This is a genomic window from Oikeobacillus pervagus (assembly GCF_030813365.1).
Classification (GTDB): domain Bacteria; phylum Bacillota; class Bacilli; order Bacillales; family DSM-23947; genus Oikeobacillus; species Oikeobacillus pervagus.
Window position 1 is genome coordinate 57,672 of record NZ_JAUSUC010000002.1, and the last position, 57,671, is coordinate 115,342.

The window sequence follows — 57,671 nt, forward strand, 5'->3', positions numbered from 1 at the left end:
CCAGTCGACGAAGAAACTATCTCGTTATATTCGATTGTATGAAACAAGACAGCAACAAGATCAACAGAGACAACTGCCACTTCATCCATGGCTTTGCCTAAACTTGAAAATTTCTTTTCAAGCTGATAGAAAGCGAGATCAGTTTCGTTCATTAGGCCTTAATTTAATCCATGGACAAGTGGTAGAAAACTTCCATGATTATGTATTATCAAAAGAACTTACACCTAAAATTCCGGATCTCTCTTTTACACTCATTCCGATGATTAAGCCATTGAGTGGAATTTTGCGTCTCGAAAAATACTTAAGAAATGAGTTTTCTGCACAATCTCATGGCTGGGCTGAAGAAGCAATGAAAAGATGGAAGGATGACTTAACACTTTTAGATCACTTTTATGAGGATCAGGAGGAAAAGCCTGAAAGTTATTATACGGAAAAACAGGCCTTAAAAGAACAATATGAACCGAAAATCTCGGTTCATATCATCAACGGGGGCATCTTTTATTTAAAAGTGGCGAAAATATAAGCAAAATAAAGGGTGTCTTTGATAAAGTGAAACTTCATCCCCCACTAAATGTTAGTTGAACTTATCGGACCTTTAGGGGCAGTTATCTTCCACCTGTCTTCTCTGTTTCTAAATCATTTTGAGGTAGGGGTTTTACTGCCTGTTAAGGTGGGATAAAAAATCAGTCTTAGACACCCACTCGCGCTAGGAAATTATCGTTTTTTCTTAAAAAACAGCTTAAGAGCATAAGGAATAATCCCAAACCAGCGGTCAATAAGCGGAAGACGCTTTTCCTTCCTCACTGCCCTATTTTTCTTTCTCTCAATTTTTGGTTGATTAAAATGTTTGACAAATGTTTGGGTAATAAATTTGACATAATCATTTGTTGACATGGACATTGCCACCTTTTATTTTTCCCTATATTATTTCCATATCAATTCAATCTTAAACGGTGAGCAATTTGTTGGACAATTTCATCGATTGATTTGTTGCTTGTATCCACAATATGAGTCGCACTCTCCATATATAATGGCAATCTAGAATTGTATAGTATTTCCACTTCCTCTTTAGATTTATTTTTCACAAGCGGGCGATTGTCATCTTGCAAGAGTCTTTCCCAAATGATATCAAAATCAGCTCGCAAAAAAATCACCGTTCCAGTAGACTTCATCAATTCACGATTGATTGGTTTTAAAATAATTCCCCCGCCAGTCGTCACGATACACGGTTGATTGTTCTTCTTCAATAATGTTTCGGTTTCTAATTCTCTAAATCTTTCTTCACCGTATAATGAAAAAATTTCTTTAATTTGTTGACCAGTTTGTTGTTCAATTAATTGATCGGTATCATAAACAGGCCATTGTAAGTGTTCAGCTAAATATTGTCCAATCGTCGTTTTCCCAGCTCCCATAAATCCAGTTAAAAAAATAGTTTGCACCTTGCTTCTCCCCTTCTACTGTTCAACTACATGTTCAATCGTGTTATTTTCTTTATTATATAGGAAATGACTTGAAAAACTCGACCCATCTTTTTTTATTGTTGTTAAATTTAGCTCAACGATTTCCTCACCTGCTGTTGCTTCGTATTGAACAAGGCCAAAAGAAGACGAATAGGATCCTTGAATAGGTTCTAGATCTGAATGACTAATTTGGGGAATGATTGATTTCAATGCTAGAAGTTCCACCGTTTTCGTTTCATAATATTGAGCCAAATCATTTGCTGTCGTATATTTTGATAAATAAATATTTACCCCAAGAAAAATAAACACTTGCAGTAAAAAAAATAATAATAAAGTATATGGCAGAGTGGCGCCTTTTTCATTTAGCAATTTCCTCATCATTCCTTCCTCGTATAAGGATGAAATTTCGCCACTTCCTGATCCCCATTTAAAAAAATGACTTCCAATTGCAACACATTATTATGCCAAGAAAAGTGGATTTCTTGAACATTTTGTAAAATGATTTCATGTCCCTTTCGATCCACTCTTCTTCGTAAGCTAGTCTGGTATTTCTCAATCCAAATTTCACGATCACCATTAAAATAGGAAAGTCGACCATTATGGGAAGACCAGGACTGGGAGGTATGCAACTCTTTTCGCAACTGGATTAAAAATAATTCCCACTCGGTTTTTTTAAGTGGATGAAAATGGTGTTCGGCCTCATAAAAGGACTGATATACTAATGGGAATAAAGAAGTGACCCCTAGAAAAATACTTAAAACCAAAAGGGATTCTATGAATGTAAAACCATTATTGTTCCTGAATACATTTCTCATTCCCTGAATACCGAATGCATACTTGCCTTTTTCCTGATTTCTCAGTTTCATATATTTGATACTCCATCCCTCCCTGCTTCATAATGGGTGTATGTGGCATTGATTCAGAATAAAAATTCTCCTCAACATATTCATACAGGTACCTTGAAGCTGTTACTTCATCCCATGCAGATTGTAAATTGTGAATCATAACAAAAAGTTGTGGGAAAATTAGATTCGTCATGAGGAAAAGAACGGTAAGTGATAGGAGACTTTCAACGAGGGTAAAACCTTTTTCATTCTTCTTTAACATAGAATCTTCCTTTGCCAATATGAAAAATTAAGTTGATTACCGTATTTTTATATTTTAATATAGATGCTCCAAACGTATCTGTATTGCCATTCGGTAAGAACATGATCGTACTAAGTCCACCTTTAAATTCAACATCTGGTGGAAACTCTCTGTGGAGAATCATTTTCCTTGATTCTCTCTCACTCACCTTATATGAATGATCATTATAAAAAGCGAAAATCACCCTTTTCTGCTTTGTGATTGCATAAGTTTGTGACATTTGAATATCCGTTTGCAACTGATAAAAAAACATTTTCTTTTCCATATCATCAGCCAACTTCGGGAATGGGATGATGGTCACAACAAGAATCGTCGAAATGATCAATAAAATCATTAGAGTTTCCAACATCGTAAATCCTTTCTCATTCAAATAAGATCAGCCCCCTTTTATTTTGACCTCACCATTTGAGCCAATTTCAATTTCACTCCCATTCGGGCAAGCCGTTTCATTTGAGCGTAAATAACCTTGATCTACCATTTCCTTTATGGATGTCGGGTATTTCTTTTGGTCGATACGAAAAGCTTGCACTTGGCCCTCTACCATATGCTTAAAAGCATCACATCCCTTACTATTAATATTGTTACTTTGTTTCGCGACATTTGGAATGGCGATAAACAATAACACCGAGATCACAAGAAGAACGATCATCATTTCAATTAAAGTGAAACCTTGTTCATTTTTCATCAATCTAACCTCCAATCAAATCGTCTTGGCGATTTCTCCTTCTTGATTTATTTCGAGCTCTGCCCAACCCTTTCATCAGAAGACATTCACCAATATTTAGATTTCTTCAGTACAGAGTTTTGAACTATTACTGAATTAGATACTTAAATCCTTCCAAAATGTGTTAATTCAAAATGAAGTTAAAATGATTCGACCATTTGAAACATTGGTAGCATGACGGATAAATAAATCGCAATAACGGTCATGCCGACAAGTATAAACATAGTGGGCTGCAAAAAAGTAAGCACCTTTTTTATTTTATCTTCTAGTTGTTGCTCACAAAATTGGCTAAATAACTGCAATTCTACATCTAACCGACCATTTACTTCTCCATGATGAACCATTCTTGATAGCTCATTTTTAAATAATGGAATATTTTTTACTACCTTCGCTAAAGAACTTCCTAAGATTAGCTGCTCATTCATTTCTGTCGCTATATAATTTAAGATTGGATGCAACTTTTGTTCTTGGAAAATGAATAAAATCTCATTCACAGCAAAACCATTTGAAAGCAATTGCGAAAATTCTTTTGAAAACATTTGCGTCAAATAAAGACGAAAGTATTCATTTAGAAACGGAATTTTTAGCATGATTTTGACTTTATTTTTCGGAGATTGTTTAAAAAAATAGGCTAAAAAACAAAGGGTGAGAGTCACAAATAATAAGAAGGCAAACATCACAATCGGGGGAGCCGTTTTCAAGAAAAATAGGAGAAATTTTGTTCCACTTTGCGGAGTAAATCCAATCGAAGTATATAACACCTCAAATCTAGGAAGTAAAAAGAGGTTTAATAAGATTAACAGCAGAAATAATAGGATGAAAAGGAAAAGGGGATATTGGAGTAACTTTAAAAATTTACGACGCGCTTCTTCATTTCTCTTCCATCTCTCCCCAGCATAAATACATGTCTCAGCAAGATTCCCATGTCTTTCAGCCAAAAGGACTTGTAGACAAATGAATGGGGGGAAATCTAACTTTTGTAAAATTTCATGTAACATGGATCCATTATTCAGCTCATTTCGAACTAATTGGATAGACTGATGATCTTTAGAATTAAAATTCATTAGAAGGAATTCAATAGCATCGCCCAATGAAAAACCTTGTTGTAGCATTTCTCCCAAACGGGATATAAACTCACTTTGGTCCTTCTGACTTTTCCTTCTCTTCCTCAAAAACCCAACGATAAAATTCCTTTTCAGGTACGTATCCAAGTGCAATCCCCTTTCTTAAAACATCCTTTAATAACGGATAATGGTATGTTCCCCCTTTCCCATCCATCTCCAGTAATAAATTTTGCAATTGTTTCCCACTTAGGATTTCATAAACAGTTGCCCGTTTTCGAGAGCGACTGGTCGTACAAAATGGGGAACAATCATCTCCACAAACAGGACAAGTTAAATTCACCAGTCTCTGAGCTGTAACTGCAATCAATGTTTGTTGGATTTCATGCCACTTCAGTCCAAATTCCAGCAATCGGTAAATCGCCCCTTTTGCATCACGAGTGTGTAAAGTCGTTAACACCAAATGTCCCGTTAGTGCCGCACGAATGGCAATATGGGCCGTTTCTTCATCCCTTATCTCACCAACCATGATGACATCTGGGTCATGTCGCAAAATCGCCTTTAAACCTGTGGAATATGTGACACCCGCCTTTTCATTTACTTGAACTTGTAATAAATAATCATTTTGTTTCTCAACGGGATCTTCCAGTGTAATCACTTTTCGATTTAATTGATTGGAACTATGTTGAACAAGAGAATAGAGGGTTGTCGTCTTTCCACTTCCAGTCGGCCCGGTAAAAATGATGAGTCCATGGGAATGTTTTAAAAAGGCAAGTAAAGTGTGGGCTGAATGTTGAAAAAGGGATAGGTTTGGGAGTTCTAACACGATTTCTTGAGGTAAAATTCTTATGACAAGACTTTCTTTTGAAATGGCTGTAGGTAATGTGGAGACACGGAGTGATGTGTAAATACCGTTTACATCCAATTGAAATGAACCACTTTGAGGTTTTCTTTTTTCACTAATATCCAACGATGACATAAATTTCAAATGTGAAATTAATCGCTCTGCCTCTTTAACAGATAAAGTAGAATGCTCTGTTAATTTCCCAAGGACACGCAATTGAACCAAATATCCGTATTTCCTCGGTACAAGATGGATATCAGTTGATTCAAGAGACACCGCCTCCTGAATGATCTTTGATACTAATTTTTCAATTGACACAAAAAAAGCCACCACCTTTCTTCTTCGTTAAACATTCTAATTCGACATAACTTTCATGAATCCTTTAAAAATTTATCTTTTTTTGCATAATTTTTTTCAATTTTATTATACTAAAAACTGTTATCAGAATTAATTGGGCTATAGCCAAGCGGTAAGGCAACGGACTTTGACTCCGTTATGCGTTGGTTCGAATCCAGCTAGCCCAGTTTTTTTAACCATTATCCTCTCATCCAAATCAAATCCTCTCCTGTTAAATGATTGTGAACAATTTATAACATTTACAGAAAAATTAATTTATCCGTTTAATTCCTTACCATTGTTATTTATAATGGGAATATCATCCCATAATAGAGGTGTTTTTGGATGGATCAAACATTAAAGATTACGAATACATTAGCAGATCCCACAAGATTCTCGATTTATCAATACATGGTTCAACATCACAAAGAAGTATCCGTACAAGATATCGCCAATAGTTTCGGTATTCATCCGAATGTTGCGCGATTACATTTATCCAAACTTGAAGATGTTCATATTATTCAATCAGACTTAAATAAAACTGGAAAAGGCGGTCGCCCTGGGAGAGTGTACCAACTATCTGATAAGGAAGTACAACTGTCTTTCCCGAAAAGAGATTTTAAATTACTTTCAGAAATTGCACTTACGGCCCTATATGAATTAGGGGATCAAGGACTAACTGCTGCCATGTCTATAGGGGAACAGTTTGGGAAAGAATTAGTTCATAAAAAATTACAGAGCGGTCAAAGTGTTCATTTGCTTTCTTTTGACGAAAAAATCGAATTACTTGAAAGCATTTCTTCCATGATTGGTTACTTTCCAGAAATTGAAGAAAAAGGGGGAAGCTATCATATTTGTTTTGTTATTTATAACTGCCCTTTTAAACTACACGAATCTTATTCAGAAATTATTTGCAAAATTCATACCGCCTTTTTAGAAGGAGCATTTAGTCAAGTATTTGAAAAAAGCGAACTACATCAGGTGGAGTCAATATTTAAAAGCTGTCAAAATTGCCAATATCACGTAATCGTCACAAACTAAAATGAAAGTGATGTTTACAATTGAATCCTATTTACTTTATAATAATGTATTGATGGAGTAGGTTAAAAGGAGGGATATACATAATGGACCGTATGTTTCGAGTTTTAGGATTCTGGACTGCAATTTTTTCTATCATGTTTTATTTAGGAGATATGACAACTACTTCTCTTATCTTCCTTGGTCAAACTGGATTCTTTGTACTACTCAGCTTTTTAAACTTATCAGAGCGTATGTACATTTATGTTTTCGGTGCTTATTTAACAATCTTTTTTGCTGGATTCTCATATTGGACAATTTTCATGATGACTCCAGGTGCTGCACATTAATAAACGAAAAAGCCCTTAAAGAGATTCTTTAAGGGCTTTTTCTTTCTAGACGTTTTCATGATATTGAAATATTTTTCTTTAACACTATTGACATAGTGATAAAGGTGGTATATTGTATGATTAGTAGCTTAACTTTATCCCCTCCCATTAATGGAAGAGAACATCCCCCAAAAACCCTTCTCAAAATGAGAAGGGTTTTTTTGAATATAAAAAACTACTTAAAAACCATGTAGAAATGGGTTTTGATCCATTTCTATCCCAATGGTTGTATCTGGTCCGTGTCCTGGTAAAACAACCGTTTCCTCAGGTAATGTCAATAGATGGTCATGGATACTTCTCATTAATTGCGAATGATTCCCTCCTGGTAAATCTGTTCTTCCAATACTACCTGAAAATAAAGTATCACCCGCGAAGACCATTTTTGCAGAAGAAACATAATAGGAAATGCTACCAGGGGAATGGCCTGGAGTTTCAAATAGTTGAAAGGCAAAAGAACCGATCTTGATTTCTTTTTCCATCGCAATGATTTTGTCTGCTGGTTTTATCCGTATTATGTGATCCCCCATGAAAAACTGTGATCCATTTAAAGCAGGATCCAAAAGCCATTTCGCTTCTTTCTCATGTACATATACCGGTATATGATATTGTTCTCGAATATCATCTACAGCACCTATATGATCAAAATGGGCATGAGTTAGTAAAATAGCTAATGGTTTTAGTTCCTCACCCGTTAACCAAGCGATCAGCCTATCACCTTCCTCCCCAGGGTCAATTAAAATACATTCCTTCTGTTGATTAAATAGAACATAGCAATTTGTTTGTAATGGGCCTAATGGAATTCTTCTCCACTCCATTTTATCTCCTCCTATCAATTACTTTCATATTAAACGGGTAAAAATATCCCGTAATCAAGGATTAATTACATACATCCTACCATAAACCTTTCGAATTTCCTCATTTTTATGAACAATCATTTTTAAACTCGACAAATTGGAGAAAAACCTATAAAATAGTGTTGAATATGTACTTATATTACATAGCCTTTGTATTATATGGTAAAACTTTTAAATGCGTTAGGACATTGAAAGGAGTTTTAAAATGGGTACAGTGATCATTTTCGCTTTAGTGGCGATCCTTGCCGTTTTCGGAACGCTAAGTGCGCTAAAAAACAAAAATGGTTTAGGAATCATTTTCGGACTAGGCTCAGCTGGTGTTTTTGGCTGGTTTGCAATTATGACTATTTTACACTCAGGATTCCCTGCTGGACATTAATTAATCACAAGCAACCTGCATAGTGGCGTTAGAATTAGACTTTGTCGCTCCAATAGTACTTTTTGAAGCGCTGGAGCGGGACATGCTAATCTTAAGCTGCAGGAAGGAGCACCCCCACAACAAAATGTTTGAGGGGGTGTTCTTTCTTGTCTATTTTTTAAACTACATATATAAAGACGCCAAAAATATTCCTCGTACATCACGATAAATTTCTGGAAATTGCGATAAAGGTAATGGGTTAATCCCTTTTCCTAACTCAATTGTGAATCCAGGTTTCCTAAATTCCTGAATAAACCAATCTTTATACCCAGCATGACTATCAACATATCGTACCGATTTATATCCGCTTACCCTAGCAAATTCTTGAGCTATTTTCTCGGAAATTTCTGGTTCCAATCCTTCATATCCCCAATACAACTCTTTCCCTTGAGTATGAAAGGCCAATAATCGGTCAAAATTTTCTTTGTTAGCAAGTTCAGCCATGGCAATCGCTTCAGGTTCTGATAATGGCTTATAACCTGGGAAATCTCTAGGTGCTGGTGCTTTCTCCTCTTTTCTTTCCTTTTCGATTTCCCAATTAGCTGGATATTGATTATTTAAATCTACCCCGCGGATATTTGCCTTCCAACCATTAAAGTCTGAACTCCCTTTATTCATCTCCATTAACTCTTCTCTGCGTGCCGCGGGTGGGCCATTTATGACAAGGTTTACTCCATCAGGATTTACCATCGGAACGAATGAAATTGTGGTGAAATCATAAAAAGGACCTGCTTGAAGTCCATTTATAGTTAAATAGTTTGTGAGTGATAATAAATAATCATTTAAAAATGTCATTATAACAGGAGTCGTAATCCATTCATTTGCATGGAAAGAACCATTAAAATGAACCTTTTTTCTCCCTTTCCCAATTTTTATTTCATAGATTGGAAGACCATCAACACTCTTCCCAATTTCATCCACATGAATAAATGGATAGATCTTTTTCAGTTCATCTACATCGCTTTTAAATAATGAAAAATCATAAGCATTTTGCCCCTGCACGACTCTTGAAACGATTCGCTTTGGTATCACGATTTGCTGACCTATTTTTAATAGTTTAGGATGAACCGAGGAGTTAGCCACAAGTAAAGCATCCATACTCATATTCCTCTTCTGAGCCAATTTCCATAAGGTGTCCCCTTGCTTTATTGTGTATTCCTCCGCAATAAACCCCGGGATAAGGATTTTCTTCCCGATTTTTAAAGAGTTTGGATCCATTCCTGGGTTTGAGTCGAGAATGAATTGTAATGGGAGTTGAAACAATTGACTGAAATACCAGAACGAATCTCCTTTCCGAACGGTAATTTCCACTATCTCCCCTCCTCCTTTCATTATATCCTTAGCAGATTCTCACCCCATTACTACAAATATGTTATTCCCAGTCATTTCATCACCATTCCCTTTAGGAAAGCGCCAAAACAGCTTGCACATTTGTGCAAGCTGTTTGTTATTTCTTTGCTTTATCAGGATCAAAAAAGCGTAATAAATCTCCATATATAATTCGATCCGAATATTCTAATTCAGTCGCTACCTTTTCCATATAAGGTTCACAGTATTTCTTATCTGTTACTTCCTCAGTTGATTTATCCCAACATTTATTATCAGCATAGACATAGTCTTTTGTAACGAAACGTCCATCTCGGAACACAGCTAAGTCATCATTGTCTTCTGAAAATAAATCATGCCCTAATTGAATATCATTTTTTGTGTTAATTCCTAATAAGTGGAGAATAGTTGGCCGAATATCAATTTGACCACTTACTTTACTGATCACTTTTCCTTCCGTTCCCGGAATATGGATTAGGAATGGAACCTTCTGTAATTGTGTACTCACAAATGGTGTAATATCTTTTCCTAAATACTGACTCATCGCTTCATTATGATTTTCTGAAATTCCATAATGGTCACCATACATAACAATAATGGAATCCTCATAAATTCCTGACTCTTTAAGTTCTTCAATAAAGCGTTTCAAAGATTCATCTGTATAGCGTACCGTTACAAAATAACGGTTAAGCGTCCCACTGTTGGAATTGAATTCATCAATAAATTGATCTTCTTTATCATAATAGAATGGGTGATGGTTCGTTAATGTAATCAATTTCGAATAAAAAGGCTTTTTCATTTCTTTCATATGTTCAACAGATTGCTCAAAGAATGGAATATCTTTCATTCCCCAGTTCACACTATTATCCTCATTTACATCATAATCTTTGACATCATAAAATCTCTCATAACTTAAAGACTTGTACATGATATCGCGATTCCAAAAGCTTCTGTTATTAGCATGCATGGCATTTGTGAAATATCCATTCTCTTGTAGTCTTTCAGCAAGGGAGTTAAATTGGTTCCCAGAATGAGTAAAGAATACAGCTCCCCGGCTTAAAGGATATAATGAATTTTCAACTAAAAATTCAGCATCTGATGTTTTTCCTTGACCTGTTTGATGATAAAAATTATCAAAATAGAAACTTTCTTTAATGAACTGATTTAAAAATGGTGTAATTTCTTGATCATTTACCTTATTATTAATCACAAAATTTTGCGTTGATTCAACTGAAACAACGATGACATTTTTTCCTTTCGCAATTCCAAATAACTCATCATTTGGTTTTGCATAACTTGCATCGACATAGTTTTCAATATCTACAAGTTCACTTCCATCTGCCAAGGCACGCTGAGCAGATGATTTAGATTGTAAAAGAACATCATAAAGATGATAGTTGTACGTACCAATATTTTTCACTAACATTTCGCGGTCAAATGTTCTTGTTAATAATTGAGGCCGTTCCACTTCTGAAAGCCCTAAATTGAGAAATAACATCGCAGTAGCAATTAAGAAATAAGCACGACGATTCATCTTTGACAATGTTTTAAATGATATAATGGAAGGTTTAAATTTCAGCATGAAACCAAGCAAAATCACATCAATAAAATAAAAAATATCGTACCATTTAAACTCTTCCCAAGCACTATTCCCTAAATCGGCGAAATTGCTTGTTTGAAATAGTAGCGGTAATGTAATAAAGTCATTAAAAAAGCGATAAAACACTACATTCGCATAAAGAAGAAATGACAATAAAAAGCTCATCGTCATTAAATAACGGTTTCTAACCTTCTCACGTTTAAAAAACAGAGCAATTCCAAAGATAAAAAGCAAAAAGCTTAATGGGTTGATGAACAGGATAAACTGCTGCATCGGGTTTTCAATATCCATATGGAAACTTGTTTTATACGCAATATACGTCTTTAACCAAAGAAACAAAACAACAACTGTAATCAATGTAATCTTGTTTCGAAAAGATTTCTTCATGATTTACCTCCTTGTTACAAACGCAACCTATATCGAGGAAAAAATAAGCTAGATTTTTACATTAATAGGGTACTGTACATTATTAGTAAGTATCTTAATACTTTTTTTACAAAAAAGCAAATCATACTCAACATTCCTTTTATAGAATTATAGTTTAGATGGCCTATTCATTCATTTGACACAAAAAAAAGAAACCGTTCCACTTTGGTTCGATCTTCTACATTTTCTTTGATTTCATCATTTGATTCAAAATAAGTCGACAAGCTCCAAACACTCCAGCATCATTTCCTAAATCAGTCAAGCTAATGACAGTCGAGTCGCGTACTGTTGGAAAAGCATAGTTTTCAAAGTATGGTTGCACTTTTTTAACTAAAAAATCACCGGCCTTTGCTATTCCACCCCCGAGAATGATGATTTCAGGGTTAAATATATTTCCTATATTCGCAAGCGTTAAGCCTAAATAAAAAGAAAATGTATCCACGACTTCAGAAGCAGTGGGATCACACTGTTTAGCAGCATTAAATACATCCTTGACGGTAAAATATTTGTCGGAAAGCATGGACTTTTCCTTCTTTGACGCTAATAATTGCTTCGTTATACGCTGAATACCTTTGGCAGATGCAACCGTTTCAAGACATCCTATTTTACCACAGTTACATCTATAACCATTTTTAGGAATCACCGTTATATGGCCGATTTCCCCTCCAGCTCCATGAACACCGCGAACTAGTTTTCCATTTGAAATAATTCCGCCTCCAACTCCTGTCCCTAATGTCACAAATATTAAATCTTTTGAGTGTTGTCCTATCCCTTTCCAAAACTCTCCTAAGGCAGCACAATTTGCATCATTTTCTACCGCAACAGGCAAGTTCATTTTCTTTTCCAAAAGCTTTTTCAAAGGATAATTCTTTTCCCAACCTAAGTTAATGGCATTGTAAAGCAGCCCTTGCTCTAAATGAACAGGTCCAGGTGCACCCATGCCAATGCCTGTCAATATTTCTTTATCCACCTTAAGTTGTTGTAGTTGTTTGTCAATTGATGTCACAATATTATCTAAAATATATTGGCCAGCATTCCTTTTGTCGGTGGAAATTTTCCACTTCTTGATCATCTTGCCACTATGGTTAAAAAAGGCAAGTTTCGTAGTGGTCCCCCCTAGGTCTATTGCTACAACCCATTTTCTTTTAAAACCGTCCATCTTATTTCCGTTTATCCCTTTCTTTTTGCATTTCATGGCGAACTAATAACAAAGCCATTTGAAAATCTTTTGGGTCAATTAATTGAGATTGATTCAATTCCTTTAGTTCAGTTTCCATTAACACGAGATCATCCAGACGATCCCCAAGATAAATAATTGTCCCAAATTTTTTTAATAATTGCTGAACATCGTACATTGTTTTCATACCTTAACACCAACCTTAACCTATACATATAGTTAAGTATATTGTACACAATAAAAGTGAAGAAAAAAAAGAAGAATTTATGAAGGGGTAATTAAATCAGTGGGTTTCTTTCCCCACTGATTTAATTACCGATCAGGATCTTTAGGATGTAATACTCTAGGCCGACGATTTTTCAAAGGGATAGGTGAGCGAATGAGGACATCACGAAATGCACGTGCATTAAACGGGATAAACGGCCACATATAAGGGGTGGAGAAGGACTTCATACGAATCAACAGGATCATCCAGCCAAAAGTTACGATTACAAAACCATATAATCCAAAAATGGACGTGATGATTAGCAAGGCAATTCGAACGAATCGGTTAGCTAATCCCATTTCATAGCTCGGTGTTGCAAACGTTCCAATAGCGGCAACCGCTAAATAAAGAACGACCTCATTGACGAAAAGCCCCACTTCAACAGCCACCTGACCAATCATAAGAGCCGCCACTAAACCTAACGCGGTACCTAATGAAGTTGGCGTATGAATGGCAGCCATTCGCAGCATATCCAATCCTACTTCAATTAACAGGAATTGAATAATTAAGGGGATATCCCCCGTTTCGGTTGGCCCGATATATTTTATTTTCTCTGGAAGAAGATCGGGACGGCTTGCAAATAAATACCATAAAGGTAGCAGGAAAATCGATGCCCAAACCGCTACAAACCGAACAAAACGTAAATAGGCTCCTATAAAAGGCTTGTTTCGATACTCTTCTACATGCTGTAGATGATGCCAAAAGGTTGTGGGAGTAATCATCACACTCGGCGAGCCATCCACTATGACACAAACATGTCCTTCATATATATGGCTTGCGGCTGTATCTGGCCTTTCGGTGTAACGGACAAGTGGGTACGGGTTCCAATGTCGACCAGAAATAAATTCCTCCACTGTTTTTTCCCCCATTGGTAACCCATCTGTGTCTATTTTGGATAAGGAATTTTTAATTTCTTTCACAAGATTTGGATCTGCAATATCTTCTAAATAGCAAACGACGACATCTGTTTTGGAACGTCTTCCTATTTGCATATATTCCATTCTTAAGGAACGATCACGAATCCTTCTCCGAGTTAAAGCGGTATTAAACACAATGGTTTCCACATATCCGTCACGCGGTCCTCTTACAACCCTTTCTGTATCCGGTTCTTCGGGACCTCTCACAGGGTATGTTCTCGCATCAATGATGATGACTTCATCAAGCCCTTCCACAACCAAAACGGTTGGTCCTGAAAGAACTTTATCGACGGCCTGTTCCAAGTCATCCGTTGTTTCAATTTCTACATAGGGAATGTAAGTTTTGATTAACGACTGTAACGGGTGATCTTCGAGTTGTTCAGGTGATAGCAACGAAAGCCCCCGCATCAAATAGTGAAGAATATCATCCTTTACAAAACCATCTACCATAAACAAAGCCATTTTCCGATCGGCATATTCCACATCGAGCTGAATGACATCAAAACTTTTTCCAATTCCTAAACGATCTTTTAAGAATGAGAGGTTTTCATTAAAATTTGATGAAACAATTCTTTTCTTCATTTCCTTCAATTTATTCAACTCCAATTAAAAATGAGAAGTTCCCTCTCGTCCATTTATTTCCTCATAAGAAGAAAAACATACTTTCAACATAAGTATTGTTCTTTTTTCAAACGTTCGGAATATATTAAAATGGACAAACATTATAAGGAGTTGGGATAATGAGGAACCTTCCATTTAAGCCGCCAGTTATCATTGGGATCATTCTTCTTGTAATGTTTTATATTTTTCCTTTGAATGAAGCAGAGGAAAGCATTATTTTTTTTCCTCTTAATGAAAATGTACATTTTACTTCGGCCCAAACAGATCTAGACTTATTAGCGGCTAAAAAAAATCAATCATTTCAAGTGAAATGGTCCATTCGCTCATTACTACAACAGAAAGCCTATTTACGTCAAGATATAGGTCTTCTCTTTATGAATGGAAAGTTGAAAGGTTTATTAAATGAGTGGAAGCAAAACACAGATTTAATGGAGGAAAATACGATAATATCTGGAAGAGAAAGTAGCTATATTCAGGCTATTTCTTTTCATTATGCGGAAATTCATAATGGAGATGAACAAATTACAAGTGCCGATCGAATCACAAGTGCAAAACTTTTTGTAATCGATTCAGCCTTTAGCCCCTTAACCGCATTCAAAACCCCTTCCAATTCCGAAGAGCGGGAATGGAAAGGGGTTTTAGAAAAAACAGGATTAAATCAACAACAGCAAATAATAAACGATGCAAGTAAAAAATATAAAATAAACCTTAACCAATTCTATCCAATTTCCATTAATGATTTGGAAAAATATGAAACGACTCCTTTTCCAAACTTCACATTACCTCAAACGCAAAATATTTTAGGTAAATTATGGGAGGGTATTTATAAAAATTATTTCCTAGGGATTAAAACAGCGGATGGCACAATCGTAAGTCCAATTGAAAGTACTGCACCAATTATTTTCATTCCTAAAACAGGAACTGAGTTATACGTCATCACTCAAACGAAAGATAAAGAACTTATCTTACTTAAGCAAAGAATTAACGAGTAAGTTCGTCGACTATCTTTTTGTATTGATCATTTTGGGGATCGAGGCGCAAAGCTGTTTTTGCATGTTTGAGCGCCTCTTCTACCTCCCCTTTATCTGAAAGAAGCAATGATAAATTATAATGAGCCTCTGGAAAGTCTCCCCTTAATTCAATCGCTTGATTTAAATGTACTTCAGCTTGTTGATATTCTTTATGCTGAATCTCGATATAAGATAAAAGAAAGTAAGATTCCGCTGATTCTTTCCCATTTTCACTCATATAATCAGTTAAGATCTCATATGCCTCATCATACTGTTTCTCTTGAATTTTTTGTTGGGCAACGCTATTCACCATATTGGGATTCATTTTGGCAAACCCATTATTAAATCCAATCCCTAGAAATAGGATCGTTAACCCCATTGTGACAATCGTGAAAGCCGTTTGGTTTTTCCAGCGACGCTTCTTTGGAAAATGAACGACACCAGTGGCTAAAAATCCGCCGATTAGGCCACCAATATGTCCTGCATTATCAATTCCCGGTACTGTAAAACCAAAGATTAAGTTAATCACAATAACAGCAATAATATTCATTCCCATTGTCCTGAAAAATAATTTTGGATACATGACACCGAAATACAATAAGGCGCCAAAGCACCCAAAAATCGCACCACTTGCTCCAGCAGATAAATTTGCCGTAAAGACAAAGCTTGCTACAGATCCTAAAAAACCGGAAAATATGTAGATGAATAGAAACCGCCCTTTACCGAAAATCCGCTCCACTTCTGCTCCTAAATAATACAAAGCTAAAGTATTCATTAATAAATGTAAGAATCCAATATGCAAAACCATTGGAGTAAAAAACCGCCACCATTCTCCCTCTAAAATGGCTGGATTATATTTCGCCCCAAACTTAATCAATGTCTCGGTATTTGTACTGCCACCTGAAAACTCTAAAATAGCAAACATGATCACTTGAATCGCCACTAATATATAAGTAAAAAACGGTTTACCAAAGGTCATTAACCGTTTGTCCTGATCTTGTTGCTGAACAGCATTCCCTAATACGACTCGCTGTAAGGTGGAAACTTCCTGCTCTTCATATTCTTGTTGAAACTGCCAATGAATAGGTGTTTGAAAAATGTTGCTCAATTGCGTAAAGCTATCGTCCATCAACGGTTCACTTAAAATAATTGTCGAAACAATGGTTTTATTTCCCTTTGGAAAAACAAACGGCTCCTTTATTCGCGACTCATAATCATCCACAGGCGGATAGGTTGAAACGTAAATATTTAGAATTTTCATTTCGCGTTTCATCAACCTTTTGCGGATTTGTTCCCCATTTAAAGAAACAAATTCAATATCACGTTGCATCGAATTACTCCAGTCAAGATCATGTTGAAGTAACCGAATAAGATGTGCTTGTTTATTCGTTAAATCTTCTAACCAGAGTTCCTTCCGATTTTCCGACATTTTCGCAATACGATATCCATGCTCAACGATAAAAAAATAGGCCGTACGCCAAAATATATACTCTTCCCTAAACCCCATATTACTATCACGATCCATTCCTTAAGATTGGCACATATTTCTAATATATATAAAGCTAAAAGGGAATGTAAAGACAAACGCCTGTATTTTTTTAAATCCTTTCATTTAAGTGGAGGTTTACTTTTGTTGAATGTTTCTTGATTCCCGACACATATTTTGTCGAGGGAACTTGCATTAAATCTTCATTTTGAGTGATGAGTCATTCAGACTATTCATGTTAGATCGTTTTCCAAAAAAAAATAGACCTAATCATGAGGTCTATGTACGGAATGTAGTCTCCATCATTTTTGATCTTAATCCGGGAATATTCATAGCGAATTGCACCACTAACTTCCTCAAAAAAACAGTCCCTAGGGCTAAGTTCAATAATCGATATCTAAAACGATATAAAACAAAAACAACGGCAACTAATGCAAAGATTCCCGACCAATTTCGTTCCATAAATGATCCCTCCTGCTAGTAGTGTGTGTTACTTACACAAATTTATCCATCCGCTAAGAGGTTTTCAAAGACATATTTCCATAAAGATGATGACAATTCCCGCGAAAAAACTCGAAAGGAAATTAACAGATTCATTTTGAAACATCGGAAATCCTTTAATCCTCCTAGTTTTCACAGAACAGTGCACAGGATTTTCGACATTGCGTTTGCATTTAGGACAATGAAATTCAATTTGAACAAACGCCCCCAGAAGAGTATCCAAAATATTTCCTAAGAAGCCAGCCAGACCAATGAACCAAAATAAATCAAAATCGATATCAGGAATAAATAGGAAAGCAATGGAAGCAATAAAAAAACTCCCAAATAATCCCGCAATGGTTCCTAAAATTGAAATTGCCCCAGACTCTCCTCGTTCAGTCAAATGAAAGGTACGAATGGAGAGAGGTTTTTTCTTACTAAGGGTTCCTATTTCTGATGCCCATGTATCCGAATTGGCAGCAGCAATAGAGGCAATGGCTGCATAGAGCCAAATCTCAGTGGAGCTATACAAGTAAATGATCCCAAAAAGAGCTGCGGCACCCCCATTCGCCACTACTTGTTGCCAATCCCTTCTAGATGTCTTGACAAGGATTCTTTCTATTTCTCCTTTTTTATGCGCCTTGAACCTTGACCATAGACTTGAACTAAAAAAAAATGCGCCAAGAATGATAAGTCCTTCCCATTCCATTGAAAAATATAAAAGACTGCCAATGAAAATAGCTGCAATTCCACCTGAAGTATTTAAATTTTTTGAAAATACCCCTATCAAACTGACGGTGATAATCAATGAAATAAAGAAAATATCATTCACAAATGATAACCTCATGATCCGTAATAATTTGCTCAACAGACAAATCATGCTGTTCAATTGGTAACTCATCTTGAAGCTGTTCACTAAAAGCTAGCGACATCGTCTCTCCAGCATAGGATTGTAAAAAGCGATCATAATAGCCGCCACCAAAGCCAAGTCGGTATCCGCCTCTCGTGTACGCTAATCCAGGAACTATTAATAACTGAATAGCCTTTTGGTCGACCTTCATCGTTGTAGTAGGATTCGGCTCCAATAATCCAAAGTAAACCGTTTCTAGTTGGTCAAATGATTCTAGTTTAAAAAAGTGCATTTGTTTTGTTTTCGGTTCACATTTCGGTACAACCATTTGCTTTCCTTCAGTCCATCCTTGTTTAATAATTGAATATGTGTCCACTTCGGGAAACCTTGAAATCGTAATGCCAATTGTATCACTTTTTTTCCATTGGTTTTGAGAAAAAAGAGAATGAGCGATTCGATTAGATTTCTCCTCATATGCTTGTTGTGAAATTTTCGCAAGCTCTTTTTTTAATCTTTCTCTTATCGTTTTTTTATCTATCACTCTTGCCACCCCATTTAATCATATTCATCATAATGATCGGATTAAAACTTGAAGAGAGCAAAATTCCTTATAAGAGAATGTTCACTTTATCCCCTTGTTAATGGGCAGTAACCTTCCCATATTATAGAAATGTTATGTATCCTTTAAAATGAGACAACCCGAAAGAATGTTGGTATCAAAAACATGCAGAATGGCCAGCTCATTTCTTTCGACAAAAAAACAGCAGGAACACCCCTGCTGCTTTACTCGTTCCGGCTTTTATCCGCCAAAGTTTTCATTATTTTGTTTCACGATGCGCAGTAACTCGTTTTTCTCTTGGGCAATATTTTTTAAGCTCAAGACGGTCCGGGTTATTACGTTTATTTTTTTTAGAAATATAATTACGATCACCGCACTCAGTACATGCTAAAGTGATATTTACACGCATTTTTTTCCCTCCAAACTTTCGATGCAAATCGTTCTTTTCATACGACTTTTTTATAATATCATTTTTTCTTGGTAAAAGCTAGTCTGTTTTTTCGTTCATTCTTTATGGCTTGTAAGGCTTCTTCGTTCTTTCCACTCAATGACAAAATCGATCCCTTTGCTGTTTCGGAAGAGGCTAATGCATAATCAAAAGTGAAGATACTAAGATGCTGACCAGATACAAATGGATGATAATTTTCCTTTTCCTTCATTATATATTCCAGCCAGGACAATTCATCATGTTCTCTTTCCACAGGAAGTACCGTCTGAACCATTTTTCCCATATGATCCACTTCACCAAAGAGCATTTGAACGGTTTCACCGCAGCTCCAAACACTCCCATCAACTGGCGAAATAAAGCCGAGTCCACCCATTGAAGCTGTTTTAGAAGATGGAAAAATGAATATCAGCTTTGTATGAATGTTGTCTCCCGATAGATTTTTTAATTGAAAAGAGTATTCATTTCCCGCTTCACACTCTTCCTTTTGGATTTCAAATAAAAAATAATTTCTATCCATATACAAATTCATATCATGTTGTAATTTAATCAATTTATTATCCCAAATACAGTAACAATTAAATACTATATCCATTATTTTTTCTACTTTCATATTTTCATTATTCATTTCACAACACCTTTTGAAAGTTTTTATTTTTCCCATTATCACGAATAGTCAAAATATAGCGACAGTTTTTTTCTATAATCTATCGTAACATCACTACCCACTTTCCACAATGAACACATTTTGTCGGATATTGCGGTTAGAAAATCCCCTCTCATTTTTTTCCGTTCCTACTCTATATATGGTAGATTTTGTCGTAATATGTTATAAATAAATTGTATGTATTAATTTTGAGGTGATCAAATATGACTGGATTTATCATCGGTCTAGTAACTGTAGCTATTATTCTATTTATCCTTTCTTTTTTTCAACAAGATCCATATAAAACAATAGAAAAAGAGTTAGATGACCTTTCCATGCAGTGTTTACAAGATACTTATCAAATAAAAAAGAAGCTAAAAATTATTGAAGAAGAATTATTAATGGGCGATTCATCCATTTTGCCGGAAACAATGGAAGTGAATGAAATTATTAAAAATCAAGTTATCGCCTTGTCTAATCAAGGGATACCTTTGGATCAAATCGCCAAACAATCCTCACTATCCATTCAACAAGTTCGTCAAATCTTACAACCCTATAGGCAATGAAATGAGGAATAAGACATGAATAAACAGATGACTAGAGCTTTCGCTACTGGCTTATTAGCAGCCGCTATTGCCCTATTGATCTACTTATATTTTTCCCCAACGCAAGATCTGAGCGTCGAGAAAATGAAACAAAAACTGGAAAAGGACGATTATGTCGTAGTCAACGCTACTACTTATCATCAACAGGTAAATGAATTAGCTCGTTTACAAAAAGAAATATCCGCAATGAACAAAGTAAAACCTACTATCAAACAAAAGGAAACGAAAAAACAAACTACTTCTAAACAAAAGACAAATTCTTACCATTTAGTTATTTCAAGCGGTACTACTTCAGCAGAAATCGGCCAAAAGCTTGAAGAAGCTGGCATCATTCATAGCCGAGAACAATTTGATGAATACTTAAAAGACCATCATTATGCTACAAAAATTCAAATTGGTGAATACGATATTCAACAATCCTTTACATTTGAAGAAATCGCCAAAGTAATCACAAAACAAAAATAGATGGCCGAATCGGCCATCTATTTTGTTTTTTATCCAAATCTTCCAGAAATATAATCCTCTGTTCGCTTATCTCGTGGATAGGAAAAGATTTTCTCAGTATGGTCAGATTCAACTACCTCACCATTTAAAAAGAACGCAGTTTGATCAGAAATACGCGCTGCTTGTTGCATATTATGCGTCACAATGATGATCGAGTATTTTTCTTTTAATTCTTTAATTAATTCCTCAACTTTTAATGTAGAGACAGGGTCTAATGCTGAAGTGGGTTCATCCATTAAAATAACATCTGGTTCAAGTGCTAATGTTCTTGCAATACAGAGACGTTGTTGTTGTCCTCCAGATAAGCTGTAAGCATGATCATTTAATCGATCTTTCACTTCATTCCAAAGTGCAGCTCCTTTTAAACTTTTTTCTACCGTTTCCTGGATCAGCTTTTTATTTCGAATTCCGTGAATTTTTAACCCAAAGGCAATATTTTCATAGATTGACTTTGGAAATGGATTCGGCTTTTGAAAAACCATTCCAACTTTTGTACGAAGCTCTTCCACTCGAAATTTTTTATCGAAAATATTTCTTTCACGATAAAAAATTTCACCTGATGTTCGTACACTTGGAACTAAATCAACCATGCGATTTAATGTTTTAATATAAGTCGATTTTCCGCAACCTGAAGGTCCAATAATCGCTGTCACTTCATTTTCTTTAATTGATAAATCAATATTTTTCAAAGCATGATGATTTCCATACCATAAATTGCATTTTTTCGTTTCATAGACGGACTTCCTTTGTGAAAGTAATTCTTCACGTTCCTCCTTAAATTCCTGCATGACAGTTACTGCCATTGCAATCCACTCCCCTTATAATAATTTATTAATGCTTCCGTACATTTTCGTTCCATTTGATTATTTTTTATTAAAATGAAAGAGACAGATTTAATTAACGTTTTTGAAAATGGTTTCGAATCCATACCGCTATTGAATTCATCAAAAGCAATAACACTAATAAAACGATAATGCCGGCTGCTGCAAGTGCATGAAACTCTTCCTGAGGTCTACTGGTCCAGTTATAGATCTGCATCGGTAGGGCCGAGAATGAGTCTAATATCGATCCTGGTAAAAACGCCACAAATGTCGGAATACCGATGACCACTAAAGGTGCAGTTTCTCCAATTGCCCGAGACAACGCTAAAATACTACCTGTTAAAATACCTGGAATGGCTACTGGGAGTACTACTCGTAGGATCGTCTGCCATTTTGTCGCCCCCATTCCATATGAAGCTTCTTTCAATTCTTTTGGAACAGATCGAACAGCCTCTTGCGCCGCAACAATGATGACCGGTAGAATTAATAAACTCATCGTTAAACCTGCAGCTAACACACTATTCCCCAAAGCAAGTGCACGAACAAAAATCGTTAAACCTAATAAACCAAAAACAACTGAAGGTACTCCGGCAAGATTTGAAATATTCATTTGAATAAATCGAGTTAATTTGTTCTTTCTCGCATATTCCTCTAAATAAATCGCTGTCCCCACCCCGAGGATACAAGAGACAGGAGCCACAACCGCCATCATCCAAAGAGTACCGATGATCGCCGCTTTTACACCCGCTTCTTCCGGCCTTCTAGAGGCAAAGTTTTGGATAAAATCCAAGGATAACCAACTATAACCTTGCATAATTATTCTCGCTAAAAGAACGACTAGTATACTTAATGAAAAGATAGTAGCAACTAAAAATAATCCATTGATTAATTTGTTTTTTAATATTCGTTTAGGAAGTCTTTTCACCATCTGTTGGGATTCCATCGTTTGCATTAATATTCCTCCCTGAAGCGCTTCGAAATCATATATGCCATAATATTCATGATTAAAGTAAAGATAAATAAAGTAAAGCCAACAGCATAAATACTGTAATAGATTGTCGTACCAAAACCTGCATCTCCGGTACTAACTTGAACAATATAAGAAGTCATCGTTTGTAATGAATTGGTCAAACTCCAATCATTACTAGGTGTCGAGCCTCCTGCAATCGTAACAATCATCGTTTCCCCAATCGCCCTTGATACAGCTAGAACGATTGACGCTAAAATTCCTGATAAAGCTGCTGGGAAAACCACTCTCCAAGTCATTTCCCATTTTGTTGCACCTAATCCAAGGGCACCATCACGAACAGCTTGTGGTACGGATGATAATGCATCTTCTGATAAAGAAACAATCATAGGGATAATCATAATGCCAACGACAATTCCTGGACTTACAGCGTTAAACATTTCCATGGAAGGAAACATGGAACGCAGCAATGGTGTAACAAATGTAAGAGCAAAAAATCCATAAACAATCGTTGGAATTCCCGCCAAAACTTCTAACAATGGCTTTACTACTTTTCTTATTTGGTTAGAAGCATACTCACTTAAATAGATCGCAACAGCCAATCCGATAGGTATAGCTGTAACTGCAGCTATTAAAGTAATCTTTAAAGACCCAATGATTAAAGACTGAATTCCATATGAAGCTTCTGTATCAGAAAATGGATACCATTTTTTTTCAGTTAAAAACTCAACAAATGACACTTCACTAAAAAATGTAAATGTCTCAAACACAAGAGTAAGAACAATACCAACTGTTGTCAAAATCGAAACCGTAGCCATTAAAAACAAAAAAATAGGGACGAATTTTTCACTTTTATAAATAAACCGTTTTTGTTGTTTATTTGTAATGATTTGTTGAATATCCGTCTTTTGCTCAGCTGTTTTCATTGATGGGAACCCCTTTCAACTCCATTGCAAGGTGAAAAGCATTCATGCTTCCCACCTCGCCATAACATTCTTCTTACTTAAGACCTTCTAAAGTTTTTAAAGCATCCTCGTACTCTTGATCTGGAAGTTTCACATATCCTACTTCTTCTGCAAGAGTTCCGCTATTTTCTATAATGAATTTCACAAAGTCATAAGTACTTTCATTTTCTTTGATCGCTTTATTGCTTACATAAGTAAATAGTGGACGTGATAATGGAGAATATTCTCCGCTCTCAATCGTTTTGTTATTCGGTTCAACTGCACCTTTGCCACCATCAATTGGAACCACTTTTAATTTATCTTTATTTTCTAGATAATAAGCATATCCAAAGTACCCAATGGCATTTTTATCTCCTGTAACCCCTTGAACAAGTACGTTATCATCTTCTGATAAAGTTGCAGATTGATCGATTGGTTTTTCTTCTAAAATTACCTCATCAAAGTAGTCATATGTTCCAGAGTCAGTGCCTGGAGAATATAATTTGATTTCCTTTTCAGGCCATCCTTCACGAATGTCAGACCATTTTTTTGTTTTACCTGTGTCAAGCCAGATCTTTTTCAACTCATCTATTGTTAATGAATCTACCCAATCATTATCTTTATTCACGACAACGGACAAGCCGTCATAGGCAATTTTGAATTCCGTAAAGTCGATTCCTTTTTCTTCAAGTTTTGATTTTTCCTCATCCTTAATTGGGCGGGAAGCATTTGTTAATTGTGTTTCCCCGGCAATAAATTTTTCAAAGCCGCCACCTGTTCCAGAGAATCCAACTGTCACTTTCACATCGGGCTGTTCCATTGTATACTCTTCAGAAATTGCCTCCATGATTGGATAAACAGTTGAAGAGCCATCAATTTTGATATCACCTTGAAGCTGTTTATTTCCCTCTTCCGATTGTTCTGTTTTGTTAGATCCATCCTTTGAATCTGATGATGTTTCCGTCCCACCACATGCTCCTAACACAAGAGCGGAACCAATCATAGTGGAAACAGCAAGTACCTTTAAGCTTTTCATCCCTTTTCCTCCTAAGAAAAAATGTTTATTATATCTACAACTCATAGATTAATAGACGATTATTAATAAGGTTTTAATAGACTGTTAAGCTTTTGTAAACCGCCTTTAACTTCATGTAAAAGAACCCCGGGTAAAGTCGTTATTTTTGCGGGTTTTACCGGTGCAGGTGAGGAGGGCTAAGAATAAGAGATAACTTTTCCAAATTCTATTATTTTCTTTTCCACCTAATAGTTAAGTCAAAAAAACCGTCCATAAGAGGGGATTATTCCCACCTATGGACGGCTTTTGATTATTCTTCTTCTTTTTTATCCTGATCTGGATATTGAATTTCCTTTTGAACAATGACATCAGATGTTTCTTTTTCTGCTCTTTCTTCTTTTAATTCAAAATATTTATCTAAAATTCTTCTGCCGATAATATTATTAATGGAGGATCCGCCGTTCCCTTGGTAAACCCATGGAACCACAACGGAAAAAGCTACTTCTGGGTTATTATGAGGAGCATACCCAACGAGTGTTGTATTCCAAACCATTGGTAATGGTTGTCCCCTTTTTAAATATTGTTCGCTTTTAGGACCATCATAAACTCCCTCTGCTGTCCCAGTCTTTCCAGCAGGGCTATAAGGAGCATTTGCAAAGAAGCTTGAGGCAGTTCCTTGGGGAGTCTGCATAACTTGCCTAAACCCTTCCTGTACTTGAGCAATCTGTGCAGGTGTTGCATCGATCCTATTTAATACTTTCGGCTGTGTTGCCTCAACTAAAGAGCCAATTTTATTAGACTCCGCAACTGGTTTTCGAATTTCCTTCACAATATGCGGTTGCATACGGTATCCACCATTTGCGATTGTTGAGACGTATTGAGCCATTTGCAATGGTGTGTAGGTATCAAACTGTCCGATGGAAAGGTCGAGAAGTTTCCCTGGTGTTCCCGGGTCAATTTTCCCTTTATAGCCCACTTGTTCATTTGGTAGGTCGATTCCAGTAAGGACCCCTAAACCAAATTGATTAAAATATCTCCTCATGGTGTGGTAGCCTTCTGAATCAATTTTCAACCCTTGATTATATCGGTATGCCCCTTTTCCGATCTCAATAGCCGTTTTAAACATATACACGTTCGATGATCTTTTTAGCGCGTATATTTCATTCATGGACATTCTTCCTGAACGATTAAACCATGAACTTTTTGTCTTATTTGAACCTTTAAATTTCAAAGGCTCGTCGACAATATATTCATTTATTCCATTTACTCCTGACATATAGCCGGTTAAAACGGTAGCCCCTTTTACAGCTGAACCCATTGCATAAGAAGTTGTCATATTTCCAAGGGCAAAATCTAGAATTTCCGGTTTTCCTTTATCATTTATCTCATATTTTTTCCCAGCTAATGCTAAGATTTCGCCTGTATGTGGGTCCATCATCGTCACAAAAGCACGGTCTAATAAAGGGCGCCCCCTATATTTCTCCTTTAATAATTCCTCTTCGATGATTTCTTCAACAGCGATTTGTAAATCAATATCAGTCGTTAAGATTAAATCATTCCCACGACTACCTTCTCTTACAACCTCAGAGTTGAGAACATTTCCTGACTTATCTGTAATACTTTTCATTTTTTGTTTTTGCCCACGCAATACTTCTTCATATTGATATTCAATATAACTTTTACCTACACGATCATTTCTACTATAATCACGTGATAAATAAAAATCGAGCATTTCTTTAGGTAAACCTTCTCTGGAGGACGAAATATTTCCAAGAACCGTTTTTAATGTGTTGTCATAAATATAGGAACGGTCCCAATCTGTCGTCGTATCGACCCCAGGTAATGAGCGTAAATTCTCACTAACTGTTGCATATTCTTCTTCTGTCACATTATTATTTTTTACAATTTGTGGTGTCAAAGCATATCCACCCGTAAATTCACGATAAATCGCCAATACTTTTAAATCTTCTTCTGTTAACATTTTCAAATCTTTCTCGGTAATTCGATCTAATTGAATTTTGTATAAATCCTTACTCGTTAACTCATTTTCTTTAAGTTTTTGCCACTCTTTATCTGTCAGCTTTTTTTTCCCTTTGTCTGGGAACTTCATTAACCAAAAATCTTTTTTATCCCGCTCTGTAATGCGATCCGTGTCTTTATTGATAAATTTTGTGAGTTTCTTTGCTGTTTTTAACATTTCTTCTTGGTCCGCATTTTTGGACCGAGTATACGTAATTGCATTTTGAGGAATATTGTCAACAATGATTTTTCCATTTCTATCAAATATTTTTCCTCTTGGGACGGTTGTATTTACCGTTACGTCTTCTGTACGTTCAATTTTCCTTTGGTAGTCCTCTCCCTGTACAATCTGAACAATTCCGAGTCTGAAGATTAACAAAGAAAAAAGGACAAAGACAACAAAAAACAACATGTTCATTCTAAACGGCACATGTGTTTTTCTTTTTTTCTTTGTTTTTTTCACTATGCATAATCCCTTTCTATGATTACTTATCACTTTACCTGTCACTATAGTTCATTTTAAACAATATTCACTACTATTTCTACAAATTCATATTAAGAATGATAGGAAATTATAATGAAGAGAGACTTAGCAAGTTGCCAAGTCTCTAAGTTGGGCTCATCTTTACTTTCCGAATAAAAAAGTAAATGATCGAATGCCCTGCTCCTAGTAGTAATAATAATACTGGAATACTTTTTTCTTCATTAAAGAATGTAATAGCCAATATAAAAATGAACACAGATACGATTCTTCCTAAATTCGTGAATAATTCTCGAACAACAATGTACTCGATTCTCATTTCACTTGCCTTCCATCCTCTTCCAATCACATCATAGGTCATAGATAAATATGGAACAAGTAAGAAAGGGTAAGCAATCGCAATGACTACAGCGTAAATTAACAATCGCATATACGTTACTTTAAAGGCAATGATGAACAAGGATAAATATAATAAAATCCCTGCAATTAAAATAACGGGCTTACGATATTGTTTGGAAATGACTCTAGAAGCTAAAGTATAACATAAAAATGAAACACCTGAATTGACTAATCCGTATGTTCCTAAAGCCAACTCACTTCCCGTTGAGACAAATACAAAAACAGAGATCACAAATGCGAAGACTCCTTCTCTTAACCCTTGAAAAAAGTTTGCATTTGTAATATTCCTCCAATCGGCATTGTTTTTCCTTTCTTTTACTATTCTTAAAAAGCAATATCTACCAGTTGCAGGCCTTCTTTTTATGAAAAAGCTCATAACAACGGCCATTGTAAATAAAGTTAATGAAAGCCCGAACACAATCGTGTAGCCAAAAAAGGAATCAAATCTTGAAATCACAAATCCAGCAAAAATCGGACCAAGCATACCACCTGCAGATGTTAAAGTACCTAATAAACCATTAAAAAAATCCCGTGTTTCCGGCTCTGTAATTTCGAATGTAAGGACATTATAGGCTAACCAGTAAAACCCATACCCAATTCCTAAAAGCGCTCCAAGTAAAACGAGATATTTTGATGCATTTTGGCCCACAGCTAAAACAGTTAAATAAAAAAAGGCTAAGAAGCTGACTCCGATCCGCAATACGATGACACGATCAACTTTTTTTGCCCACCTACCAGCGATAATAAACGTGATTGGTTGAAACATAACAACTGTTAAATTGTAAACGGCCAAATCAATAAACTGTCCAGATTGTTTCCATAAATATATATTTACAAATGTATTGGACAGGGCCACACTTAAAGAATAAAATCCACCGATAATGAGAAGTAATAATAAATCTTTTGAAACTTCCACATCTCCTAACCATTTCTTCAATATACTCATAAATAAAACTCCCCTTTTTCTCTCTTATATTTTTAGAAAGAAAGAGGGGAGTTATTCACAAAAAGGCAGATCCTTTTTGGTAGGATCTGCCTTTTCTCTTATCACACTATATTATTTTGCAGCATTATAGCGTTTAACAACTTCTTCCCAGTTCACGACATTCCAGAATGCTCCAATGTAATCTGGACGGCGGTTTTGGTATTTCAAGTAGTATGCATGCTCCCAAACATCAAGTCCAAGGATAGGAGTTTTTCCTTCCATTAATGGGGAGTCTTGGTTTGGTGTACTTGTAATTTCAAGTTCGCCATTATTCACGATTAACCAAGCCCAACCAGAACCAAAGCGGCTTGCAGCTGCTTTTTTGAATTCTTCTTTGAAGCTTTCGAAGCTACCGAATTTTTTATTAATGGCTTCAGCTAATTCCCCAGTTGGCTCACCGCCACCATTTGGTGACAAAATTTGCCAAAATAAAGAGTGGTTCGCATGTCCGCCGCCATTATTACGCACTGCTGTACGAGAAGCTTCTGGAACAGCGTCCAAATTAGCAATTACTTCTTCAACTGATTTAGAAAGTAATTCTTCATTGCCTTCAAGAGCATTATTTAAATTAGTAACATATGTGTTATGGTGTTTCGTGTGATGAATTTCCATTGTTTCTTTATCAAAATGTGGTTCAAGTGCATCATAAGCATAAGGTAATTTTGGTAATTCAAAAGCCATTTTAACTTCCTCCTTATATTATGTAGTTTCTTTGAATCAGAAATTGATTCTAATTCTTCCAAGTATTAGATTATCAGACTTTCTACTTTGTTTCAATTCATTTGCATTACGTTCACAGTAAAAACTTTGAATATAAAGTCCATCTATACATTGCCCTATAAAAAATAAAAATAAACCTTTTTTATTCTTTTCGACATTTTCCTTCTCATTCTCAATCGTTATTCCCCATACTATCGATTTGTCGCTACAATGTCCTCTTTCAATTTATCTGTTGCAAAATCCCCTGTCCTCCCTCTAATCCAAACTTAATTGTTAGTATTCCCCTATTGATGTGAAGAATTTCAAGTAAGACGGCTCCACTATTTTGCCATAAAAAAAAGAAGCATTACGCTTCTTAATGTTCATGCCTTGTACCGAGGACTGCTTCTGCAATATTAACAGCATGATCACCGATTCGTTCCAAATTGCTAATGATATCTACAAACACAATTCCACCTTGACCCGTACAAAGTCCTTTATTCAATCGTAATATATGTTGTTTTCGTAGTTTTCTTTCCATTTTATCAATTAGATCCTCTATTTCTGCCACTTCATAAGCAATGTCACGATCATTTTCATTTAGTGCTTCAATCGATTTTGATACCGTTTCAATCGTAAGACTAAACATTTCTTGAAGATCCTTCATAGCATCTGGAGTAATCTTCACCTTATTTGCTTGCTGATAATCAACAAGCTCCAGTATATTTTCAAAATGATCACCTACTCGCTCAATATCACGAACCGTATCCATTAAAGTAGAATGGCGCTCCGATTCATTACCGGATAAAGGCGCTCCAGATAACTGAATTAAGTACTCGGTAATTTTTTTATCTAGATTATTAATTGCGAATTCTAATTGTACAGCCGTCTCTGCATGTTTGTGATGTTTGGTCTTTAAATATTCATTCGTTTCCTCAAGCCCCTTTATGGCAAAGCTCCCCATGCGAATGACTTCTTCTTTGGCTTGTCCAATGGCAATCGATGGTGACTGTTCTATAAATACTGGATCCAAATGTTTTGGTTTATATTCAATAATGGCATCTTCACCTGGAATAAGCTTGGTTACAATCAATGCCAACACTCCTACAAATGGCAATTGAATGATTGTATTCGTCACATTGAAAGTTCCATGTGCAAAAGCAATCGTCATTTCAGGGTTTAAATGTAACCAATCTCTTAATCCTTCTATCAAGTTGGTAAAAATGGGTAATATTATCATAAAAATAGTCGTACCAATTAAATTAAATAATACATGTGTAGCTGCCGCTCGTTTTGCTGCGACAGAAGCCCCAATGGAAGCTAAAATTGCTGTGATCGTTGTTCCAATGTTATCCCCGAATAAAACCGGTAAGGCCGCATCAAGTTTTAATAATCCTTCTGAAAATAATCCCTGTAAAATCCCAATAGTTGCGCTTGAACTTTGAACAATGATGGTAAATGCTGTACCTACCACCACCCCTAGTATTGGGTTTTCACTCATATTTACTGTTAATTCATGAAATGATTCTAGAGTTCTAAGCGGCTTCATTCCTCCACTCATTAACTCAAGTCCATAAAATAATGCTCCAAAACCAAAGATAACTTGTCCTAAATTATTCACCTTGTTTCCTTTAAAGAAAAAGATGAGTACAGCCCCCAATGCAAGGATTGGTAAAGAATATTCACCAATATTAATCCCTATTATGAATGCTGTAATCGTTGTCCCGATATTAGCCCCCATAATAACACCAATCGCTTGGCGCAAAGTCATAAAACCTGCACTTACTAACCCGACGGTAATCACTGTCGTCGCGGAGCTACTTTGAATTAATACGGTGACAAGAATCCCAGCAAGTACTCCCATTAGCGGATTCGTTGTATATCGATCTAAAATGTCACGCAAACGGTCCCCTGCAGTTTTTTGTAAACCATCTCCCATCTGCTTAATACCATACAAGAAAATTCCAAGCCCACCAATAAATTGAAAAATCATTTCTTGGACATTGATTTCCATTTCTTCAACTCCTAATTTATTGTTCAAGTTTTTTCGACATATACCAACAAACCCTTTTCAATTATTAATAAATTCTAATGGTTAAGTAAATAACTTCAATCAAAAATTTACAATGTATTTACATTAGGATATGTATGTTACATTATTGTTACAGAGGAAGAGAATATACTATTGGAATTACTTGCAGACTCTTACAAAACTTGCATACAATAGAAGGGGGAAATTCATGTCATCCCCGATGATACATTTCCCATAAAGATCCAAAGTATCTGTTCTTTTCCACTATCATTACTTCAGTGTTTTCAAAATACGTAACATTAAATTAGGAGGAATTTACATATGAATATTTTTACACAATTTGTGAAGAGCCTGTATTCTCCAAAAGATATGGCTACTTTCCGTTTTCAAGGAATTGGAAAAACTATTTTATATGTTTTTTTCATTATGCTCATTTCTATTATTCCATTTTCATACCATTTCACAATGATGGTGAATCAAGGTGTAAAGGCTATGAAGGACACAACAAATGAGATTCCAGCATTTACAATAAAAAATGGGATCCTATCCTCTGAACAAAATGAAACGAAAATTCTTTCAAAAGATGGAATGAAGATCGTTTTTGACCCAACCGGAAACATTACAGCAGAAGACATCGAAAAAGAAAAGGATGCGATTGGCATATTAAAGGATGAGTTCATTATTTCGTCAAATGGCAATGTGGAAACCCTTCAATATTCTATGGTAGAAGGATTAAATCTTTCCAAGCAAAAATTGAACTCTTACCTAAATGCATTGGATTCATCCTTGGGGATCTTTTTACCGATCATCATTTTTCTTTCTTATCTTTTTGTTTCCGCTATGGGATTTATTAAAATTACGATTTTTGCAAGTCTTGCTCTATTGATTCGCCAAGGACGTAAATTATCTTACAAACAAAGCTTCCGAATTACGGCTTATTGCATCACATTACCAACTGTGATCTTTACTTTATTCAGTTTATTTAAAATCGCTATTCCCTTTGGTTTCTTAATCAACTGGGCTCTTATCATTCTCATGCTTTACTTAACGATTCAAGCAATGCCCATCCCTAAGAAAAAACAGTCAAATATTGAACCCTCGGTAAAATAAAGGACAATAGTTTTAAGGGGGACCATGAGGGGGAAGTGTTCCTCCTCTTTTTTGAACCTTGTTATTATTTTTGCAAATAAGGTTGGGTCTCCTTCATGATGAGTTGATGGAATATAAAAGCAAGTAACATCGAAAAGGAAAGTATAAAGACAATTCGAATCATATACCCCACATCGTCAATCCATATACTAAAAATCGTTGGCCCTAGTGCAACTCCAATAAATCTGGCTGTCCCATATAATCCAACGATAAATCCTCTCTCTCCATCGGATACTTGTGAAGTAATCGCCGTATTCATACAAGGCAAAATAAATCCTAGACCTGCGAATGCAATTGTCAAAAAAAAGAGAAAAAAATGGAAGGAATGATTCCACTCCATGCCAGCAAACGAAACCATCATGACGGAGATCCCAATTAAGGTGAGTGATTGAAAATTCCCACTATTTTTTAATTGTTTTCCTGTCCAATAAGAGACAATCGTCATCGCGGCTAATGGGAACATAAAGGCGGTTCCTTTAAAAAACCCATCAATATGATAGGTCATTTCAATGTAATAGGATAAATAAAACAAAATTCCAAAAAGCAAAAATAATCCTACTGCTCCCATATAAAATAAAGGAAATATTTCCAACCATTTGGATTTCAAAACATATATTAAATCTTGAAGATAGTTTCGAATCGAATTCACTTGATTACCTGATTTTTTATTTGGAATCGTCTTAAAAATCCCTACTAGTGAAAGGACCGTAACGATGATGACAAATACAAACGCAAGATTCCAATTATAAATCGCTGCTGCAGTCGCCCCCACAATCGGTGCAACAACTTTTCCTACTCCATTAAAAACTTCAAGTAAGCCAAATGCCTCTCCCTGTCTTGTCCTGTCGACGGCATCTCCAATGATGGCCATTGCTAGAGGGGTTGTTCCAGCTGCACCGATTCCTTGTATCACTCTTCCTATTAAAAGCCAAATAAACGGATGAGGGAACCAGATGCTTACAGCACATAGGACACTTCCGCCAATGACAAAAAATAGTGAGAGAAGGATCAATATTTTCCGACCGAAACGATCCGATAAAAAACCTATAAAAGGAATAATAATCGCGGCAGGAAAGCTGAAAAAACTAAGAATATATCCGCTTTCTTTTTCCGTTAAATGCAATTCACTTTGCATGTCAGGCAAAATGGGAATCATCATCGAATTCCCTAATACCATGATGAATGGTAGAAGACTTATATAAAATAACGGTTTACTCATATTGACACCCCTTCGATTAAGAAACCAAGTCCTTTTTAAATAGTTTGTTGAAAAAAAATTTTCTCTATCCGACCCAACAATCGTCATTTTTCGAAAGGACAAGCATATATATTGGTAACTAGGGAGGAATGAGAATGAAAAAAATCGTTGGTTTTCTTATTTTTCTGATTATTTCTGTAAGTGTTGTATACGATATGAAAGTCGGATCATTGCCTTCCTCGAAAACTGAAACTACCCTAAAGAATGAGTCCATTTCTGTTACACAGACAACAATCCCTTATCAAGAAGTGAAAATAAAAGGGGGCGATACCGTCTTGTCGATCACTGAGCATTTACATAATCAGGCACTACCCGTCTCGATCGAACAAGTCATTTCTGATTTTGAAAAGTTAAATAATGGAATGGCCCCCGAAGATATTTTGATTGGGGGTTCTTATAAAATTCCTGTTTATGAATAAATGGAGAGCTGTTGCGTCTTTCATACTAAAAGGAAAAATGTATTTCTTGTCACTAATAGATAAACACTGGTACAATTAGAAGTTGAGGAAACTAAAACACAGGGTTCATTTTTTTTAAAGAAGTGAACATATAAGTGTTGATTATATTCAACTAAAGGAGCGAATCTCACTTGAGTGAAATAACACATCGTTCAAAAACAAGACCTGTAAAAGTAGGAAATTTAACTATAGGTGGAAGTAATGAATTATTTATACAAAGTATGACAACAACAAAAACTCATGACGTGGAGGCAACCGTTAAGGAAATTCTCCGTTTAGAAGAAGCGGGTTGTCAACTCGTTCGGGTTGCTTGTCCAGATGAAAGAGCGGCAAATGCCATCGCCGATATTAAGAGACAAATTCATATTCCATTAGTAGTAGACATTCACTTTGACTACAAGTTAGCGCTAAAAGCCATTGAAGGTGGAGCAGACAAAATACGCATCAATCCAGGAAATATCGGTAGAAGAGAAAAAGTGGAAGCCGTTGTGAATGCAGCAAAAGAACGAGGCATCCCCATTCGAATTGGAGTCAATGCTGGAAGCTTGGAAAAACGGATTTTAGAAAAATACGGGTATCCGACAGCCGATGGAATGGTTGAAAGTGCTTTACATCATATTAAAATTTTAGAAGATCTCGATTTTCACGATATTATCGTTTCAATGAAGGCTTCAGATGTTAATCTTGCTATTGAAGCTTATGAAAAAGCCGCAAAAGCTTTTGACTATCCTTTACATTTAGGGATTACTGAATCTGGGACATTGTTTGCAGGAACAATCAAAAGTGCTGCAGGACTTGGGGCCATTTTAAGTAAAGGGATCGGAAATACTTTACGAATTTCTTTAAGTGCGGATCCGGTCGAAGAAGTAAAGGTAGCACGGGAATTATTAAAATCATTTGGGCTCTCTTCAAATGCGGCAACTTTAATCTCTTGTCCTACCTGTGGAAGAATTGAGATTGATCTCATTAGTATCGCGAATGAGGTTGAGGAATATATTCAAAAAATCCATGCACCTATTAAGGTCGCTGTCCTAGGATGTGCTGTAAATGGTCCTGGGGAGGCTCGTGAAGCGGATATAGGAATAGCAGGTGCTCGTGGTGAGGGATTATTATTCCGAAAAGGGAAAACGGTCCGTAAAGTTCCGGAAGAAACAATGGTTGAAGAACTGAAAAAAGAAATTGATCAAATAGCGGCAGAATATTTTGCTTCTAAACAAAAAGAAGAAGAGCTCGGCTAATCCCAAGCTCTTCTTTTGTGTGCTGGCTAAAAGAAGGGATATACAAATAATCCTAATACGATGGAAACTACACCAATTCCAATTCCCCATGCACCTAGTGTTTCTGCTCCTCTTCTTCTAGCAACAAATCCTAGTACAATTCCCGCAGCTCCAAATAATATTGGCGCCGCAAACAATGAGATGATTGATAAAATAAGCGCTGCCCATCCTGCAATCTTCCCACCTGTTTCTGCATCTACTTGATCACGAAAGCTCTCACGATTGACCGATACAGGAGAGGCAATTTCTGCAGCCGTTTCTTCATCATATATACTAGGTATTTCTTCTCTTTCCTTTTCTAAATTCACTTTATTGCGATCATTTTTTTCGTCCAAAGCTATCCCTCACTTTCAATATTTGGGGAGCATTTTTATTATCTGTAAAAAACTATAAAATATAATAGGAAAATCTTTTACAATTCGGTAGTATTTTTATTTCATTCCGAACGTTTTATGTTACACTCTTATAAGGATTTCCAAATGGGATTCACTTTCCCAGTCTCATACGAACAACAAGTAGGTTACATTATAGTAAGGAGCAGAAAGAAATGATGAAAGAAAAACGTTTTGGAATTGATATTGATGGAACTGTCACATGTCCTTCCAGTTTAGTGCCATATATTAATGAAGATTTTTCCTTAAATATCACGCTGAATGATATTCGAAAATACGAATTAACAGAAGCCTTGAATATTCGACCAGAGCAATTTGCGAAATGGTTTGATGAGAAAGAACCGATCATCTATGCGAACTCCCCTATGGCAGAAGGGGCTAAAGAAGTGTTAATGAAATGGAAAGAAGATGTGGAGCTTTATTTTATAAGTGCAAGACGAAAGCATTTATTTGATATAACAAAACAATGGTTTCATGAAAAAGAGATCGATTATGACTATATTGAATTAGTTGGTTCACATCATAAAATTGAGGTTGCTCAAAAATACCATGTTGATCTTTTCTTTGAGGACAAGCATGATAATGCTGTTTCTTTACATGAAGAACTAAATATTCCAGTGATCCTTTTTAACACGCCATACAACCAAGATCCTGTTCCCAAAGGAGTTATTCGCATGAACTCATGGAAGGAAGCGCAAATTTGGGTCGACCGTTGGCTAAAAGAATATAAATAGCACGAGGGGAGTTTTCATCCCTCGTGCTCACGATAAGTCAAATCTGTCCCTAAAAAACTGAAACCCATTCTGGAATTATCCATGAGGGTGGTGCTCTTGACAATTAGGGCATTGTCCATATATTTCAAATTTATGTCCTGATACATCATAACCTGATAATTCTTCAATGGAATCCATTGGACAAACGTGAATTTCTTTTGTTTTTCCACAATTTAAACAGATAAAATGATGATGATGTTCATCATGGGAACATGTAAAACGATAATGCTTCTCCCCTGAAAGCTCTGTTTCCTCTAATATCCCAATTTCCGTAAATAAGGCTAAATTCCGGTAGATGGTATCGAAGCTTAATCCAGGATACCGCTTTTTCATTACTTCTAAAACATCCTTTGCGGTTAGATATTTATCATGAGTAGCTAATAAAGTTAACATCTCTTCTCTTTTATCTGTATGTTTATAGCCTTTTTCCTTTAATATTTGAAGTGCATCATATAAATTCACCTACATCACCGCCTATCCTTCATAATGACTTAAATGGCTCCGCGTACTTTTTTGTAAAAAATGGCCATTAATAAAATCATAATGGAAGAAACAACAATTGTTCCACCAGGAGCCAAATCCAAATAAAAAGCACTCACTAGTCCAATCATAACAGACATCTCACCGAAAAGAACAGATAGGAAAATGGTTTGTTTAAAACCATTTGCAATTCGAATGCTTGCCGCCACTGGTAACGTCATCAAAGCGGATACTAATAAAATCCCAACAATTCTCATGGAGGCAGCGATTACTAGTGCGACCAAGACAATAAAGATAAAGTGAATGGTTTTTGCGGGAATTCCAGATGCCTTTGCATGCTCTTCATCAAAGGATAGGAGAAATAATTCCTTATAGAGAAGAAATACTGTTGCAACAACAATCACACTAATCACAACGATCACAATAAGATCATTCTGACTGACAGCACTAACACTCCCAAATAAATAACTAAATAAATCGGTATTAAACCCATCCGCTAAAGAAATAAAGATAACTCCTAAACCGATTCCACCTGACATAATGATCGGAATCGCTAATTCCTGATAATGCTTATACACTGTACGTAATCTTTCAATAAAGAGCGACCCCATCACTGAAAACAACATTCCCACATAAAGAGGGTTTAGCCAAATTAAGCTAGGAATCATTTGACTTGCATAAAGACCCGCTGAGATCCCTGCCAACGTCACATGGCTTAATGCATCTGCGATTAAAGATAACCGCCTCACAACGATAAAACATCCAAGCAAGGGAGCAATGATTCCGATGATCATTCCAGTTAGTAAGGCATTTTGCAAAAATTGATATTGGAATATAGCCTCAATCATTCCTTGTCCCAGCTCCTTCATGATTATGCTCAACTACTTGAATGCCATGCCCATATAACCTAGAAAAATCCTCTTCATTCAATGCTGAAAATTGTTCCATATTTCCATGGAAATGCAAATGTTTATTCAAACAGGCGACATGTGAAACCTTTTCTGTAATAATTCCAATATCATGTGTTACTAAAACAAGCGTAATTCCTAATTTTTTATTAAGAAAATCTAACATCTCATAAAAGGATTGAACATGTTGAACATCTACACCAACTGTCGGTTCATCTAAGATTAATACTTCTGGTTGACAAACAATCGCTCTCGCAATAAAGATTCTCTGTTGTTGTCCACCAGATAATTCTCCAATATTTCGGTGGATAAATGATTCCATTCCAACTGCCTCTATAGCTTCCATGACTGCCATTTTTTCTTTTTTACCGAGAAAGCGAAATAATCCAACCTTTTTTGTCAGTCCACTAGCAACGACCTCATAAACGGTTGCAGGGAATCCTGTGTTAAAAGAGCTTGCCTTTTGCGAAACAAAACCAATCTGATCCCATTTTTTAAATTTCGCTAAATCTTCCCCAAAAAGGGAGATTTCCCCTTCTTTTAATTTTAATAATCCAAGAATTAACTTCAATAAAGTTGATTTTCCCGATCCATTTGGACCAACCAAACCTAAAAAAGCTCCTTTTGGGATCGATAAGTTGATGTTTTCAAGTACATTTTCTCTTTCATAGCGGAAGTTCACATTTTTTATTTCTATAATAGGCAATGCTCCCATTTCCTGTGTCCCTCCCCTTTAAGAACAATTCCGATTTAAGACTAATAAATTATACATGATTTTTTCATTTGTGTAAATAAATCTATTGTTAACCCAATTTATAGGAATGGCCTTCTTTCCTATTAAATAAAAAAAGGGGGGAATGGCAGGATCCACTAAATACCTCTATTCCCCCAAACCGTTTTTTAATGAATAGCTGATTTAAATCGGGCTCCTTTTGTTTCTTGTGTATTCATAATCGTTAAGAAGGCATTTTCATCAATATCCGCAACAATCTTTTTTAATTTCGTTACCTCAAGTCTTGTTACCACCACATAAATAACATCTTTTTCATTATCCGTAAATCCGCCTTTTCCTCTCAGCTTCGTCGTTCCTCTTCCTAGCCGGTGTAATATCGCTTCTGACACCTCATCATAGAAATCCGATACGATAAGGCAAGCTTTTGTTTCTTCTAATCCCTGGATGACCGTGTCAATCGCTTTAAAGGCAATATAGTAGGTCATAACTGAATACATCGCTTGTTCTGGACCAAAGACGAATGCAGCCCACCCGAAAATAAACACATTCATGAACATCACAAATTCCCCTACCGAAAAAGGGAGTCTTTTTGTTAATAAAATTCCTAGAATTTCGGTTCCGTCCAGTGAACCCCCATTTCGAATCACAAGCCCAACTCCAATACCTAATATGAGCCCGCCGAAAACGGTCGCCAAGATTGGTTGACTAGTAAAGGACTCCATGCCTTTCAAACACTCCTCCACAACAGCTAGCATAACGACGGCAAATAAGGAAGACAGCATAAATGTTTTCCCAATTTGCTTATACCCAAAATATAAAAACGGAATATTAAATAAAATAACAAATGTTCCAAAATTTAAAAATGGAACATTCACTAGATAATCTGAAATGAGAGAAATTCCAATAATTCCTCCATCAATAATATTATTCGGAATTAAAAAGAGTTCAATAGAAATGGCTGCTAAACTCGCCCCAATTGAAATAAGCAGCAACCTATATAGTATTCGTCCAATCTTTTCCTTTTTATGTTCTTTCTTCACAACATGTCTCCCTCCGACTCCTTTTTTCTTTCTATCTTTATATTTCTTTAATTGTTAATGTGTAACATAAAGTCAATTGCCTACATACACTTCATAAGAGGAGTGATGTGTAATGAAATTCATCCATAGTTTTGTCAATAACAAAATCAATTCCATCTCGAGTGATGACTTACTAAAATATTCAAAGGCCTTTAATATTTCATTAACAACAGACCAGGCCGAAAAAATTTGCGATCATTTAAGTAGGAGTAAAATCAATATATTTGATGATTCAGAACGGACTCAACTCGTGAAAGACGTTGCCAAAATAGCCGGTCCAAAAACAGCTAGAGAAATCAATAGATTATTTGTGTTATTCACAAAATAAAGCGAAACTAACATTCAGTGGGAGTTCTCCAACTCTCACTGAATGTTAGTTGAACTTTCCACGCTAAAGACCCTACATGCTGTGGATTCACTTGACTAGGTCGTCCTTCCGTCGTCGGATCTTTATGGGCAGTTAGCCTCCCCTATTCTCTTTGATCCTTTACCATTTTTTGGCGGAGGTTTTACTGCCTGTTAAGATTCTGAAAAAGTATAAAGTAATCGAAAGCGAAGACAACTGCACTGTCGGGCAACAACATCTCAAGCAATTAGGAGCTATACTGAAAAAAACTTCACCTAGCAGGGTTTTTCTTGATCCCTACTAGGTGTCTGTTTTTTTAATCTCTTTTATTGCTCCATAATTTTTTGGATCAATTGATCATCAAATTGTTTATTTCTCAACATGGCAATTTCAAATTGATAAGGTGGTTTTTTATTCTTTTTATCCTCCCCAACATATGGCGTTTCTAATATTTTGGGGATGTTTTCAAGTTGAGGATGATGCACGACGTAATTCAGTGCTTTAAATCCAATATGACCCATGCCGATATTTTCATGTCGGTCTTTTCTAGCTCCACGCTCATTTTTACTATCATTTATATGTAATACTTTTATCCGATCCACACCGATGATTCGGTCAAATTCATTAAGTACCCCATCAAAATCCTCGACAATATCATAACCTGCATCATGGGTATGACAAGTATCGAAACAAACAGAGAGCTTTTCATTATGGGTAACACCATCTATGATCATGGCTAATTCTTCAAAAGATCGACCACATTCTGATCCTTTTCCAGCCATCGTTTCCAATGCAATTTGAACTTGTTGATCCGCTGTTAATACTTCGTTTAATCCTTCAATAATTTTTTTAATGCCGACATCGGCCCCTGCACCGACATGAGCACCTGGATGGAGAACAATTTGTTTCGCCCCTAATGCATCTGTACGCTCAATCTCACTGTTCAAAAAATTAACACCGAGTTCAAAAGTATTTGGATTATTAGAATTTCCGATATTTATAATATAAGGAGCATGGACTACGATTTCTTCAATTCCATTTTCCTTCATATGTTGCTGACCCGCTTCGATATTCAAATCCTCTATCTTTTTTCTTCGGGTATTTTGCGGAGCGCCCGTATAGATCATAAACGTATTCGCTCCATAAGAAATAGCCTCTTCACTTGAAGCGAGAAGCATTTTCTTCCCACTCATCGACACATGAGACCCAATCTTTAACATGTAGACAACTCCCTTTTCTAATCTAATTCTATTTTATATAAAAAATGTCGTAAATTCATCTATTTTCTCCCCAAAAAAGTGCTGGTCATCGCCCCTCGATTTTATGAAGCATTCATTACACATCGACTAGGTACAACACCAAGCACTTTTGAATTCTGTTATTATTTTTGCTTTTTGTTTTGTATACGGCGCTCTCGTTTTTTAATCTGCTCGATTTGTTGTTTCATTTTCTTTTTGTAACCTGGTTTGACTTTCGTCGGTTTTCGAACTTGCCCTTTCGCTTTTTGTTCGATTTCATCGATCACTTTTTCACGTTTTTTCCGTCTGTTTCGGTCTTTCAGTTGTACCCAATCGCCATTTTGGATATCTTGATGCCCAAAGGATATTCCCATTTTCTCTAATTGGATTAGAGCATCATCATCACTCGGTGTATAAATGGTTGTACAGATTCCGGATGATCCAGCTCTTGCTGTTCTCCCAGCACGATGGACATAAAAATCTAGATCTCTTGGCAGTTCATAATTGATTACATGACTGACCCCTTCGATATCAATCCCCCTTGCCGCCAAATCGGTTGCAACAATATATTGATAATCCAGATCTCTAATTTGCTTCATCATTTTTTTACGTTCGCGAGGTGACAAATCCCCATGAAGCCTTCCCACTTTTAGACCTTTTTCGATCAATTCATCTGCAATTTCATCCGCTTTTTGCTTCGTATTCGTAAAGACAACCGCTAAATATGGATTATAACTAGTTAATAATTGATAGAGTAAAGTCGTCTTCTCCCGACTTTTTAACGGGATGAGAATGTGTTCGATATTTTCAGCTGAGATTTGCTTTGGTTGGATACGAATATATTTAGGGTTTTCCATATATTTTTTTAGGAAGGGCTTGAGCTTCTCAGGAATTGTGGCCGAAAATACATAAATACTTAAATCTTTCGGCATTCTTCCTGCAATTTGATCCACTTCTGAAAGAAATCCCATATCCAGCAATAAATCTGCTTCATCTACAATAAAAATCGTGGCTTTATGGACGAATAAAGCCTGCTCTTTTATTAAGTCACAAATTCTTCCAGGTGTCCCCACCACAATATGTGGCTGATTTTTTAATTTTTCAATATCCCTCTGTTTGTCTGTTCCACCAATATAACATTTCGTCATAATTTCTTCCTCAGAAAATTTCGTTAGTTTGAGGATCTCCTGATAAATCTGTTGTGCAAGTTCTCTCGTTGGTGCCGTTATAACTGCTTGTACCTCTTTTTGCATGGGATTAATTTTTTCAAGGATTGGGAGGATATACGAATGCGTTTTCCCTGTACCTGTTTGCGATTGTCCAATGGAGCTTTCTCCTTTTAACATAAGGGGAATCATTTTTGTTTGTATTTCAGTTGGCTCGTAAAAACCAAGTGCTTCAATACCTTTATTAATAAACGGTCGGAACCCATATTGACTAAATCGGTGCTTTTCCATGTCTTTCACTCCTTTTCGACCCATTGATGAGCCATTTCCATTCTGCTATTATAATAAACATTTTTCCATTTCACCAGTTTATTATAATCATGTAGAAAGATCATTAACAAAATAAACGTTTCTTCCACTTTTGCATAATCTGTTAAGTAGAAGTGGATTTAGTTAAACCCTTGATTTAAAAAAGATTAGTTCAATTGAATTTTGTCGAAAGGAGGGAAAACATATGTTTTCAAGACAGATTCCCCCTTATCAAAATGGGATGAGAAGAGTTCCACTTGGAATGGCACGCCCCCCGTCCAACCGCTTCTTTCCACCCCAAATGCATGGTAACCAGCCACCTGGAAGGGGAAGAGGACTTTTATCTAGATTATTAAAAAAACAATCAAATCCTATGAATCATTTTACAGGCTTTGAACGCCAAATTCCTACTGGTGGAGCATCTTTATTGAAAAATGCATCAAATGTAGGCACCCTAAATCGATTTTTAACGAACACTCAGCAAGTTTTAAATACTGTACAACAAGTCGGCCCAATGATTCAACAATATGGACCGATGGTAAAAAACTTACCTGTGCTTTGGAAGCTTTATCGTGGATTAAGTAGTGAATCAACAGATGAAAAAAACGATTCAGAAGAACAAATGAAAGAACAAATGAAAGAACAAAATGACGAAATATCGGAAGTAAATGAAGATGTAAAATTGGATGAACCAGTGGAAACAAAACAATTTACCCAAGAGCCACCCCAAATTTTGATAGAAGAGTCCAGTACGAAAAAAACATCTGGAAATGAAAAACATCCAGTCAAAAAGAAAAACAGCGGTAAATCCATTCCTAAATTATATATTTAAAAGCATTGCTTTGTCATATTTAATGTCCTCCTTTATAATAAGAAGTATTAGTTTCTTCTTAAGTATTGGAGGATTTTATATGGATGTTATCAAAATTTCACCACGTGGTTATTGTTATGGTGTTGTCGATGCAATGGTCATTGCACGAAACGCAGCTTTAGATAAAACTCTGCCTCGTCCTATTTATATTTTAGGGATGATCGTTCACAACAAGCATGTTACAGATGCATTTGAACTCGATGGAATCATCACTTTAGATGGTCAAAATCGAATGGAAATTTTAAAAAAAGTAGATCACGGGACAGTCATTTTCACTGCTCATGGGGTTTCCCCAGAAGTGAGGAAATTAGCAAAAGAAAAAGGGCTCGTTACGATCGATGCCACATGCCCTGATGTAACGATTACTCATGATCTGATTCGCGAAAAAGAAAAAGAAGGATTTGATGTAATCTATATTGGGAAAAAGGGTCACCCAGAGCCAGAAGGAGCATTAGGGGTTGCCCCACATATTGTTCACCTTGTCGAAACGATTTCAGACGTAGAGAATTTAAACATTAAGAATGAGAAAATCATCGTTACAAACCAAACAACGATGAGTCAATGGGATGTTGCCCATATTATGGATAAAGTTAAGGAAAAATATCCTCATGTAGAAGTGCATAAAGAAATTTGTTTAGCCACTCAAGTTCGACAAGAGGCCGTAGCAGAACAAGCGGGGGAAGCTGATGTGTTAATCGTCGTTGGAGACCCGAAAAGCAATAACTCCAACCGCCTTGCCCAAGTCTCCAAAGATATTGCGAAAACGACGGCTTATCGTGTAGGTGATGTATCCGAAATCGAGTTAGACTGGATTAAAAATGCGAAAAAAGTGGCTGTAACAGCTGGTGCCTCCACACCAACTCCTATTGTAAAAGAAGTCATTCGATTCTTGGAAGCATTCGATCCAAATGATGAAAGTACATGGGACCGAGAAAAAAAAGTGCCACTAGAAAAAATATTACCAAAAGTAAAAAAATCAAATTTAACTTCACGATAAAGCAACAAATGCGGAAGCGCCTTGAACATCGGCGTACGGATTTCGTAGGTTTCGACTGAGATATAGGAAACACGGCGAGGTCCTTCACGAGCTGATGTTGACTTATCGTAGGGAGAATACGGAGAAATTCGCTAGCCGATAGGCGCTGTAGCTAGACGGAAACAAATGCGAAAGCGCCTTGTCCATCGGCGTACGAATTTCGTAAGTTTTCGACTGAGATAAAGGAAACACGGCGAGGTCGTTCACGAGCCGATGTGGACTTATCGTAGGGAGAATACGGAGAAATTCGCTAGCCGATAGAAGGGGAAAACTTTTTAACGGGTTATCCAAAGTTGTAGTTTTCTAAAGTGTATAAGGAGTGTTCCATTCATGCTAAGTCATGAATAGAACACTCCTTATTATTTATCATAGTTGAATTCTGATAGTTCAAATGATGAGCTTATAAAAAAGTGAAAGGATCTGTATGAACGGTAGAAGAAATAAATTCTACTTCATATCCTTTCTCAGTGCTCATTGTTTGCATTTTTTTAGCAACCCCTTGTTTCATCACCTTTTCCACATTATGGCCTGGGTCTACAATATTTAAACCTTCCATCATGGCATCATGTGCTACATGGTAATACATATCCCCGGTTACATATACATCTGCCCCTTTAAATTTTGCCGAATGAAAATACTTATTTCCATCTCCACCTAAAACGGCAACCTTTTGGATTTTATCTTGCAAATGCCCAACAACTCGCACACCTTGTACAGACAATTTTTCTTTAACATGATGGGCGAATTGTTCAAGTGTCATGCTTTCTTTTAGAATTCCAATCCTTCCAAGTCCAAGTACTTCTCCCTTATTCTCAAGTGGGTAAAGATCGAAAGCAACTTCCTCATATGGATGAGCTTTAAACATGGCGGATAATACCTTCTTTTCTATACGTTTCGGATAAATCGTCTCGATCTTCACCTCTTGTACTTCCTCTAATGTACCGATTGACCCTATATGAGGATTGGCCTTTTCTTCAGGTAAAAATCGTCCCGTTCCATCCGTTGAAAAGGAACAATTACTGTATTCCCCAATAAAACCTGCCCCTGCATTTCCGAGTGCCTTTCTAATTTCCTCTTCATTCTCCTTTGGTACAAAAACAGCTAATTTTCTTAAATCTTCTTCATAAGTAGGGACAAGCACCTTTGTATTTTGTAGTTCAAGCGCCTCCGCCAATAAATCATTTACTCCCCCTTTTGCGACATCTAGATTTGTATGTGCTGCATAGACAGCAATTCGATGCTGAAGTAATTTTTCAATGATTCTACCGTTCGGTTGATCTGTACGAATTGATTTCAACGGACGGAAAATAGGAGGATGATGTGCAATGATTAATTGAACATCCTTTTCAATGGCTTCATCTACCACTTCTTCAAGAACATCAAGTGCCACTAATACTCGCTTAACCGGTTGATTCAGTCGCCCAATTTGTAATCCAATTTTATCCCCTTCCATCGCGTAAGACGGGGGAGAAAACTGCTCAAACAGTTGAATAATCTCATGCCCATTTACTTTCTTCATTGTTATAAAACCCCCTCGATCATTTGAATCTTCTGTTGTAGCTCTCGTTGTTTTTGCATAATCTCTTTCGTCTGCTCTGTTTTTTCTAGATTAGTTAAAATCTTTTCCCACTGCTCTTTTTCCCATTTCCATTTTCGAATAAAACTAGATCCCATCCTTTTCAATAGAAAGGGACCAACTAATAATTCCAATTCTAACTGGTTGTATGGCTGCATTGGGTCGCCTTTTTCAGCAACAAGTATTTCATATATTTTTTCATTTTCTTCGACGATTTCTTCTTCTATTAGACGCCAATTATTGTCAAGAAGCCATTTCCGAACATTGATCGCTTGCACATTCGGTTGTAGGATTAACCTCTTTACACCCTCAAGCTTCTTTTTGCCTTTCTCTAAAATGGAAGAGATTAATGTCCCACCCATACCTGCGATTGTGATACAATCCACCTCTCCTTTAGATATAACTTCAAGTCCATCCCCCTTGCGTACATCGATTCGATCCATTAACTCTGCATTCATCACTTGTTGTTTTGCTGATTGATATGGCCCCTCCACTACCTCACCTGCGATCGTTTTTGAAGAGATTCCACTTAAGACAGCATAACAAGGTAAATAGGCATGATCTGAACCAATATCAGCCAATGAATATCCTTTTGGTATGTATGAGACAACACATTGTAATCTTTTAGAAAGTTGATCCTTATTCATTCTTTCACCACTTATAATAAATTTTCTAATGACTTGATACCATTGTATACAAAATGAAAATGAAAAAACAGCTATTCATCAACGGAATGGCTGTTTTTGTAGTAACAAATGCGCAAGCGCCTCAATCAGTAAAAAAGTTCTTTGCCAATATGCAAAGAACTCTTTCTAAACTTATTTTAAATTTTTAATAAAATCAGCCATTGCATCAGCATTTTCTTGTGGTACTAAACCAGCTGGCATAGCTCCCTTACCATTAAGAAGAACTTCTTTGATTTGATCTTTGGAAAGTTTTGTTCCTTTTAATGCTGGGCCAGCCCCACCTTCATAGTTTGCACCATGACAACCAAGACAAGTTTGTTTATAAAAATCCTCTGCAACAAACTCCGCTGATTCTTCTTGCTTTTCTCCCCCATCTTTTTCCTTAGCCATTTCTTCTGAATCGTTTAAGCCTTTCAATGATAGGAAGAATACAAGCCCTATTCCGAACACCATAATTAGCAAAAATGGAATAACAGGATTGCGATTCATCATTTAACCTCCCTTATGTAACAATCAAAAATAAAAAGTACAAACACCTTTTATTGTACCGAAAAAGAGCATGAAGGGAAAGTCCCTTCAAAAAACTTTTTATATATTGTCGGAATTTAGACACAAGTATTTAACAATTTTACATTTTTTTCTAATAAAGTTACAATCAAATAAGTCAAGATCAACAGAATATCTATGTTTTAAAAATATTTTTAGTTTTTTTATTATTATATGAGAATAAAAATGAACAAAGTGATCACACCATGGATAATAGAGATTTTAAAATAAATTAGTTCGGTTTTAATCTAGTATACCACCATAGAAAACAATTTATTAGTATTAGTATATATAGGTAAATGAGCTCCCTTGAAAAACATAATCATTCATTTTCATCGAGAAAATCTATAAAATAATCCTTTCTTAGTAAAGTAAATACAAGCAAATAATAAAATTACGACAAAACTCGTCAAAATCGCTGTTTGCAAAAAGAATGACAATTCAGTAAAATAAATGACAAATAATGAAATCGGTATCATAAGAAGAAACAGAAGTTGCCACCAGTTCTTTTTCCAATTTTGTTTATTTACTGATGCGAGGTGATTCTGTACAACTGCTTCTTCACAGTATAGTGCTGGTAAATAATCACAATACTGTTCCGGCAGCATTCGATTTTCTTTCCAAAGCAAAATTTCTTTAATGATCATTCTTTTTCGCTCATCCATATTTTCACATCCTGATTCTCTATTATTATTCTCCAGGAATGGGAAAAAACCTGCTTTTTTATTTATTAAATTTATTAAGCGTAACACTTATCAGCTTATTTTACCTGAAAAAAGTTTACTTCAGATCATGAAGTAAACTTAGTTCAACGGCTTATTCTAAAAAATCTTTTAATCGTTTACTACGGCTAGGATGACGAAGCTTTCTTAATGCTTTTGCTTCAATTTGACGAATTCGTTCACGTGTAACACCAAAAACTTTCCCTACTTCTTCTAAAGTACGTGTCCGTCCATCATCAAGGCCAAAACGAAGACGAAGTACATTTTCTTCACGATCCGTTAAAGTATCAAGTACATCCTCTAATTGTTCTTTCAGTAATTCATATGCTGCGTGTTCGGAAGGAGAAGTTGCTTCTTGGTCTTCAATAAAATCACCTAAGTGGGAATCATCTTCTTCACCAATTGGAGTTTCTAATGAAACAGGCTCTTGAGCAATTTTTAAGATTTCGCGTACCTTTTCCGGTGTTAAATCCATTTCTTCTCCAATTTCTTCAGGAGACGGCTCTCTTCCTAAATCTTGAAGTAATTGACGTTGAACGCGAATTAATTTATTAATGGTTTCAACCATATGAACAGGAATTCGAATCGTTCTAGCTTGGTCGGCAATAGCTCTAGTTATGGCTTGGCGAATCCACCATGTAGCATAAGTACTAAATTTAAAGCCTTTGCGATAATCAAACTTTTCGACTGCCTTAATTAATCCCATATTCCCTTCTTGAATTAAATCGAGAAACAACATTCCTCGGCCAACATATCGCTTAGCAATACTAACAACAAGTCGTAAGTTCGCTTCAGCAAGTCGACGTTTTGCTTCCTCGTCACCTTGTTCGATTCGTTCTGCAAGCTCAATCTCTTCACTTGCCGTTAATAAGTCGACACGACCAATTTCTTTTAAATACATCCGTACAGGATCATTAATTTTCACACCAGGAGGAACACTTAAATCGTTTAAATCAAATTCTTCTTCGTCATCATCATCTTTTTCTATTTCATGATCATTTGGATCCTCATCATTTTCTGAATGATTGATTTCAATCCCTTGTTCAGTTAATTGATCATAGAATACATCAATTTGTTCTGAGTCTAATTCAAAATGGGCTAATTTATTAATAATATAATTCTCTGCTAATTCACCGCGTTTTTTACCTAATTCAATTAATTGTTCTTTCACTCGATCTAAAGTTAATTCAGTCTCCACTTCTTTGGAACGTGCTGACTTTTCAGCCATTGGTTCCCCTCCTTCCAAAACTTCCTACCACAACATATTCATATTAAAAGGTCTTTCGGATTTGCAGAATTTCCATCGCAATTTTTGCTGCCTTTGCATAGTCCTTCTGCCTTTCAGCTTCTTTCTCTTCCTTCATTTTTTCTTTTATCTTTAACACTTTTTGGTGTTTTAACACTTCTTTTATATAATCAGATAACTCCTGATCAGAAATTTCGTCATTTATGACCATCATTTCAATGTTCGTCACAACTTGTCGTAAATTCACATCAGGTATTTCATTTATAAAATCACTTGAATTCGCTTCATTCCCTTTTTCATAATATCCTAATAAATAAGTAAAAATGGCTTGATGCTCATCAAGATTAAATGTTTCACCATTTAACAATTCACGAACCTTATATGCAATATCCCCATCCTTCAACATATGAGCAATAAGCCTTCTTTCAGCAGTATGAAAAGCTGGATAGAGTTTGCTTTCTGTTCGAGGATACACTATTTTCTGTGGGGTTTGAAACTGTAGAGGCTGTCTCTTCTTTTCTGCAAAATAAATTTGCTTTTGTTCAAACTTTAATGCCTCTAAAGATAATGAAAATTCATCTGCAAGCAATCGTAAATAGTGATCCCTTTCGACAGCATTTCTCAACTTCGAAATTTCCACTAATATCTCTTCGATGTACTGAAGCTTATCTCCTTCATCTTGCAAATTTTTATTTTGCCGATAATACAGCATTTTGAACGCCATAAATGTTAAGCTTGCCCCGATGATCTCGTTTTTGAATTTCTCAGCGCCATTAAGCTTAATATAATCGTCTGGATCCAATTTATCAGGTAGGGCAGCGATTCTTAATTTCAACCCTTGTTCACTTAGTAGTGTTGCTGCACGAAAAGACGCTTGAATCCCGGCGGAGTCCCCATCATAACAAATAATAACCTGATCGGTCACTCTTTTAATTGCCTGAACATGACGATCAGTGAGAGACGTTCCCATTGTCGCAATGGCATTGTGGACACCAGCCTGATCAGCAGTAATCACATCTGCGAATCCTTCTAATAAAATAAATTGTTGATCCTTTCGAACAAGCGGTCTTGCCCGATGAAAATTATATAAAAGCTCACTTTTATTAAAAAGTGGTGTTTCTGGACTATTTAAATATTTTGGCTGTTCATTATTTAAACTTCTAGCCGAAAACGCTACGACTTTCCCCTTCGAATCATGCAAAGGAAACATAATCCTTCCTCGGAAGCGATCAAAGTATCCCTCATCTTTTTCACTCCGAATGGATAAACCGGCTTTTTCCATCAACTGAGCAGAAAATCCCCGTTTTTGTAAAAATCTTGTTGCAAAATCCCAATGCGGTAATGACCAACCAATTTCAAACTTCTCTATTAGCTCCTTTGTAAAACCTCGGGTAAATAAATACTCTAAAGCTTCCTGCCCTTCCTTTGTATTTATGAGTAAATGATGGTAGAATTTAGTTAGTAGCTCATGAGCCGATAACATTTTCTCAAAATCATTAGGAATGGACGTTTTGGGTGTTTCATCTGTATGAAACTGAAGCGGAATTCCAGCGCGTTTTGCTAAACGGCTAGTAGCCTCTGTGAAAGAAATATTTTCAATATCCATCAGAAAAGAATAGACATTTCCACCCGCCCCACAGCCGAAACAATGATAGATTTGTTTTTCTGGGGATACGGAGAATGAGGGTGTACTCTCTCCATGAAATGGACAAAGGCCAAAATAGTTTCTTCCTTGTTTTTTTAATTGAACATAGTCACTAATCACATCCGTAATGTCATTGGATTCACGAATTTGATGAATGACTTCCTCTGGTATTTTCCCTGTCAATTTACATCACCAGCTATCATTTCTCGTAACGCGTGAATAAAATTTCGTCTGTCTACTTCTGTAAATACCTTGGGGCCTTTTGTATGGACCCCTGCCCTTCTTGCCTTGGCTGATAAATATCGAAAATGTAGGGCTTCATCCATACGGCTTTCATTAAAAATAATGCCCCGCGGTGACAGAGAGTAACCACCTTTTGAAAGGGCTAAACTTGCTAATCCAATATCTTGGGTAACCAAAAGATCACCCTTTCTTAAATGGTTGAAAATATATAAATCAGCTGCTTGATCATCTGGATCTACATATTTCCATACTCCTCCAATTTCCCTCTTTACTTGATGACTAGTAGATGCAACAAAGATCACCTTACTATTGTATTCACTTGCAACGGAAATAATTTCTTCTTTTACTGGACAGGAATCAGCATCGACAAAAATCTTCATTTTTCTCAAGTCCTCAAGCTCTCTAAAATAATAATTCTACACGATTATAGATAATCCTTCTTTATTATCAGAAGTTTCGTCGAAAAATCATTTTTTGCTCGTGTCGAATTTTTTTAGTTATTTTACACTTGACATATCACAATAAATAGTTTATTCCTTTCCCTGCTAGTCTAAACCTATTTATGCATATTTTTATCACAATTTTTTATTATAGTATACTTTTTCCTATTTGGCTATCGTTTTACTCGACAATTTTAATCTTTCATTTATTTCCTCAGATACGTTCATTATGATGGCCATTCGATTTAAAAAGCACACAATCAGTCGATTATGTGCCTTTTCGATTTTGAATTTTATTTATAATAATATTTGCTGTTTCTTCTACAGCCTTATTCGTCACATCAATGACTTCACAACCGATTTTTTTCGTTATTTCCTCAAAATACCGTATTTCTTCATTAATGCGATTAATATTAGCATAGCTAGCTTGGTCATTTAAACCTAGGGAAATCAATCTTTCACGCCGAATACTATTCAATTTTTCAGAGCTTATTTTAAGACCGAAACATTTATGTGCAGGTACCTGGAATAATTCCTCAGGAGGATCTACTTCAGGTACTAAAGGAACATTAGCTACTTTAAGGCGCTTATGTGCTAAGTATTGTGATAACGGTGTTTTAGATGTCCGAGATACACCAACCAAAACAATATCAGCTTTCATGATGCCCCTCGGATCTCTTCCATCATCGTATTTTACAGCAAATTCAATTGCTTCTACTTTTTTGAAATATTCTTCATCCAACTTTCTCACTAAGCCAGGTTCTAATAATGGCTTATGTTGATAAATGGACTCAAGCTGATCCATGAGAGGACCAATTATATCGAAAATGGGGATATTCTCATTCTTCGCTTTTTGAGATAAATATCTCCGCATTTCTGGCTTTACCAATGTATAAACAATAATTCCAAGATCATATTTCGCCAAAGAAATGACCTCATCAATATTCGAAAAATCCTCTACATATGGGAAACGTTTAATGATTGCTTTAGATCCATTAAATTGGCTTACAGCTGCTTTCGTCACTAGTTCCGCTGTTTCTCCAACTGAATCAGAAACAACATAAATGATTGGATCATTCATTAATCATCATCACCATCCTCGTCTAACTTTTCCTTACATATCATCAGCTAACGAAACGAATGCCTTGGCGATATTTGTTTTCGTAATACGCCCAATTACTTCGAATCCGCCTTCTTTTTTCTTCACAACTGGAACCGAATCAATTTGTTTTTCAATTAAATTTTTTGCGACATCGATGAGCAAGTCTTCCTTTTCACACATAGCGATATTAGGCATTCTTGTCATAATAATATTAACAGGCAAAGAATTTAACTCCTGTTTTCCAATACTTGCACGAAGCAAGTCTTTACGGGATAACACCCCAACGAGAAAGGATTGATCATCAATGACAAAAAGTGTCCCTACATCTTCTAAAAACATCGTACAAATGGCATCATAAACAGATACATTCTCATGCACAACAACAGGAATAGATTGATATTCTTTTACATAAATTTTCATTAAGTTTTCTGTTAATAATTGCGTTCCTGTTTTCCCAGTGTAGAAGTATCCAACCCTAGGTCTTGCATCTAGAAAGCCCGCCATCGTCAAAATCGCTAAATCGGGACGTAATGTAGCACGTGTTAAATTCAACCGGTCTGCTATATGTTCACCTGTAATCGGCCCGTTTTCTTTGACAATTTCCAATATTTGTTCCTGACGTTTATTCAGTTCTATTGTCCTCACCGCCTAACGAACATTAAATTAAAAGTGTTATACTTTATATTAAATATTATATACTATTTCGGGTAAATGAAAAGGAAAGACTCTTATTTTCAATTCCCTTTCAAAATAGGAGTCATGATCAACTCATTCCACCTAGGCAAATAAGTGTTCATGTTTAACTGGTTTTAATGTAGTGAGGAAGAGTCTAATCCTATTCATCCTAGCGGTCATACACATCAATCCCCCACCTGTTCCGATCTATGAGGTGGGGGGAAATGAAACTTCGATGACTGAATGATATCCTTTATTTAACGATAATGGCATTCATATTAGCAAATGCTTGAACCAATTTTGAAAGTTTCAACATGAAAGCTAAGCGGTTATTTTTCAATGATTCATTGTCAGCCATTACCATAGTATGGTCAAAATATTGATTAATAGCTGGCTTCAATGACTCTAATAATTCAAATTGTACTTCCGCATTTTCAGAAGTATTCCATTTTTCTTCTACTTGTTGATATTCACGGTATAATTCATGTTCATATTCATTTTCAAATAGATCTGGGTTCACCGTTTCCACATTTGCTTTTTTGGAAATATTAATGACCCGGCTTAAAGCTTCAATCGTTTCTTTAAAATGGGCTTTATCTTTCCGATTCATCAACACGGTCGATTTCTCCAATACAGACGGAACGGATCCAATCTCTCCATCCAAAACAGCATCGATCATATCATAGCGCACATCTTTTTCTTGAAGAATATGTTTTACACGAAGTTTAAAGAATGAAACAAGTTCTTGAAGTAATTCCACATTTGATTTTGATCCGATTTGATCTTCTGCCACAATCGTAATCGCAACCTTTAAAATATCTTCAACTGTTAATTCCCATTTTTGATCAAGCATGGTTTGAACAATTCCTGTTGATTGTCTTCTTAATGCATAAGGGTCTTGGGAACCTGTTGGGATGATATCAATCGCAAAACATGAGCAAATAGTATCCAATTTATCCGCGATGCTGACAACTGCACCAATTGTTGTGGATGGAGTGACGTCATCAGCTGAACGAGGTTGGTAATGCTCATTAATAGCCTTTGCAACTTCTACATCCTCCCCTTTTTGTAAGGCGTATTTTTCGCCCATAACCCCCTGCAATTCTGGAAATTCATACACCATATGTGTGACAAGATCGAATTTAGATAGTTCTGCTGCACGATCAATTTTTTGTTGAACAGATGAATCCACATGTAATAATTTCCCGAGCTCGCTAGCGATCCGGCGAATTCTATTCACCTTTTCTGAAAGAGTACCGATCTTCTCATGATAAACGATGGAAGAAAGTTTATTTAATGATGATTCGATAGATGTTTCCTGATCTTCCTTAAAGAAGAAATCAGCATCTGCAAGTCTTGCACTTAAGACTTTTTCATTTCCCCTTGCAACCGTTTCAATTTTATAATCATTGCCATTTCGTACGGTCACAAAGTTCGCTAATAGACGATTTTCCTTATTTTTTACCGGAAAATAACGTTGATGTTCTTTCATGGACGTGATTAATACTTCTTCTGGAAGCTCTAAAAACTGTTTATTAAAATGACCAGATAAAGCGGTAGGATACTCAACTAAGTTATTCACTTCTTCAAGTAAATCTTCATCAATCGGAATGGCCCACTGATTTTTTTCCTCGAGGTCATGAAGTTGCTTAACGATCATTTGTTTTCGTTCTTCTGAATTTACAATGACATATTGCGCTTTTAAAATAGATTCATATTCGGTTGGAGATGTAATCTCTACTTTCTCTCCCAAAAAACGATGTCCAAAACTGATTCGGTCTGTATGAACATTGGTGATGGAGAATGGAATAATCTTTCCTCCGAACAATGCGACTAACCATTTAATTGGGCGAACAAATTTCAAGTTATTATTTGCCCAACGCATGTTTTTTCCAAAAGTCATTCCCGTAATGATCTCTTTCAACTGTGGCAGGAGATCAATGGTTTTTTGTCCTTTTACAAACTTATTTACGAAGGCATATTCAACACCTTTTAATTCTTTAAAATAAATATCCTCAGTCGTCATGCCTTTTCCTTTAGTAAACCCAATGGCCGCCTTGGACCATTCACCTTTCTCGTTAAGAGCAACCTTTTTCGCAGGTCCTTTTACCTCTTCATGGATGTCTTCTTGCGCTTCAGCCACATCTTGAATAAGAACTGCTAGTCGGCGGGGAGTTGAGTATAAAGTGACTTCTCCGTAAGGAATTTTTAAATCTGATAAAAATGACTCGATTTTTCGACCAAGTTGCTTCATCGATTCAGTTACAAACCGTGCTGGCAATTCCTCTAAACCAATTTCCAATAATAAATCTTGTTTACTCATGACTTGATTCCTCCTCCGCCTTTAAAATTGGAAAACCTAATTTTTCTCTTTCCTCATAAAATGTTTTAGCAATTCTTCTTGCTAAATTTCTCATGCGTCCAATATAGGCTGTTCTTTCAGTTACAGAAATGGATCCTCTAGCATCCAGCACATTAAATACGTGAGAACATTTTAATACATAGTCATAAGCAGGATGTACAAGTCCCTCTTCCATTTGGCGCATTGCTTCTTTTTCATAAATTGTAAACAGGTTAAATAACATAACTGGATCAGATGTTTCGAATGTATATTTTGAATGTTCATATTCTGGTTGATAAAAAATATCGCGTACTGTAAATCCTTCTGTCCATTCTAAATCAAATACATTTTCTTTATCTTGAATATAAGAAGCTAATCGCTCAATTCCATAAGTAATTTCCACTGATACTGGTTTACATTCTAATCCACCCACTTGTTGGAAATAGGTAAATTGTGTAATTTCCATTCCATCTAGCCATACTTCCCAACCAAGACCAGCACATCCCAAAGATGGATTTTCCCAGTTATCTTCTACAAATCGAATATCGTGTTCAAGCGGGTCAATCCCTAGAGCACGTAAAGAATCTAAATAAAGCTCTTGAATATGGTCTGGAGAAGGTTTCATAATCACTTGAAACTGATGATGTTGATATAACCGGTTTGGATTTTCGCCATAACGGCCATCTGCTGGTCGACGACTCGGCTCTACATAGGCTACATTCCAAGGTTCAGGTCCAATTGCTCGTAAAAAAGTGTATGGGCTCATGGTACCAGCACCTTTTTCGACATCATAGCTTTGCATTAAGATACATCCTTGATCAGACCAATGTTTTTGTAACGTAAGAATCATTTGTTGGATATTCATCATACCCCCACCTTTTCATTCATAATAAATTAAAAAAAAACAAAAAACCCCCGTCCTTATGCATCATGCATAGGGACGAGAGTTTACCCGCGGTTCCACCCTATTTGCCGTTCTAATTGACGGCCACTTTCTTTAAAAAATCTGCTCCGGTTTGCCTTTTCCTCAATCCTCTATCCCTAGCTCTCACTATCCTAGGTTCGCTTTTATAGTAGAAATTAAGTACTTTTTTCCATCTTTGCAGCATAAATATTATTCATGTAAAAAATTTAATCTAAATTCTTTCATTTGTCAATCTTTCGAAGGATTATGTAAGAAATCTTTCATTCTCTCCATTTGTTCGAGAAATCGTCTTGATTTCAAATATAGCCCAGAATATTCATCGTAATACATAGAAATAACCGTTCTTATTTCTTTTTTTGTTTGTTCTTTCACATGAATATCTCCCAGACGGTTTAAATCAAAATAATAAAAAAGTCGTAATAGTTTTGCGGTAGCTTGTGAAATGGGGAGTAAATAAGGATCGACCTCAAAACAACGGTGACAAAGGAAACCATTTTCGCGAATGGAAAAGGCAAACCTTCCT

General features: G+C 36.1%; 62 protein-coding genes and 1 tRNA gene (2 of these 63 cut by a window edge). 15 read left to right on the top strand and 48 right to left on the bottom strand.

Annotated features, from left to right (window positions below; translation table 11 throughout):
* Positions 1–523, top strand: partial view of a YqhG family protein gene (locus tag J2S13_RS01205; protein WP_307255847.1) — the 3' portion only. Its footprint begins 275 nt before the window's first position; only the last 523 of its 798 coding nucleotides appear in the window; the start codon falls outside the window, past its left edge; its stop codon occupies positions 521–523.
* Positions 524–714: 191 nt separating this feature from the next.
* Here J2S13_RS01205 and J2S13_RS01210 read toward each other — a convergent pair whose 3' ends face one another.
* From J2S13_RS01210 to comGA, 8 genes are all read right to left on the bottom strand, one after another.
* Positions 715–894, bottom strand: a complete 180-nt coding sequence (locus tag J2S13_RS01210) for a YqzE family protein (protein WP_307255848.1) — start codon at positions 892–894, stop codon at positions 715–717.
* A 41-nt stretch (positions 895–935) separates the two neighbouring features.
* Positions 936–1,439 carry a shikimate kinase gene (locus J2S13_RS01215; RefSeq protein WP_307255849.1) on the bottom strand — a complete coding sequence of 168 codons (504 nt, stop codon included), beginning with the start codon at positions 1,437–1,439 and terminating at the stop codon, positions 936–938.
* 15 nt (positions 1,440–1,454) lie between these two features.
* Positions 1,455–1,838 (bottom strand): hypothetical protein, encoded by a 384-nt coding sequence (locus J2S13_RS01220; RefSeq protein WP_307255851.1) that lies wholly within the window; start codon positions 1,836–1,838, stop codon positions 1,455–1,457.
* Positions 1,838–2,326 (bottom strand): competence type IV pilus minor pilin ComGF, encoded by a 489-nt coding sequence (gene comGF, locus J2S13_RS01225; RefSeq protein ID WP_307255852.1) that lies wholly within the window; start codon positions 2,324–2,326, stop codon positions 1,838–1,840. Before comGF ends, J2S13_RS01220 begins: the two co-directional genes overlap by 1 nt.
* 224 nt (positions 2,327–2,550) lie before the next feature.
* Entirely contained in the window at positions 2,551–2,976 is a 426-nt protein-coding gene (gene comGD, locus J2S13_RS01230) for a competence type IV pilus minor pilin ComGD (RefSeq protein WP_307255853.1), read from the bottom strand.
* Positions 2,977–2,982: 6 nt separating this feature from the next.
* The gene (gene comGC, locus J2S13_RS01235) at positions 2,983–3,291 is read right to left on the bottom strand and encodes a competence type IV pilus major pilin ComGC (protein ID WP_307255854.1); all 309 of its coding nucleotides are present in this window, start codon (positions 3,289–3,291) and stop codon (positions 2,983–2,985) included.
* Between the two features lie 179 nt (positions 3,292–3,470).
* Complete coding sequence (gene comGB / locus J2S13_RS01240; RefSeq protein ID WP_307255855.1) at positions 3,471–4,547, bottom strand: competence type IV pilus assembly protein ComGB; 1,077 nt, start codon at positions 4,545–4,547, stop codon at positions 3,471–3,473.
* Positions 4,465–5,553, bottom strand: a complete 1,089-nt coding sequence (comGA, locus tag J2S13_RS01245; RefSeq protein WP_307255856.1) for a competence type IV pilus ATPase ComGA — start codon at positions 5,551–5,553, stop codon at positions 4,465–4,467. Before comGA ends, comGB begins: the two co-directional genes overlap by 83 nt.
* A gap of 134 nt (positions 5,554–5,687) precedes the next feature.
* Between comGA and J2S13_RS01250 the strand changes: the two genes are divergently transcribed.
* The 3 genes from J2S13_RS01250 (at position 5,688) to J2S13_RS01260 (ending at position 6,938) form a co-directional block, all read left to right on the top strand.
* Positions 5,688–5,759, top strand: a tRNA-Gln gene (locus J2S13_RS01250).
* Positions 5,760–5,916: 157 nt separating this feature from the next.
* On the top strand, positions 5,917–6,612 hold the full coding sequence (locus J2S13_RS01255; protein ID WP_307255857.1) for a helix-turn-helix transcriptional regulator: 696 nt from the start codon (positions 5,917–5,919) through the stop codon (positions 6,610–6,612).
* An 83-nt stretch (positions 6,613–6,695) separates the two neighbouring features.
* Positions 6,696–6,938 carry a DUF2626 domain-containing protein gene (locus tag J2S13_RS01260; protein ID WP_307255858.1) on the top strand — a complete coding sequence of 81 codons (243 nt, stop codon included), beginning with the start codon at positions 6,696–6,698 and terminating at the stop codon, positions 6,936–6,938.
* A gap of 218 nt (positions 6,939–7,156) precedes the next feature.
* Here the strand turns inward: J2S13_RS01260 and J2S13_RS01265 are convergent, their stop codons facing one another.
* Positions 7,157–7,792 carry an MBL fold metallo-hydrolase gene (locus tag J2S13_RS01265; RefSeq protein ID WP_307255859.1) on the bottom strand — a complete coding sequence of 212 codons (636 nt, stop codon included), beginning with the start codon at positions 7,790–7,792 and terminating at the stop codon, positions 7,157–7,159.
* Between the two features lie 244 nt (positions 7,793–8,036).
* On the opposite strand from J2S13_RS01265, the gene J2S13_RS01270 reads away from it, so the two are divergent.
* Positions 8,037–8,210 (top strand): DUF2759 domain-containing protein, encoded by a 174-nt coding sequence (locus J2S13_RS01270; RefSeq protein WP_307255860.1) that lies wholly within the window; start codon positions 8,037–8,039, stop codon positions 8,208–8,210.
* 162 nt (positions 8,211–8,372) lie between these two features.
* Here J2S13_RS01270 and J2S13_RS01275 read toward each other — a convergent pair whose 3' ends face one another.
* From J2S13_RS01275 to J2S13_RS01295, 5 genes are all read right to left on the bottom strand, one after another.
* The gene (locus tag J2S13_RS01275; protein WP_307255861.1) at positions 8,373–9,560 is read right to left on the bottom strand and encodes a M14 family metallopeptidase; all 1,188 of its coding nucleotides are present in this window, start codon (positions 9,558–9,560) and stop codon (positions 8,373–8,375) included.
* A 136-nt stretch (positions 9,561–9,696) separates the two neighbouring features.
* Positions 9,697–11,562, bottom strand: a complete 1,866-nt coding sequence (locus J2S13_RS01280) for an LTA synthase family protein (protein ID WP_307255862.1) — start codon at positions 11,560–11,562, stop codon at positions 9,697–9,699.
* A 217-nt stretch (positions 11,563–11,779) separates the two neighbouring features.
* Entirely contained in the window at positions 11,780–12,760 is a 981-nt protein-coding gene (locus J2S13_RS01285) for an ROK family glucokinase (RefSeq protein ID WP_307255863.1), read from the bottom strand.
* Position 12,761: 1 nt separating this feature from the next.
* A complete protein-coding gene (locus J2S13_RS01290) occupies positions 12,762–12,965 on the bottom strand; it encodes a YqgQ family protein (RefSeq protein WP_307255864.1) in 204 nt (67 codons plus the stop codon).
* A 125-nt stretch (positions 12,966–13,090) separates the two neighbouring features.
* Positions 13,091–14,542, bottom strand: a complete 1,452-nt coding sequence (locus J2S13_RS01295; protein WP_307255948.1) for a spore germination protein — start codon at positions 14,540–14,542, stop codon at positions 13,091–13,093.
* 158 nt (positions 14,543–14,700) lie between these two features.
* Between J2S13_RS01295 and J2S13_RS01300 the strand changes: the two genes are divergently transcribed.
* Complete coding sequence (locus tag J2S13_RS01300; RefSeq protein WP_307255865.1) at positions 14,701–15,573, top strand: hypothetical protein; 873 nt, start codon at positions 14,701–14,703, stop codon at positions 15,571–15,573.
* On the opposite strand, the gene J2S13_RS01305 is transcribed toward J2S13_RS01300, so the two are convergent.
* The 6 genes from J2S13_RS01305 to J2S13_RS01330 form a co-directional block, all read right to left on the bottom strand.
* A complete protein-coding gene (locus J2S13_RS01305) occupies positions 15,563–17,116 on the bottom strand; it encodes a rhomboid family protein (protein ID WP_307255866.1) in 1,554 nt (517 codons plus the stop codon). The genes J2S13_RS01300 and J2S13_RS01305 overlap by 11 nt on opposite strands.
* 240 nt (positions 17,117–17,356) lie before the next feature.
* Positions 17,357–17,539: a protein YqgO gene (gene yqgO / locus J2S13_RS01310; RefSeq protein WP_307255867.1), complete on the bottom strand. Its 183-nt coding sequence runs from the start codon at positions 17,537–17,539 to the stop codon at positions 17,357–17,359.
* Between the two features lie 64 nt (positions 17,540–17,603).
* On the bottom strand, positions 17,604–18,389 hold the full coding sequence (locus tag J2S13_RS01315; protein ID WP_307255868.1) for a DUF92 domain-containing protein: 786 nt from the start codon (positions 18,387–18,389) through the stop codon (positions 17,604–17,606).
* The gene (locus J2S13_RS01320) at positions 18,382–18,948 is read right to left on the bottom strand and encodes a 5-formyltetrahydrofolate cyclo-ligase (RefSeq protein WP_307255869.1); all 567 of its coding nucleotides are present in this window, start codon (positions 18,946–18,948) and stop codon (positions 18,382–18,384) included. Before J2S13_RS01320 ends, J2S13_RS01315 begins: the two co-directional genes overlap by 8 nt.
* A gap of 277 nt (positions 18,949–19,225) precedes the next feature.
* Complete coding sequence (gene rpmG / locus J2S13_RS01325) at positions 19,226–19,375, bottom strand: 50S ribosomal protein L33 (protein WP_307255870.1); 150 nt, start codon at positions 19,373–19,375, stop codon at positions 19,226–19,228.
* Between the two features lie 58 nt (positions 19,376–19,433).
* Entirely contained in the window at positions 19,434–20,039 is a 606-nt protein-coding gene (locus J2S13_RS01330; RefSeq protein ID WP_307255871.1) for a hypothetical protein, read from the bottom strand.
* A 242-nt stretch (positions 20,040–20,281) separates the two neighbouring features.
* On the opposite strand from J2S13_RS01330, the gene J2S13_RS01335 reads away from it, so the two are divergent.
* Complete coding sequence (locus J2S13_RS01335) at positions 20,282–20,623, top strand: helix-turn-helix domain-containing protein (protein WP_307255872.1); 342 nt, start codon at positions 20,282–20,284, stop codon at positions 20,621–20,623.
* A gap of 15 nt (positions 20,624–20,638) precedes the next feature.
* A complete protein-coding gene (locus J2S13_RS01340; protein WP_307255873.1) occupies positions 20,639–21,127 on the top strand; it encodes an endolytic transglycosylase MltG in 489 nt (162 codons plus the stop codon).
* Positions 21,128–21,156: 29 nt separating this feature from the next.
* Here J2S13_RS01340 and pstB read toward each other — a convergent pair whose 3' ends face one another.
* From pstB to J2S13_RS01380, 8 genes are all read right to left on the bottom strand, one after another.
* Entirely contained in the window at positions 21,157–21,954 is a 798-nt protein-coding gene (gene pstB, locus J2S13_RS01345) for a phosphate ABC transporter ATP-binding protein PstB (RefSeq protein ID WP_370873927.1), read from the bottom strand.
* A 109-nt stretch (positions 21,955–22,063) separates the two neighbouring features.
* Entirely contained in the window at positions 22,064–22,939 is an 876-nt protein-coding gene (pstA, locus tag J2S13_RS01350; protein WP_307255875.1) for a phosphate ABC transporter permease PstA, read from the bottom strand.
* Positions 22,939–23,880, bottom strand: a complete 942-nt coding sequence (gene pstC / locus J2S13_RS01355; RefSeq protein ID WP_307255876.1) for a phosphate ABC transporter permease subunit PstC — start codon at positions 23,878–23,880, stop codon at positions 22,939–22,941. Before pstC ends, pstA begins: the two co-directional genes overlap by 1 nt.
* A 73-nt stretch (positions 23,881–23,953) precedes the next feature.
* The gene (locus tag J2S13_RS01360) at positions 23,954–24,934 is read right to left on the bottom strand and encodes a PstS family phosphate ABC transporter substrate-binding protein (protein ID WP_307255877.1); all 981 of its coding nucleotides are present in this window, start codon (positions 24,932–24,934) and stop codon (positions 23,954–23,956) included.
* A 289-nt stretch (positions 24,935–25,223) separates the two neighbouring features.
* Positions 25,224–27,350, bottom strand: a complete 2,127-nt coding sequence (locus tag J2S13_RS01365) for a peptidoglycan D,D-transpeptidase FtsI family protein (RefSeq protein WP_307255949.1) — start codon at positions 27,348–27,350, stop codon at positions 25,224–25,226.
* 190 nt (positions 27,351–27,540) lie between these two features.
* On the bottom strand, positions 27,541–28,758 hold the full coding sequence (locus tag J2S13_RS01370; RefSeq protein WP_307255878.1) for an MFS transporter: 1,218 nt from the start codon (positions 28,756–28,758) through the stop codon (positions 27,541–27,543).
* Positions 28,759–28,869: 111 nt separating this feature from the next.
* Positions 28,870–29,478 (bottom strand): superoxide dismutase SodA, encoded by a 609-nt coding sequence (sodA, locus tag J2S13_RS01375; protein ID WP_307255879.1) that lies wholly within the window; start codon positions 29,476–29,478, stop codon positions 28,870–28,872.
* A gap of 394 nt (positions 29,479–29,872) precedes the next feature.
* A complete protein-coding gene (locus tag J2S13_RS01380; protein WP_307255880.1) occupies positions 29,873–31,510 on the bottom strand; it encodes a Na/Pi cotransporter family protein in 1,638 nt (545 codons plus the stop codon).
* A 339-nt stretch (positions 31,511–31,849) separates the two neighbouring features.
* Here J2S13_RS01380 and J2S13_RS01385 point away from each other — a divergent pair, with 339 nt between their 5' ends.
* A complete protein-coding gene (locus J2S13_RS01385) occupies positions 31,850–32,638 on the top strand; it encodes a DUF1189 domain-containing protein (RefSeq protein ID WP_307255881.1) in 789 nt (262 codons plus the stop codon).
* Between the two features lie 64 nt (positions 32,639–32,702).
* On the opposite strand, the gene J2S13_RS01390 is transcribed toward J2S13_RS01385, so the two are convergent.
* Positions 32,703–33,896, bottom strand: coding sequence for an MFS transporter (locus tag J2S13_RS01390; RefSeq protein ID WP_307255882.1), 1,194 nt, complete (start codon positions 33,894–33,896; stop codon positions 32,703–32,705).
* A 134-nt stretch (positions 33,897–34,030) separates the two neighbouring features.
* On the opposite strand from J2S13_RS01390, the gene yqfZ reads away from it, so the two are divergent.
* Positions 34,031–34,354 (top strand): protein YqfZ, encoded by a 324-nt coding sequence (gene yqfZ, locus J2S13_RS01395; RefSeq protein ID WP_307255883.1) that lies wholly within the window; start codon positions 34,031–34,033, stop codon positions 34,352–34,354.
* 179 nt (positions 34,355–34,533) lie between these two features.
* Positions 34,534–35,631 (top strand): flavodoxin-dependent (E)-4-hydroxy-3-methylbut-2-enyl-diphosphate synthase, encoded by a 1,098-nt coding sequence (ispG, locus tag J2S13_RS01400; RefSeq protein ID WP_307255950.1) that lies wholly within the window; start codon positions 34,534–34,536, stop codon positions 35,629–35,631.
* A gap of 26 nt (positions 35,632–35,657) precedes the next feature.
* On the opposite strand, the gene J2S13_RS01405 is transcribed toward ispG, so the two are convergent.
* Complete coding sequence (locus J2S13_RS01405; protein ID WP_307255885.1) at positions 35,658–36,005, bottom strand: DUF4190 domain-containing protein; 348 nt, start codon at positions 36,003–36,005, stop codon at positions 35,658–35,660.
* A gap of 215 nt (positions 36,006–36,220) precedes the next feature.
* Here J2S13_RS01405 and J2S13_RS01410 point away from each other — a divergent pair, with 215 nt between their 5' ends.
* Positions 36,221–36,796: a hypothetical protein gene (locus tag J2S13_RS01410; RefSeq protein WP_307255951.1), complete on the top strand. Its 576-nt coding sequence runs from the start codon at positions 36,221–36,223 to the stop codon at positions 36,794–36,796.
* Positions 36,797–36,871: 75 nt separating this feature from the next.
* Here the strand turns inward: J2S13_RS01410 and J2S13_RS01415 are convergent, their stop codons facing one another.
* The 4 genes from J2S13_RS01415 to J2S13_RS01430 all read right to left on the bottom strand — a co-directional run bounded on the left by J2S13_RS01415 (position 36,872) and on the right by J2S13_RS01430 (position 39,996).
* The gene (locus J2S13_RS01415) at positions 36,872–37,297 is read right to left on the bottom strand and encodes a Fur family transcriptional regulator (RefSeq protein ID WP_307255886.1); all 426 of its coding nucleotides are present in this window, start codon (positions 37,295–37,297) and stop codon (positions 36,872–36,874) included.
* A gap of 29 nt (positions 37,298–37,326) precedes the next feature.
* Positions 37,327–38,163: a metal ABC transporter permease gene (locus tag J2S13_RS01420; RefSeq protein ID WP_307255887.1), complete on the bottom strand. Its 837-nt coding sequence runs from the start codon at positions 38,161–38,163 to the stop codon at positions 37,327–37,329.
* Positions 38,156–38,938, bottom strand: a complete 783-nt coding sequence (locus J2S13_RS01425) for a metal ABC transporter ATP-binding protein (RefSeq protein WP_307255888.1) — start codon at positions 38,936–38,938, stop codon at positions 38,156–38,158. The genes J2S13_RS01420 and J2S13_RS01425 overlap by 8 nt, the downstream gene beginning before the upstream one ends.
* A 185-nt stretch (positions 38,939–39,123) precedes the next feature.
* Positions 39,124–39,996: a YitT family protein gene (locus tag J2S13_RS01430; protein WP_307255889.1), complete on the bottom strand. Its 873-nt coding sequence runs from the start codon at positions 39,994–39,996 to the stop codon at positions 39,124–39,126.
* 112 nt (positions 39,997–40,108) lie between these two features.
* Here J2S13_RS01430 and J2S13_RS01435 point away from each other — a divergent pair, with 112 nt between their 5' ends.
* The gene (locus J2S13_RS01435) at positions 40,109–40,363 is read left to right on the top strand and encodes a DUF2624 domain-containing protein (protein WP_307255890.1); all 255 of its coding nucleotides are present in this window, start codon (positions 40,109–40,111) and stop codon (positions 40,361–40,363) included.
* A gap of 344 nt (positions 40,364–40,707) precedes the next feature.
* Here the strand turns inward: J2S13_RS01435 and J2S13_RS01440 are convergent, their stop codons facing one another.
* Together J2S13_RS01440 and J2S13_RS01445 are read right to left on the bottom strand one after the other, a co-directional pair.
* Complete coding sequence (locus J2S13_RS01440; protein ID WP_307255891.1) at positions 40,708–41,601, bottom strand: deoxyribonuclease IV; 894 nt, start codon at positions 41,599–41,601, stop codon at positions 40,708–40,710.
* Between the two features lie 161 nt (positions 41,602–41,762).
* Positions 41,763–43,076: a DEAD/DEAH box helicase gene (locus J2S13_RS01445; protein WP_307255892.1), complete on the bottom strand. Its 1,314-nt coding sequence runs from the start codon at positions 43,074–43,076 to the stop codon at positions 41,763–41,765.
* A gap of 223 nt (positions 43,077–43,299) precedes the next feature.
* On the opposite strand from J2S13_RS01445, the gene vrrA reads away from it, so the two are divergent.
* Positions 43,300–43,926, top strand: a complete 627-nt coding sequence (gene vrrA / locus J2S13_RS01450; protein WP_307255893.1) for a VrrA/YqfQ family protein — start codon at positions 43,300–43,302, stop codon at positions 43,924–43,926.
* Positions 43,927–44,005: 79 nt separating this feature from the next.
* Entirely contained in the window at positions 44,006–44,962 is a 957-nt protein-coding gene (locus tag J2S13_RS01455) for a 4-hydroxy-3-methylbut-2-enyl diphosphate reductase (RefSeq protein WP_307255894.1), read from the top strand.
* Positions 44,963–45,401: 439 nt separating this feature from the next.
* On the opposite strand, the gene J2S13_RS01460 is transcribed toward J2S13_RS01455, so the two are convergent.
* The 12 genes from J2S13_RS01460 to recO all read right to left on the bottom strand — a co-directional run.
* On the bottom strand, positions 45,402–46,520 hold the full coding sequence (locus J2S13_RS01460) for a Nif3-like dinuclear metal center hexameric protein (protein ID WP_307255895.1): 1,119 nt from the start codon (positions 46,518–46,520) through the stop codon (positions 45,402–45,404).
* Positions 46,521–46,522: 2 nt separating this feature from the next.
* Positions 46,523–47,224, bottom strand: a complete 702-nt coding sequence (locus tag J2S13_RS01465) for a tRNA (adenine(22)-N(1))-methyltransferase (protein WP_307255896.1) — start codon at positions 47,222–47,224, stop codon at positions 46,523–46,525.
* 171 nt (positions 47,225–47,395) lie between these two features.
* Positions 47,396–47,752: a cytochrome c550 gene (cccA, locus tag J2S13_RS01470; protein ID WP_307255898.1), complete on the bottom strand. Its 357-nt coding sequence runs from the start codon at positions 47,750–47,752 to the stop codon at positions 47,396–47,398.
* A 389-nt stretch (positions 47,753–48,141) separates the two neighbouring features.
* Positions 48,142–48,474 (bottom strand): hypothetical protein, encoded by a 333-nt coding sequence (locus J2S13_RS01475; protein ID WP_307255899.1) that lies wholly within the window; start codon positions 48,472–48,474, stop codon positions 48,142–48,144.
* Positions 48,475–48,625: 151 nt separating this feature from the next.
* Entirely contained in the window at positions 48,626–49,759 is a 1,134-nt protein-coding gene (rpoD, locus tag J2S13_RS01480; RefSeq protein WP_307255900.1) for an RNA polymerase sigma factor RpoD, read from the bottom strand.
* A gap of 43 nt (positions 49,760–49,802) precedes the next feature.
* Positions 49,803–51,605 (bottom strand): DNA primase, encoded by a 1,803-nt coding sequence (gene dnaG, locus J2S13_RS01485; protein ID WP_307255901.1) that lies wholly within the window; start codon positions 51,603–51,605, stop codon positions 49,803–49,805.
* Positions 51,602–52,045 (bottom strand): YaiI/YqxD family protein, encoded by a 444-nt coding sequence (locus tag J2S13_RS01490; RefSeq protein ID WP_307255902.1) that lies wholly within the window; start codon positions 52,043–52,045, stop codon positions 51,602–51,604. Before J2S13_RS01490 ends, dnaG begins: the two co-directional genes overlap by 4 nt.
* Positions 52,046–52,373: 328 nt before the next feature.
* Positions 52,374–53,186, bottom strand: coding sequence for a pyruvate, water dikinase regulatory protein (locus J2S13_RS01495; RefSeq protein ID WP_307255903.1), 813 nt, complete (start codon positions 53,184–53,186; stop codon positions 52,374–52,376).
* A 33-nt stretch (positions 53,187–53,219) separates the two neighbouring features.
* On the bottom strand, positions 53,220–53,852 hold the full coding sequence (gene ccpN, locus J2S13_RS01500) for a transcriptional regulator CcpN (protein ID WP_307255904.1): 633 nt from the start codon (positions 53,850–53,852) through the stop codon (positions 53,220–53,222).
* A 283-nt stretch (positions 53,853–54,135) separates the two neighbouring features.
* Positions 54,136–56,205 (bottom strand): glycine--tRNA ligase subunit beta, encoded by a 2,070-nt coding sequence (glyS, locus tag J2S13_RS01505; RefSeq protein WP_307255906.1) that lies wholly within the window; start codon positions 56,203–56,205, stop codon positions 54,136–54,138.
* Positions 56,198–57,088, bottom strand: a complete 891-nt coding sequence (gene glyQ, locus J2S13_RS01510) for a glycine--tRNA ligase subunit alpha (RefSeq protein WP_307255907.1) — start codon at positions 57,086–57,088, stop codon at positions 56,198–56,200. The genes glyS and glyQ overlap by 8 nt, the downstream gene beginning before the upstream one ends.
* 288 nt (positions 57,089–57,376) lie before the next feature.
* Positions 57,377–57,671: the 3' portion of a DNA repair protein RecO gene (gene recO, locus J2S13_RS01515; protein ID WP_307255909.1), read on the bottom strand. The gene runs 476 nt beyond the window's last position; the window shows 295 of its 771 coding nt (coding positions 477–771); its start codon lies off the right edge, out of view; the stop codon is at positions 57,377–57,379.

Coding starts and splice junctions, on each gene's coding strand:
- J2S13_RS01265 (WP_307255859.1), bottom strand. CDS start 7,792: ATGGAGTGGAGAAGAATTCCATTAGGCCCATTACAAACAAATTGCTAT.
- J2S13_RS01280 (WP_307255862.1), bottom strand. CDS start 11,562: ATGAAGAAATCTTTTCGAAACAAGATTACATTGATTACAGTTGTTGTT.
- pstA (WP_307255875.1), bottom strand. CDS start 22,939: ATGCAAACGATGGAATCCCAACAGATGGTGAAAAGACTTCCTAAACGA.
- J2S13_RS01335 (WP_307255872.1), top strand. CDS start 20,282: ATGACTGGATTTATCATCGGTCTAGTAACTGTAGCTATTATTCTATTT.
- J2S13_RS01340 (WP_307255873.1), top strand. CDS start 20,639: ATGAATAAACAGATGACTAGAGCTTTCGCTACTGGCTTATTAGCAGCC.
- J2S13_RS01220 (WP_307255851.1), bottom strand. CDS start 1,838: ATGAGGAAATTGCTAAATGAAAAAGGCGCCACTCTGCCATATACTTTA.
- J2S13_RS01360 (WP_307255877.1), bottom strand. CDS start 24,934: ATGAAAAGCTTAAAGGTACTTGCTGTTTCCACTATGATTGGTTCCGCT.
- J2S13_RS01445 (WP_307255892.1), bottom strand. CDS start 43,076: ATGGAAAAGCACCGATTTAGTCAATATGGGTTCCGACCGTTTATTAAT.
- J2S13_RS01270 (WP_307255860.1), top strand. CDS start 8,037: ATGGGTACAGTGATCATTTTCGCTTTAGTGGCGATCCTTGCCGTTTTC.
- cccA (WP_307255898.1), bottom strand. CDS start 47,752: ATGAATCGCAATCCTGTTATTCCATTTTTGCTAATTATGGTGTTCGGA.
- J2S13_RS01465 (WP_307255896.1), bottom strand. CDS start 47,224: ATGAATAAGGATCAACTTTCTAAAAGATTACAATGTGTTGTCTCATAC.
- sodA (WP_307255879.1), bottom strand. CDS start 29,478: ATGGCTTTTGAATTACCAAAATTACCTTATGCTTATGATGCACTTGAA.
- J2S13_RS01475 (WP_307255899.1), bottom strand. CDS start 48,474: ATGGATGAGCGAAAAAGAATGATCATTAAAGAAATTTTGCTTTGGAAA.
- J2S13_RS01260 (WP_307255858.1), top strand. CDS start 6,696: ATGGACCGTATGTTTCGAGTTTTAGGATTCTGGACTGCAATTTTTTCT.
- yqfZ (WP_307255883.1), top strand. CDS start 34,031: ATGAAAAAAATCGTTGGTTTTCTTATTTTTCTGATTATTTCTGTAAGT.
- J2S13_RS01390 (WP_307255882.1), bottom strand. CDS start 33,896: ATGAGTAAACCGTTATTTTATATAAGTCTTCTACCATTCATCATGGTA.
- J2S13_RS01435 (WP_307255890.1), top strand. CDS start 40,109: ATGAAATTCATCCATAGTTTTGTCAATAACAAAATCAATTCCATCTCG.
- J2S13_RS01410 (WP_307255951.1), top strand. CDS start 36,221: ATGAAAGAAAAACGTTTTGGAATTGATATTGATGGAACTGTCACATGT.
- rpmG (WP_307255870.1), bottom strand. CDS start 19,375: ATGCGTGTAAATATCACTTTAGCATGTACTGAGTGCGGTGATCGTAAT.
- J2S13_RS01460 (WP_307255895.1), bottom strand. CDS start 46,520: ATGAAGAAAGTAAATGGGCATGAGATTATTCAACTGTTTGAGCAGTTT.
- yqgO (WP_307255867.1), bottom strand. CDS start 17,539: ATGGAACGAAATTGGTCGGGAATCTTTGCATTAGTTGCCGTTGTTTTT.
- glyS (WP_307255906.1), bottom strand. CDS start 56,205: ATGAGTAAACAAGATTTATTATTGGAAATTGGTTTAGAGGAATTGCCA.
- vrrA (WP_307255893.1), top strand. CDS start 43,300: ATGTTTTCAAGACAGATTCCCCCTTATCAAAATGGGATGAGAAGAGTT.
- J2S13_RS01455 (WP_307255894.1), top strand. CDS start 44,006: ATGGATGTTATCAAAATTTCACCACGTGGTTATTGTTATGGTGTTGTC.
- J2S13_RS01330 (WP_307255871.1), bottom strand. CDS start 20,039: ATGAATAATGAAAATATGAAAGTAGAAAAAATAATGGATATAGTATTT.
- J2S13_RS01300 (WP_307255865.1), top strand. CDS start 14,701: ATGAGGAACCTTCCATTTAAGCCGCCAGTTATCATTGGGATCATTCTT.
- comGC (WP_307255854.1), bottom strand. CDS start 3,291: ATGAAAAATGAACAAGGTTTCACTTTAATTGAAATGATGATCGTTCTT.
- pstB (WP_370873927.1), bottom strand. CDS start 21,954: ATGCAGGAATTTAAGGAGGAACGTGAAGAATTACTTTCACAAAGGAAG.
- J2S13_RS01365 (WP_307255949.1), bottom strand. CDS start 27,350: ATGAACATGTTGTTTTTTGTTGTCTTTGTCCTTTTTTCTTTGTTAATC.
- glyQ (WP_307255907.1), bottom strand. CDS start 57,088: ATGAATATCCAACAAATGATTCTTACGTTACAAAAACATTGGTCTGAT.
- J2S13_RS01290 (WP_307255864.1), bottom strand. CDS start 12,965: ATGAAAACAATGTACGATGTTCAGCAATTATTAAAAAAATTTGGGACA.
- comGF (WP_307255852.1), bottom strand. CDS start 2,326: ATGAAACTGAGAAATCAGGAAAAAGGCAAGTATGCATTCGGTATTCAG.
- rpoD (WP_307255900.1), bottom strand. CDS start 49,759: ATGGCTGAAAAGTCAGCACGTTCCAAAGAAGTGGAGACTGAATTAACT.
- pstC (WP_307255876.1), bottom strand. CDS start 23,880: ATGAAAACAGCTGAGCAAAAGACGGATATTCAACAAATCATTACAAAT.
- J2S13_RS01305 (WP_307255866.1), bottom strand. CDS start 17,116: ATGGATCGTGATAGTAATATGGGGTTTAGGGAAGAGTATATATTTTGG.
- J2S13_RS01490 (WP_307255902.1), bottom strand. CDS start 52,045: ATGAAGATTTTTGTCGATGCTGATTCCTGTCCAGTAAAAGAAGAAATT.
- J2S13_RS01385 (WP_307255881.1), top strand. CDS start 31,850: ATGAATATTTTTACACAATTTGTGAAGAGCCTGTATTCTCCAAAAGAT.
- J2S13_RS01495 (WP_307255903.1), bottom strand. CDS start 53,186: ATGAATGATCCAATCATTTATGTTGTTTCTGATTCAGTTGGAGAAACA.
- J2S13_RS01295 (WP_307255948.1), bottom strand. CDS start 14,542: ATGAAGAAAAGAATTGTTTCATCAAATTTTAATGAAAACCTCTCATTC.
- J2S13_RS01440 (WP_307255891.1), bottom strand. CDS start 41,601: ATGTTAAAGATTGGGTCTCATGTGTCGATGAGTGGGAAGAAAATGCTT.
- J2S13_RS01210 (WP_307255848.1), bottom strand. CDS start 894: ATGTCAACAAATGATTATGTCAAATTTATTACCCAAACATTTGTCAAA.
- J2S13_RS01380 (WP_307255880.1), bottom strand. CDS start 31,510: ATGGAAATCAATGTCCAAGAAATGATTTTTCAATTTATTGGTGGGCTT.
- J2S13_RS01420 (WP_307255887.1), bottom strand. CDS start 38,163: ATGATTGAGGCTATATTCCAATATCAATTTTTGCAAAATGCCTTACTA.
- J2S13_RS01255 (WP_307255857.1), top strand. CDS start 5,917: ATGGATCAAACATTAAAGATTACGAATACATTAGCAGATCCCACAAGA.
- J2S13_RS01425 (WP_307255888.1), bottom strand. CDS start 38,938: ATGGGAGCATTGCCTATTATAGAAATAAAAAATGTGAACTTCCGCTAT.
- J2S13_RS01285 (WP_307255863.1), bottom strand. CDS start 12,760: ATGGACGGTTTTAAAAGAAAATGGGTTGTAGCAATAGACCTAGGGGGG.
- J2S13_RS01370 (WP_307255878.1), bottom strand. CDS start 28,758: ATGAGTATATTGAAGAAATGGTTAGGAGATGTGGAAGTTTCAAAAGAT.